At 75.3% G+C, this 57,207-nt stretch carries 48 protein-coding genes (1 of these 48 cut by a window edge); 19 read left to right on the top strand and 29 right to left on the bottom strand.

All coding sequences use genetic code 11. The features are described from left to right. Window positions 1-35: 35 nt before the first annotated feature. Complete coding sequence (locus tag FHN55_RS08980) at window positions 36-1,622, bottom strand: methyl-accepting chemotaxis protein (RefSeq protein ID WP_218974487.1); 1,587 nt, start codon at window positions 1,620-1,622, stop codon at window positions 36-38. 96 nt (window positions 1,623-1,718) lie between these two features. Then, entirely contained in the window at window positions 1,719-3,005 is a 1,287-nt protein-coding gene (locus FHN55_RS08975) for a sensor histidine kinase (protein ID WP_139711961.1), read from the bottom strand. 254 nt (window positions 3,006-3,259) lie between these two features. On the opposite strand from FHN55_RS08975, the gene FHN55_RS08970 reads away from it, so the two are divergent. Further along, window positions 3,260-3,814: a carbonic anhydrase gene (locus FHN55_RS08970; protein WP_139711960.1), complete on the top strand. Its 555-nt coding sequence runs from the start codon at window positions 3,260-3,262 to the stop codon at window positions 3,812-3,814. Window positions 3,815-3,921: 107 nt separating this feature from the next. Beyond that, on the top strand, window positions 3,922-5,481 hold the full coding sequence (locus FHN55_RS08965; protein ID WP_139711959.1) for a GAF domain-containing protein: 1,560 nt from the start codon (window positions 3,922-3,924) through the stop codon (window positions 5,479-5,481). A gap of 88 nt (window positions 5,482-5,569) precedes the next feature. On the opposite strand, the gene FHN55_RS08960 is transcribed toward FHN55_RS08965, so the two are convergent. The 7 genes from FHN55_RS08960 to FHN55_RS08930 form a co-directional block, all read right to left on the bottom strand. Next, the gene (locus FHN55_RS08960; protein ID WP_139711958.1) at window positions 5,570-7,024 is read right to left on the bottom strand and encodes a diguanylate cyclase domain-containing protein; all 1,455 of its coding nucleotides are present in this window, start codon (window positions 7,022-7,024) and stop codon (window positions 5,570-5,572) included. 226 nt (window positions 7,025-7,250) lie between these two features. Beyond that, entirely contained in the window at window positions 7,251-8,261 is a 1,011-nt protein-coding gene (locus tag FHN55_RS08955) for an ABC transporter permease subunit (protein WP_139711957.1), read from the bottom strand. Further along, a complete protein-coding gene (locus tag FHN55_RS08950) occupies window positions 8,258-9,463 on the bottom strand; it encodes an ABC transporter permease (RefSeq protein ID WP_139711956.1) in 1,206 nt (401 codons plus the stop codon). The genes FHN55_RS08955 and FHN55_RS08950 overlap by 4 nt, the downstream gene beginning before the upstream one ends. Further along, entirely contained in the window at window positions 9,460-11,094 is a 1,635-nt protein-coding gene (locus tag FHN55_RS08945) for a sugar ABC transporter ATP-binding protein (protein ID WP_139711955.1), read from the bottom strand. Before FHN55_RS08945 ends, FHN55_RS08950 begins: the two co-directional genes overlap by 4 nt. An 85-nt stretch (window positions 11,095-11,179) precedes the next feature. Further along, the gene (locus tag FHN55_RS08940; protein ID WP_257570820.1) at window positions 11,180-12,172 is read right to left on the bottom strand and encodes an ABC transporter substrate-binding protein; all 993 of its coding nucleotides are present in this window, start codon (window positions 12,170-12,172) and stop codon (window positions 11,180-11,182) included. Between the two features lie 301 nt (window positions 12,173-12,473). After that, window positions 12,474-13,535, bottom strand: a complete 1,062-nt coding sequence (locus FHN55_RS08935) for a LacI family DNA-binding transcriptional regulator (RefSeq protein ID WP_139711954.1) — start codon at window positions 13,533-13,535, stop codon at window positions 12,474-12,476. A 58-nt stretch (window positions 13,536-13,593) separates the two neighbouring features. Continuing rightward, the gene (locus FHN55_RS08930; RefSeq protein WP_180357720.1) at window positions 13,594-14,946 is read right to left on the bottom strand and encodes a diguanylate cyclase; all 1,353 of its coding nucleotides are present in this window, start codon (window positions 14,944-14,946) and stop codon (window positions 13,594-13,596) included. A 141-nt stretch (window positions 14,947-15,087) separates the two neighbouring features. Here FHN55_RS08930 and FHN55_RS08925 point away from each other — a divergent pair, with 141 nt between their 5' ends. Then, complete coding sequence (locus tag FHN55_RS08925; protein ID WP_180357719.1) at window positions 15,088-17,412, top strand: GAF domain-containing SpoIIE family protein phosphatase; 2,325 nt, start codon at window positions 15,088-15,090, stop codon at window positions 17,410-17,412. Here the strand turns inward: FHN55_RS08925 and FHN55_RS08920 are convergent. The 7 genes from FHN55_RS08920 to FHN55_RS08890 all read right to left on the bottom strand — a co-directional run bounded on the left by FHN55_RS08920 (window position 17,343) and on the right by FHN55_RS08890 (window position 29,462). Next, the gene (locus tag FHN55_RS08920; protein WP_139711951.1) at window positions 17,343-19,439 is read right to left on the bottom strand and encodes a bifunctional diguanylate cyclase/phosphodiesterase; all 2,097 of its coding nucleotides are present in this window, start codon (window positions 19,437-19,439) and stop codon (window positions 17,343-17,345) included. The genes FHN55_RS08925 and FHN55_RS08920 overlap by 70 nt on opposite strands. A 143-nt stretch (window positions 19,440-19,582) precedes the next feature. Continuing rightward, a complete protein-coding gene (locus FHN55_RS08915; RefSeq protein WP_139711950.1) occupies window positions 19,583-20,896 on the bottom strand; it encodes an AGE family epimerase/isomerase in 1,314 nt (437 codons plus the stop codon). Further along, entirely contained in the window at window positions 20,893-24,078 is a 3,186-nt protein-coding gene (locus FHN55_RS08910; RefSeq protein ID WP_139711949.1) for a glycoside hydrolase family 38 C-terminal domain-containing protein, read from the bottom strand. Before FHN55_RS08910 ends, FHN55_RS08915 begins: the two co-directional genes overlap by 4 nt. A 125-nt stretch (window positions 24,079-24,203) precedes the next feature. Next, window positions 24,204-25,121, bottom strand: coding sequence for a carbohydrate ABC transporter permease (locus FHN55_RS08905; RefSeq protein WP_139711948.1), 918 nt, complete (start codon window positions 25,119-25,121; stop codon window positions 24,204-24,206). Continuing rightward, window positions 25,121-26,086 carry a carbohydrate ABC transporter permease gene (locus FHN55_RS08900; protein ID WP_139711947.1) on the bottom strand — a complete coding sequence of 322 codons (966 nt, stop codon included), beginning with the start codon at window positions 26,084-26,086 and terminating at the stop codon, window positions 25,121-25,123. Before FHN55_RS08900 ends, FHN55_RS08905 begins: the two co-directional genes overlap by 1 nt. Before the next feature lie 11 nt (window positions 26,087-26,097). Next, the gene (locus FHN55_RS08895) at window positions 26,098-27,462 is read right to left on the bottom strand and encodes an extracellular solute-binding protein (protein ID WP_139711946.1); all 1,365 of its coding nucleotides are present in this window, start codon (window positions 27,460-27,462) and stop codon (window positions 26,098-26,100) included. Window positions 27,463-28,163: 701 nt separating this feature from the next. Beyond that, window positions 28,164-29,462, bottom strand: a complete 1,299-nt coding sequence (locus tag FHN55_RS08890) for an ROK family transcriptional regulator (RefSeq protein ID WP_139711945.1) — start codon at window positions 29,460-29,462, stop codon at window positions 28,164-28,166. A 132-nt stretch (window positions 29,463-29,594) separates the two neighbouring features. Between FHN55_RS08890 and FHN55_RS08885 the strand changes: the two genes are divergently transcribed. The 4 genes from FHN55_RS08885 to FHN55_RS08870 all read left to right on the top strand — a co-directional run bounded on the left by FHN55_RS08885 (window position 29,595) and on the right by FHN55_RS08870 (window position 32,663). After that, window positions 29,595-30,266 carry a glycosyltransferase family 2 protein gene (locus FHN55_RS08885; RefSeq protein WP_257570819.1) on the top strand — a complete coding sequence of 224 codons (672 nt, stop codon included), beginning with the start codon at window positions 29,595-29,597 and terminating at the stop codon, window positions 30,264-30,266. 97 nt (window positions 30,267-30,363) lie between these two features. Further along, the gene (locus FHN55_RS22605; RefSeq protein ID WP_218974485.1) at window positions 30,364-30,888 is read left to right on the top strand and encodes a DUF2304 domain-containing protein; all 525 of its coding nucleotides are present in this window, start codon (window positions 30,364-30,366) and stop codon (window positions 30,886-30,888) included. Window positions 30,889-30,940: 52 nt separating this feature from the next. Beyond that, window positions 30,941-31,354 (top strand): CoA-binding protein, encoded by a 414-nt coding sequence (locus tag FHN55_RS08875; protein ID WP_139711944.1) that lies wholly within the window; start codon window positions 30,941-30,943, stop codon window positions 31,352-31,354. 67 nt (window positions 31,355-31,421) lie between these two features. After that, window positions 31,422-32,663, top strand: a complete 1,242-nt coding sequence (locus FHN55_RS08870; RefSeq protein ID WP_218974484.1) for an LCP family protein — start codon at window positions 31,422-31,424, stop codon at window positions 32,661-32,663. A 421-nt stretch (window positions 32,664-33,084) separates the two neighbouring features. Here FHN55_RS08870 and FHN55_RS08865 read toward each other — a convergent pair whose 3' ends face one another. The 7 genes from FHN55_RS08865 to FHN55_RS08835 all read right to left on the bottom strand — a co-directional run bounded on the left by FHN55_RS08865 (window position 33,085) and on the right by FHN55_RS08835 (window position 40,647). Next, window positions 33,085-35,274, bottom strand: a complete 2,190-nt coding sequence (locus FHN55_RS08865) for a glycosyltransferase family 39 protein (protein WP_139711943.1) — start codon at window positions 35,272-35,274, stop codon at window positions 33,085-33,087. 225 nt (window positions 35,275-35,499) lie between these two features. Next, window positions 35,500-36,432 (bottom strand): ferritin-like domain-containing protein, encoded by a 933-nt coding sequence (locus tag FHN55_RS08860; protein WP_139711942.1) that lies wholly within the window; start codon window positions 36,430-36,432, stop codon window positions 35,500-35,502. A gap of 50 nt (window positions 36,433-36,482) precedes the next feature. Next, on the bottom strand, window positions 36,483-37,529 hold the full coding sequence (locus tag FHN55_RS08855) for a cell wall-binding repeat-containing protein (protein ID WP_139711941.1): 1,047 nt from the start codon (window positions 37,527-37,529) through the stop codon (window positions 36,483-36,485). A 72-nt stretch (window positions 37,530-37,601) separates the two neighbouring features. Beyond that, complete coding sequence (locus FHN55_RS08850) at window positions 37,602-38,555, bottom strand: ferritin-like domain-containing protein (protein WP_218974483.1); 954 nt, start codon at window positions 38,553-38,555, stop codon at window positions 37,602-37,604. A 334-nt stretch (window positions 38,556-38,889) separates the two neighbouring features. Then, window positions 38,890-39,411: a 5-(carboxyamino)imidazole ribonucleotide mutase gene (gene purE / locus FHN55_RS08845; protein WP_139711940.1), complete on the bottom strand. Its 522-nt coding sequence runs from the start codon at window positions 39,409-39,411 to the stop codon at window positions 38,890-38,892. A 22-nt stretch (window positions 39,412-39,433) separates the two neighbouring features. Continuing rightward, window positions 39,434-39,979 (bottom strand): Asp23/Gls24 family envelope stress response protein, encoded by a 546-nt coding sequence (locus FHN55_RS08840; protein ID WP_139711939.1) that lies wholly within the window; start codon window positions 39,977-39,979, stop codon window positions 39,434-39,436. Then, window positions 39,976-40,647 carry an RNA polymerase sigma factor gene (locus FHN55_RS08835; RefSeq protein ID WP_218974482.1) on the bottom strand — a complete coding sequence of 224 codons (672 nt, stop codon included), beginning with the start codon at window positions 40,645-40,647 and terminating at the stop codon, window positions 39,976-39,978. The genes FHN55_RS08840 and FHN55_RS08835 overlap by 4 nt, the downstream gene beginning before the upstream one ends. Before the next feature lie 229 nt (window positions 40,648-40,876). Here FHN55_RS08835 and FHN55_RS08830 point away from each other — a divergent pair, with 229 nt between their 5' ends. The 6 genes from FHN55_RS08830 to FHN55_RS08805 all read left to right on the top strand — a co-directional run bounded on the left by FHN55_RS08830 (window position 40,877) and on the right by FHN55_RS08805 (window position 43,745). After that, window positions 40,877-41,338: an Asp23/Gls24 family envelope stress response protein gene (locus FHN55_RS08830; protein ID WP_139711937.1), complete on the top strand. Its 462-nt coding sequence runs from the start codon at window positions 40,877-40,879 to the stop codon at window positions 41,336-41,338. Window positions 41,339-41,345: 7 nt separating this feature from the next. Further along, window positions 41,346-41,750 carry a hypothetical protein gene (locus FHN55_RS08825; protein WP_218974481.1) on the top strand — a complete coding sequence of 135 codons (405 nt, stop codon included), beginning with the start codon at window positions 41,346-41,348 and terminating at the stop codon, window positions 41,748-41,750. A gap of 123 nt (window positions 41,751-41,873) precedes the next feature. Next, window positions 41,874-42,065, top strand: a complete 192-nt coding sequence (locus FHN55_RS08820; RefSeq protein WP_139711936.1) for a hypothetical protein — start codon at window positions 41,874-41,876, stop codon at window positions 42,063-42,065. Window positions 42,066-42,106: 41 nt separating this feature from the next. Continuing rightward, the gene (locus FHN55_RS08815; RefSeq protein WP_139711935.1) at window positions 42,107-42,571 is read left to right on the top strand and encodes an Asp23/Gls24 family envelope stress response protein; all 465 of its coding nucleotides are present in this window, start codon (window positions 42,107-42,109) and stop codon (window positions 42,569-42,571) included. Further along, window positions 42,568-43,155 carry a DUF6286 domain-containing protein gene (locus FHN55_RS08810; RefSeq protein WP_139711934.1) on the top strand — a complete coding sequence of 196 codons (588 nt, stop codon included), beginning with the start codon at window positions 42,568-42,570 and terminating at the stop codon, window positions 43,153-43,155. Before FHN55_RS08815 ends, FHN55_RS08810 begins: the two co-directional genes overlap by 4 nt. Further along, a complete protein-coding gene (locus FHN55_RS08805) occupies window positions 43,155-43,745 on the top strand; it encodes a hypothetical protein (protein ID WP_139711933.1) in 591 nt (196 codons plus the stop codon). Before FHN55_RS08810 ends, FHN55_RS08805 begins: the two co-directional genes overlap by 1 nt. 77 nt (window positions 43,746-43,822) lie before the next feature. Here the strand turns inward: FHN55_RS08805 and FHN55_RS08800 are convergent, their stop codons facing one another. Both FHN55_RS08800 and FHN55_RS08795 read right to left on the bottom strand, forming a co-directional pair. Next, entirely contained in the window at window positions 43,823-45,274 is a 1,452-nt protein-coding gene (locus tag FHN55_RS08800) for an amidohydrolase (protein WP_257570818.1), read from the bottom strand. Window positions 45,275-45,400: 126 nt separating this feature from the next. Further along, window positions 45,401-46,651, bottom strand: a complete 1,251-nt coding sequence (locus FHN55_RS08795) for a 5-(carboxyamino)imidazole ribonucleotide synthase (protein WP_139711932.1) — start codon at window positions 46,649-46,651, stop codon at window positions 45,401-45,403. An 84-nt stretch (window positions 46,652-46,735) separates the two neighbouring features. Here FHN55_RS08795 and FHN55_RS08790 point away from each other — a divergent pair, with 84 nt between their 5' ends. Continuing rightward, window positions 46,736-47,245: a GtrA family protein gene (locus FHN55_RS08790; protein ID WP_139711931.1), complete on the top strand. Its 510-nt coding sequence runs from the start codon at window positions 46,736-46,738 to the stop codon at window positions 47,243-47,245. A gap of 30 nt (window positions 47,246-47,275) precedes the next feature. Here the strand turns inward: FHN55_RS08790 and FHN55_RS08785 are convergent, their stop codons facing one another. The 3 genes from FHN55_RS08785 to FHN55_RS08775 all read right to left on the bottom strand — a co-directional run bounded on the left by FHN55_RS08785 (window position 47,276) and on the right by FHN55_RS08775 (window position 50,237). Beyond that, a complete protein-coding gene (locus FHN55_RS08785) occupies window positions 47,276-48,535 on the bottom strand; it encodes an ATP-binding protein (RefSeq protein WP_139711930.1) in 1,260 nt (419 codons plus the stop codon). Window positions 48,536-48,550: 15 nt separating this feature from the next. After that, window positions 48,551-49,273: a response regulator transcription factor gene (locus FHN55_RS08780; protein ID WP_139711929.1), complete on the bottom strand. Its 723-nt coding sequence runs from the start codon at window positions 49,271-49,273 to the stop codon at window positions 48,551-48,553. Window positions 49,274-49,364: 91 nt separating this feature from the next. Next, a complete protein-coding gene (locus tag FHN55_RS08775; protein WP_139711928.1) occupies window positions 49,365-50,237 on the bottom strand; it encodes a biotin--[acetyl-CoA-carboxylase] ligase in 873 nt (290 codons plus the stop codon). Between the two features lie 62 nt (window positions 50,238-50,299). Here FHN55_RS08775 and FHN55_RS08770 point away from each other — a divergent pair, with 62 nt between their 5' ends. From FHN55_RS08770 to FHN55_RS08750, 5 genes are all read left to right on the top strand, one after another. Then, window positions 50,300-51,226: an SMP-30/gluconolactonase/LRE family protein gene (locus tag FHN55_RS08770; RefSeq protein ID WP_139711927.1), complete on the top strand. Its 927-nt coding sequence runs from the start codon at window positions 50,300-50,302 to the stop codon at window positions 51,224-51,226. Between the two features lie 50 nt (window positions 51,227-51,276). Then, window positions 51,277-52,905 carry an acyl-CoA carboxylase subunit beta gene (locus tag FHN55_RS08765; RefSeq protein WP_139711926.1) on the top strand — a complete coding sequence of 543 codons (1,629 nt, stop codon included), beginning with the start codon at window positions 51,277-51,279 and terminating at the stop codon, window positions 52,903-52,905. Next, window positions 52,902-53,141 carry an acyl-CoA carboxylase epsilon subunit gene (locus tag FHN55_RS08760; RefSeq protein ID WP_139711925.1) on the top strand — a complete coding sequence of 80 codons (240 nt, stop codon included), beginning with the start codon at window positions 52,902-52,904 and terminating at the stop codon, window positions 53,139-53,141. The genes FHN55_RS08765 and FHN55_RS08760 overlap by 4 nt, the downstream gene beginning before the upstream one ends. Window positions 53,142-53,638: 497 nt before the next feature. Next, the gene (locus FHN55_RS08755; RefSeq protein WP_139711924.1) at window positions 53,639-55,768 is read left to right on the top strand and encodes a TPM domain-containing protein; all 2,130 of its coding nucleotides are present in this window, start codon (window positions 53,639-53,641) and stop codon (window positions 55,766-55,768) included. A gap of 1 nt (window position 55,769) precedes the next feature. Next, window positions 55,770-56,747 (top strand): SMP-30/gluconolactonase/LRE family protein, encoded by a 978-nt coding sequence (locus FHN55_RS08750; protein WP_139711923.1) that lies wholly within the window; start codon window positions 55,770-55,772, stop codon window positions 56,745-56,747. 57 nt (window positions 56,748-56,804) lie between these two features. On the opposite strand, the gene FHN55_RS08745 is transcribed toward FHN55_RS08750, so the two are convergent. Then, window positions 56,805-57,207, bottom strand: partial view of a methyl-accepting chemotaxis protein gene (locus tag FHN55_RS08745; protein WP_139711922.1) — the end only. Its footprint extends 572 nt past the window's final position; the window shows 403 of its 975 coding nt (coding positions 573-975); the start codon falls outside the window, past its right edge — the gene reads right to left on this strand; the stop codon is at window positions 56,805-56,807.

Genomic DNA, 57,207 nt, shown 5'->3' with positions numbered 1-57,207 from the left:
GCGCCGGCCGGTGGCCCTCGAGGTGGGGTGCTGCGTCAGACCGTGAAGCGCCCCGTCAGCTCCTGCAGGCGCCCCGCCGAGGCGGCCAGCGAGCCCGCCGTGGTGGCCGTGTTCCCGGCGCCCTCGCGGTTCTGGTCGGTGCCCGCCGCGATGCTGGAGATGTTCGCGGCGATCTCCGAGCTGCCGGTGGAGATCTCGGTGACGTTGCGGACCATCTCGCTGGTGGTGGCCGACTGCTCCTCCACCGCCGCGGCGATGGTCGCCTGCACGGCGTCGATCCGGGCGATGACGTCGGCGATCTCGGTGACCGCCGCGGCCGCGGCGCTCGCGTCGCCCTGGGTGGCGGAGACCTTGCCGATGATCTCGTCGGTGGCCTGGGCGGTCTGGCGGGCCAGCTCCTTGACCTCACCGGCGACGACGGCGAAGCCCTTGCCGAGCTCCCCGGCGCGGGCGGCCTCGATGGTGGCGTTCAGCGCCAGCTGGTTGGTCTGCTCGGCGATGCTCGTGATGAGCTTGACCACGTCACCGATCTCGCGGGAGGAGATCCCCAGCCGCTCGATCGCGCCGCCGGCCGAACCGGCGGCGGTGACCGCGGAGGTGGCCATCTGGGAGGCGTCGCTGGTCGCGGAGGCGATCTGGGTGATCGCCGCCGTCATCTCCTCGCCGGCCGCCGCGACCGTGGAGATGGACGCCGAGACCTGCTCGGTGGCGGCCGAGACCAGCTGCGTCTGCGCCGCGGACTCCTCGGCGCTGGCCGACAGCTGGGTGGACACGGTGGACAGCGTCGCCGAGGACGACGCCAGCGCGGTGGCCTCGTCGCGGATCTCGCGCATGGCCCCGGCGAGCGCGTCGATGGACGCGTCGGTGGAGGCGCCGAGCTGGCCCAGCTCGTCCTGGCTGGTCAGGCCCACGCGGCGGTCGAGGCGCCCCGCGGCCATCCCGGCCATGACGTCGACGACCTTGGCCAGGGGCCCCGTCACCGAGCGGGCGACCACCACGGCGATGCCCGTCGCCAGCAGCAGCGCCACCACGGCGCAGCTGACCAGCACGGTCACGGCCGAGCGGTAGGCGGCCGCGCCGTCGGACGCCATCCGGTCGGCGGCCGCGTTCTCGACCTCCTTGATGGTCACCAGGGCCTCCTCGGCCGCCTTCGCCGCGGGGACCAGCGCCTCCTGCCGCAGCTGCATGAAGGTGGCGAGGTCGCTGGCCTGGGCCGCCGGCATCAGCTCCTGGGCGGCCTGGCGGAAGGCCGCCAGCCCGGTGGTGAAGGCCTCCCGCTGCTGCGCGGAGCTCGCCGGGTCGCTGTCCAAGTACTCCTTCCACTGCCGGTCCAGGTCGGTGTCGGCGGCCTGGTAGTCCCGCATCGCGTCGGCCGTGGTCGCCTCGTCGGGGGCCACGGCGATGGCGAGCAGGTCCAGGCGCACCAGGCGGAACCCAGAGATGGTGCCGCCGGCCGCGTCCACGGCGGCGATGCCCGTGGACGAGAGCTCGTCGAGGTCCTGCTGGGCCTGCCCGAGCCTGACGACCGCGAGCCCGGCGACCACCGCCAGCAGCAGGCAGACGACGGCGAACCCGGCGTAGAGCTTGTGCGCGACCTTGAGGTCGGCGAGACGGCGGAGCACGAGGGCCTCCCGGAGGCTGTGGGGAAGATCGGTCCCCCTCTCCATCGACCCGAAGATCAACGATCTTGAGGACCTGTCTCCCGGCAGGCCGACGCGTCAGCCCAGCAGCGGCAGCACGGCGGTGAGCTGGTGCCCGCCGTCGTCAGTGGGTCCCCAGCCGGCGTAGCCGCCCAGCGCCTGGGCGCGCTCGCGCACCCCCACCAGCCCGTTGCCCGTCGAGAGCGCCACCGCCTCCGCCGGCACGCCCGCCGTCGCCGTCGACGAGGAGGAGGACGACGACGACGGTGCAGGCGGCGGCCCGTTGACCACCGACACCACCAGCGTGGAGGCGACCACCTCCACCCCGGCCCTGACCGGTGCGCCCGGCGCGTACCGCACGGCGTTCGTGAGGCCCTCCTGGAGGATGCGGTACGCGGCGCGCTGCACCGGCGCCGGCACGTCCACGTCGTCGGGCACCTGCACCACCAGCTGCCCGGTGCACCCCGACGCGGCCCACAGCCCGTCCACCTCGCCGAGGCACACGGCCCTCGGACGGGGCGCCGAAGCGTCGGACCAGTCCGGGCCGCGCAGGTCCGCCAGCACCTCGCGCAGCTCGCGGGTGGTCTGCGCGGCCGCCGCGCGGATGGTCTCCGCCACCTCCCGGGTGCGGTCGTCCACGCCGGGCAGCATCCGCAGCCCCCCGGCCTGCGCGGCGATGAGCGTGACCTGCGAGGCCACGACGTCGTGCATCTCCCGCGCCAGGTGCGCGCGCTCGTCGGCGCGGGCGGCGTGCTCGGCCAGCGCCCGCTCGCGGGCGCGGCCGGCCACCAGCTCGCGCAGCGCCGCCGACTGCTCGCGGCGCGTCCGCACCAGGCGCCCGAGGCCCGCGGCACCGGCCGCCATGGCGATGGCCGCGGCGATGTCGGTGATGAGGCGCAGCGGCCCGTCCTCCACGAGGTAGCGGGAGTCCTGCCAGGTCATCAGGGCGGCGCTGGACACCACCGTCCACACCACCAGCGCGACCACCACGCCGTCGCGCCGCTCCTTCTGCCCGGCGGTGAAGAGCAGCACCAGCGGGGTGAGCAGCAGCGCCGTCCAGCCGAGCGCCGGGCCGGCCGCGACCGCGGCCGCCACCGGCCAGCGCAGCCGGGCGACCACCGCCACCAGCGCGGCCACGGCGACGCCGAAGTAGCTGTCGGCCCTGACCTCCTGCCAGGCGAACACCTCGAGGGCGCACAGCGCCACCACGCCGGTCTCGAGCACCGCGCGGGCGGGGCCGGTGCGCCAGGACGAGGACGCCGGGATCCTGACCGCCCTGCCCGCCCGACCCGCCCGACCCAGCAGCGCGGCCGTCCCACCCCGTCGGGCTGACGCGCTCGCGGCGCCGGTCGCCACCTCACCCACCCGCCAGATCATCCCCCGCCCGGGGGGCGCGCCGCGACGCGCGGCCGCAGGTCGTGCGGTCCTCTCCGGTGAAGACCTCCCCGACGGGGGACGCTCGAGTGGACAGCACGAGAAGAGTCGCGCACGATGCATCCGTCCCCGCCGCTCGAAACCCGTGGCGGTGGGGACTCCGACAGGGTGATCACCTGCCCCCTGGGGGTGACGGTCCCGCCGCCTCCGTGGAGCCACCTGCGGCGGCGGCCGACCACCCGTCCGTGGAGGAGACCACCGCCGTCGACCGGCTCGTCGCCCAGGCCGAGTACTACGCCGCCGCGTTCTACCACGGCCACCTGCCGGGTCCCCCGGCCCTGCGCACCACCGTGGTGACGTGCATGGACGCGCGGATCAACCCGTACGGGCTGCTCGGCCTGACCGAGGGCGACGCGCACGTGCTGCGCAACGCCGGGGGGTCCGCCACCGACGACGTCCTGCGGTCCCTGGCCGTCAGCCAGCGCGAGCTGGGGACGCGCGAGGTCGTCGTCATCCAGCACACCGGGTGCGGCATGGCCACCTTCGACGGCGAGGAGTTCCGCGCGCGCGTCCTGCGCGAGACCGGCGTGGAGCCGCCCTGGTCGAGCACCGGCACCTTCGGCGACGTCGAGCAGAACGTCCGCGACAGCGTCGCGCGGATCCAGGGCGACCCCGCGCTGCCCCACCGCGACCGCGTGCGCGGCTTCGTCTACGACGTCCTGTCCGGGACGCTCGCGGAGGTGCGCCCGGTGACCCGGCGGCGGCTCGTGCCGGGACCCCTGGCGCCGCAGCACGGGTAGACCGTTCGCAAGATCAACCGGTCGCGCACTACAGGCCGCCCCCGGCCGCGTCGATACCTCGATCATCGCGGCCGAGAACAGCGCCGCGCTCAGGAGGAGTGCTTTCGATGAAGCGAGCAGGACGCACCACTGCCCTCGAGCAGGCCAGCCGCACGGCGGCCGAGGCCGAGGCCGACGTGCGCGCCGTGGTCGAGGTGGTGCGCGCCGTCGCCGCCGCCAGCACCTCCGAGGCCGCCGTCAGCGCTGCCCTCGAGGCCGTCCGCACCCAGTTCGGGTGGGTCTACGGCTCCTACTGGCGCGTGGAGGGCAAGGGCAGTGCCGCCGAGCTGCGCTTCGTCCAGGAGTCCGGCGCCACCAGCGAGGAGTTCCGGCAGGTCACGCGCTCGGCGTCCTTCTGCGAGGGCGTCGGCCTGTCCGGGCGCGCCTGGAAGGCCCGCGACCTCGTCTTCATCAAGGACATCGGCGAGCTGACCGACTGCGTGCGCGCTCCCGTCGCGCAGCGCTCCGGCGTGCGCAGCGGCGTCTGCTTCCCCGTGGTGGAGGCCGGCCAGGTGGTCGGCACCATGGACTTCTTCACCGACGCCACCCTCGACCCGGCCCCGCGCCGCCTGGACGTGCTGCGCTCCATCGGGGTGCTCGTCTCCCAGGCCCTCGAGCGCACCCGCGAGTCCGAGCGCCAGGCGAAGGCCGCGCAGGACGTCGAGGCGGTCAACGCCGTGCTGCGCGAGCTGTCGAAGGCGGACGACCCGGCCGCGGCCGTGCGGTTCGCCCTCGACACCATCTGCTCCGGCTTCGGCTGGAACTACGGCTCCTTCTGGAAGCTCGACGAGCGCGGCGACGCGCTGCGCTTCTCCCAGGAGGTCGGTCAGGTCGGCGAGGAGTTCCGCCGCGTCACGATGAGCGCCAGCTTCGCCCGCGGCGTGGGCGTGGCCGGGCGCACCTGGGCCGCCCGCGACCTGCTCTTCGTGGAAGACCTCGCGCAGGTCACCGACTGCGTGCGCGCCCCCGCCGCCCGCGGCGCCGGCGTCAAGAGCGGCGTGTGCATCCCGATCGTCGTCGAGGGCGACGTGGTGGGCACCATGGACTTCTTCGCCACCCGCACCCTGGTGATGTCCGCCAGCCGCGAGAGCGCGCTGCGCAACACCGGGTTCCTGCTGGGCCAGGCCCTGGAGCGCATCGCCTCCCGCGAGCGCCTGACCACGGCGGGCCGCGAGCTGGTCGTCTCCATCGAGGAGGTCGAGCGCAACGTGCTCGCCGCCGGGAGCGTGGCCGAGCGCGGCCGCACCCTCACCGAGGAGGCCAACGCCGAGGTGGCGGGGCTCGGCGAGTCCAGCACCCGGATCTCCCAGGTGGTCTCCACCATCCAGGCGATCGCCTCCCAGACCAACCTCCTGGCGCTGAACGCCACCATCGAGGCCGCGCGGGCGGGCGAGGCCGGCAAGGGCTTCGCTGTCGTCGCCGGCGAGGTCAAGGAGCTGGCCAACGGCACCGCGAAGGCCACCACCGAGGTGGACGAGCGGGTGCGCCTCATCCAGGAGCAGGTGCAGGACGTCATCTCCCGCCTGTCGGCCATCACCACGGTGGTCGACGAGATCAACGAGACGCAGAACGTCATCGCCGGCGTGCTCACCGAGCAGGTGGCGGTGACCCGGGCGATCCTCGCCTGACGCACTCCGCTCCTCGCCGGGCGCCCGGTCGCGGTCCCTCCCCCAGTGGGACCGCAGCCGGGCGCCCGGTNNGCGAGGGAGGTGGGGATCAGGGGGTGAGGGCGTCGCGGCGCTCCCGGCGCTCGCGCTTGCGCGCGTACATCGACGCGTCGGCGGCCGTCAGCAGCCGCTCGGCGCCCTCGCTGCCCTCGCTGGGCCCGCTGAGCACCACGCCGACGCTGACGCCCACGCGGTGCTCCACGCCGTCCACGAGCACCGGCTCGCCGACCTCGCGCACCAGCCGCGCGGCGATGGCGTCGGCCTCGGCCTCGTCCGCGACGCCCGGGCACAGCACCACGAACTCGTCACCGCCGAGGCGGGCCACCACGTCCTGCGGGCGCAGCGCCGCGGACAGCCGGCCCGCGGCGGCCAGCAGCACCGCGTCACCGGCGGCGTGCCCGTGGCCGTCGTTGACGGCCTTGAAGCCGTCGAGGTCGCAGTAGAGCACCGCCACCCGCCACGCAGGACCGCCGCAGGGGTCGTGCGCCTCCGACAGCGCGAGGGTGAGCCGCTCCACGAGCAGCGCGCGGTTGGGCAGCCCGGTCAGCACGTCGTGCGTGGCGGCCTCGCGCAGCTGCGCCTCCAGGGCGCGCTGACCGGTCACGTCGGACAGGACGACGACGGCGCCCAGCAGCCGGTCCGCCGCGTCGCGCACCTGCGTTCCGGCCCCCGAAATGGTGCGCGCCGCTCCCCGGGCGGGGCGCACGACGAACTCCGCCCCGCTGACCGAGCCCTCCTCGAAGACCCGCCGCAGCGGCACCTTCGCCGGCGCGAGCGGGGTGGTGCCGTCGCTCTCGTACATCGCGTAGGCGGTGGTCCAGTCGTCGGGCGCGAGCCCGGCGTCGGCATCGGCGTCACCGCCGTACCACTCGCGGAGGGTGTCGTTGAAGTGCGTCAGCCGCTGGTCCGCGTCCGCGGCGGCCACACCGACCGGCAGCGCCTGCAGCAGCGCGGCGTCGAAGGCGCGGGCGCGCTCGTGCTCCTCGCGGGCGGCGCGGGCCAGCCGGCTCTCCCGGCGGCGCTGCAGCAGCGAGGACGCCACCGCCGCGAGGTCCACCAGGGGCGACACCAGCTCCTCGCCGAGCGCGGGTCCGGGCTGCTCGTCCAGGACGCACAGCGTGCCCACCACCAGGCCGTCCACCTGCAGGGGCGCCATGGCGTAGCGGCGGACGGCGCCGAGGCGGCCGTCCACCCACGGCAGGTCGGAGAACCGGGGGTCGGTGGCGCAGTCCCCGGAGACCACCGGGCCGCCCGCCAGGCTCGCGCGGTGGCACAGCGACTCCTCGCGCACCATCGGCACGGCCTCGCCGCCCTCGCGGGCCAGGGAGCACGCCTGCTCGGGCAGCAGCACGTTGACCATCGCCACCGGGTACCCCGTCACCACGGCGGCCACGCGCGCGGTGGCCGCGAGGTCGGCGTCGCCGTCGGGCTCGAGCAGGTCGCAGTCGGCCAGCACCTGCAGCTGTCGGTCCCGCAGGCCCTCCGGCTCGTGCAGCTCCAGCACTCGACCACCCTCCGCCCGGGAGGCGGCAGCCGTCTGCGCCGCGCCTCTTCAAGAGCATCGGCGCCCGAGCGACCGGCCTTGAGGACCGCCCCGGCACCGAGCCGTCGCAGCGCGCCGGGTCAGGGGTCCGCGCCCGCTGGTCGCGCAGGGGCGCGGGACGCGGGGCCGTGGGGCCCCGTCCTCCGGTGAGCGGGCTGGGGGACGCTGCTCCCCGGAGGACGGGGGGTCAGGGGGTGGCCGCGGCCACCGCGGGGCGACGCCGCACCGCGATCAGGCGCTGGAGCACCACGAACGCCAGGAGGACGGCGCCGATGGCCACGCGGGTCCACCAGGACTCCAGCCCCTCCCGGGAGTTGAGCACCTGGATCAGGCCGTACACGAGCACGCCGGCCCCGGTGCCGAGCACGTAGCCGTACCCCCCGGTGAGCAGCGTGCCGCCGATGACCACCGCGGCGATGGCGTCGAGCTCCATGCCCACACCGGTGAGGTTGTAGCCCGACTTGGTGTAGAGGGCGAAGAGGATCCCGGCGACGCCGGCGCAGGTGCCGCTGATGACGTACACCCACACGCGGGTCCGGTCGGCGCGCAGGCCCATGAGGTTGACGGCGTTGCCGCGGTCCGCGGCGCCCAGGCCGTAGACCGTGCGCCCGAAGCGGGTGTGGTGCAGCACGAGGTAGGCGACGGCCAGCACGCCGAGGGCGATGAGGATGCTCGCGTTGATGCGCCAGGACGTGCGTCCCTCACCGAACCTGATGCTCCAGGAGGCCAGGGCCGAGAAGGTCGGGTCGTCGATGGGCAGCGAGCGGGTGCCGATCACCGTGGCCGCCCCTCGGGCGAGGAAGAGCACGGCGAGGCTGGCGATGAACGGCTGGACGTCGAAGTGCTGCACCAGCACACCGATGATCGACCCGCAGACCGTGCCGACGAGGATCCCGAGCACCACCACCACGGGAGCCGGCCACCCGGCGATGAACAGCTGCGCCACGGTCAGGCCCACGAGGGCGACCACCGCGCCGACCGACAGGTCGATGCCCCCGGCCAGGATGACGAAGGTCATCCCCACCGCCAGCACCAGCAGGAACGAGTTGTCGATGAGCAGGTTGGAGACCAGCTTCATCGAGATGAAGTCCTGGCGCTGCGTGCTGTAGCGGGCCTGGCCCACCGCCAGCAGCACCACCAGGGTGACCAGGGTGCCCGCGACGGGCAGGTAGCGGGCGTCGAGCCGGCGGAGCTTCACGCTCCCACCTCCTTGGCGGTGGCGGACGGTCGGGGCGCCAGCGGCGACGTCATCGCCGAGGGCGCCGAGCGCGTCGACGGGGCCGAGGCTGACGACGACGACGACGACGCCGCCGACGACGACGCCGACGACGGCCGGGCCGCGGCCGCCTCGGGACGGCGCGGGCCGCTGCTCGCGGTGCGCCGGCGGGCGAGCCAGCCGCGGGCCCGCGGGGACGCCGCGACGCACAGGGCGATGAGCACCGCCGCCTTGAACAGGTTGGTGGTCGTCGAGGGCAGCTGGAAGATGATCACCGCCCGCTCGATGGTGGTGAGCAGCAGGGCGCCCACCACCAGGCCGGACAGGTAGAAGCGGCCGCCGTCCAGCTTGGTGCCCCCGAGCACCACCACCACGATGGCGTTGAGCTCGAAGAACAGGCCGATGTTGTTGGCGTCGGCCGCCATGGTCGGGGCGCCGTAGATGATGCCCGCGAGCGCGGCCAGCACGCCGGCGAGCACGTAGACGGTCCAGGTGGTGCTGCGGGCGCGGACGCCGGACAGGCGCGCCGACTCGCGGTTGACGCCGATCGCCTCCAGCAGCACGCCCAGCGCGCTGCGCCGCACCACCAGGGCCACGAGCGCGAAGACCACGGCACCGATGACCACCGCCTGCGGCAGCCCGAGCACCGAGCCGGCGCCCAGGGCCTTGAACGGCGGGCTGGTCACCGTGGTGATCTGGCCCTTGGTGATGAGCATGGCGATGCCGCGCCCAGCCACCATGAGGATCATCGTGGCGATGAACGGCTGCACGCCGAGCACCGTCACGAGGGTGCCGTTGAAGGCGCCGACGGCCACGCCGAGCAGCAGGCCGAGCACCACCGCGGTGGCGACGGTGCCCGGGGCGCTCGGGTCGGCCGCGCGGTCCAGGTAGGTGAGGGACACGGCCAGGGAGATGGCCATCACCGCGCCGACGGACAGGTCGATGCCGCCCGTGGCGATGACCAGGCACATGCCCAGCGCCAGCAGCAGCGGCGTCACGGAGTTGCGCAGCAGGTCGATCGGCTGGCCGACCAGGGCGCCGTCGCGGAGGGTGACGTCGAGGAAGCCGGGACTCGCGATCGCGCAGGCGACCAGCAGCAGCACCAGCGCAGCGGTCGGCCAGAACAGGGTGTGTCCCGCGACGCGCCGGGGCCAGCCGGCGGCGCCGCTCGCTGTGGCGCTCATGCCGCGCCCTCCTTCGAGGTGTCCGTGGACGGGGCGGGCCCCGGGCCCGTCCCGGTGGTCGGCTCGGTGGTCGGCTCGGTGGTCGGCTCGGCGGCGATGGTCGCCAGCACCGTCTCGGCGGTGACGTCGTCGCCGTTGACCAGCTCGGCCACCTTGACCCGGTCGCGCATGACCACCACGCGCTGGGACAGGCGCAGCACCTCCTCCAGCTCGGAGGAGATGAACACCACCGACATCCCCTCCTTCGCCAGCTCCACCACGAGCTTCTGGATCTCCGCCTTGGCGCCCACGTCGATGCCGCGCGTGGGCTCGTCGAGGATCAGCAGGCGGGGGTCGGTGGCCAGCCAGCGCGCCAGCAGCACCTTCTGCTGGTTGCCGCCGGAGAGGTTCTTGATGAGCGCGTGGGGGTTCTTGGGGTTGATGTTGAGGGCGCTCATGTACCTCGCGACGACGTCGTCGAGCTCCTTGGCGGGGATGGGCCGCCACGCGCCGCGCCGCGCCTGCAGCGCGAGAGCGATGTTCTCCCGCACGGTCAGGTCGCCGACGATGCCCTCCTTCTTGCGGTCCTCCGTGGAGTAGGCCAGGCCCCGCTGCAGCGCCGCGAGCGGCGTCGACAGGCGCGCGGGAGCGCCGTCCACCTCCAGGCCGCCGGTGTCGGGCCGGTCGGCGCCGCACAGCAGGCGGGCGGCCTCGGTGCGCCCGGAGCCGAGCAGGCCGGCGAACCCGACGATCTCGCCGGGGTAGAGGTCGAGGTCGAACGGCTGCACGGAGCCGGCGCGGCCCAGGGCGCTGGTGGAGACCAGCGGCTCGGCGCCGGGGTCGTGCAGGGAGATGGCCGCCTTCGCGGTCTCCTCCACCCCGGCCAGCTCGTCGCCGGAGCGCCCGATCATCAGGGAGATGAGCTCGCGGCGGGGCAGGTCGCGGGTGAGCCGCTCCTCCACGAGGCGCCCGTTGCGCAGCACCGTCATGCGGTCGGAGATCTCGTAGACCTGGTCCATGAAGTGGGAGACGAACAGCACCGCGACGCCGGAGTCGCGCAGCTGGCGCACCACGCGGAACAGCTCGGCCACCTCGGCCCGGTCCAGGCTGGAGGTCGGCTCGTCGAGGATGAGCACCTTCGCGTCGACCACCATGGCGCGGGCGATGGCCACCAGCTGCTGCACGGCGATGGTGTGCGACTCCAGCAGGGAGCGCGGGTCGACGTCGAGGTTGAGGCGGGCCAGCTGCTCACGGGCGGCGCGCCGCGTGGCGCGCCAGTCCACGAAGGGGCCCCGGCGCACCTCGTGGCCGAGCATGACGTTCTCGGCCACCGAAAGGTTGGAGCAGAGGTTGACCTCCTGGTAGACCGTGGAGATGCCGGCGGCCTGCGCAGCGCCGGGGTCCTTCAGGGCGATCTCCTCGCCGTCGAGCAGGACCTGGCCCGCGTCGATGGCGTAGACGCCGGTGAGGGCCTTGATGAGGGTCGACTTGCCGGCGCCGTTCTCACCCATGAGGGCGTGCACCTCACCGGGGAACAGGCGCAGGTCGACGCCGTCCAGGGCGCGGACGCCGGGGAACTCGATGGTGATGCCGCGCACCTGCACGACGGGGGCGGTGGCGGGGGTGTGGCTGGCGGTCACTGGCTGAGCCATGGGTGGGGCCTTCCGTGGGGTCCCGGGGCGGCGCCGCGCTGTCCGCGGCGCCGCCCCGGGAGGAACGGGGGTCGGTGCCTGCCCGTCAGTAGGGGCGGGCGTCGACCTCGGCCTGGGTGATGGTCTGGTCGAAGGCCGTCTCCTCGACGACGGTCTCCTTCGGCACGTCCTCGCCGGCGGCGACCTTCTTGATGAGCTCGGCGAGCTGGTCGCCGAAGGCCGGGTTGCACTCGACGACGTAGTTGAACTTCTTGTCCACGAGGGCCTGGAGCCCGTCGCGGACGGCGTCGACCGAGACGATCTGGATGTCGGTGCCCGGCGTCTTGCCGGCCGCCTCGATCGCCTCCACGGCGCCCAGGCCCATGTCGTCGTTGTGGGTGAAGATCAGGGTGGTCTCGGGGTAGGCCTGCAGCGCCGCCTCGGTGGCGGTGCGGCCCTCGGCGCGGGTGAAGTTGCCGCTGGCCTTGCCGACCACCTGGCTCCCGACGACGGCGTCGAAGCCCTCCTCGCGGTCCACCTGGGCGCCGGAGCCGAGCGTGCCCTGCAGCTCGAAGATCTTCGCGTCGGCGGCGTTGGCCTTGACCCACTCGCCGGCCTTGGTGCCCTCGGCCTTGAAGTCGGAGCCGATGTGGGTGACGTAGGGGTCCTCCACCGTGGTGTCGACCGTCCGGTCCACGAGCACCACGGGGATGCCGGCGTCCTTGATCTCCTGCAGCACGTCGTCCCAGCCGGTCTCGACGACCGGGGAGAAGGCGATGACGTCCACGTCCTGGGCGACGAAGTCGCGCAGGGCCTTGATCTGGTTCTCCTGCTTCTGCTGGGCGTCGACGAAGGTGAGGTCGAAGCCGTTCTCGGCGGTGAGGTTGGCCTTCACCGACTCGGTGTTGGCGGTGCGCCAGCCGCTCTCGGCGCCCAGCTGGGAGTAGCCGACGCGGATGGCCCCGCCGTCGCCCGAGCCGCCGGCGTCACCGCCGGAGCCCGTGCCCCCCTCGGCGCTGCCGCCGCAGGCGGCGAGCGTGAGGGCCACTCCGGTGGCGGCCACCGCGGACAGGAAGGAACGCCTGGATGCGTGGAACACTTGACTCCTCCTCGAGTGCGTCCATCGCCCGCCACGTGCGCGTGCCGTGCTGTCGTGGTCGGGCGCTCAGTGCTCGGTGGAGCGGTCCGCGGGGCGTTGCAGCGCCCTGCGGACCGGCTTGCTCCTCGTCTGCGAGGAGGGCGCGGTCCCCACCGGTGGGGTGTTCGTCGTGCGTCTACCGGGAGCGTTGCTCGCTCCCTGGGCGTCGAGTGTGAGCGTTAACACAGTGACCCCACAACACCGTTCGGGTCACGGATCGATAACGCTCGTTCCTGGGTGGCACCTGGGTGCAGGCTGCGGGTCAGCGGTGAGGTGCGGCGGTGCTCCTGCGCACCACCAGCTCCGGCTGCAGCTGGACGGACCGCACCGCGGGCTCCGCGCCGGCGTCGCCGAGGGCGCCGTCGCCCTCCACCATCCGCAGCACCTGCCGCAGCGCGGTGCGCCCCAGCTCGGAGAACTCCTGGCGCACCGTGGTCAGCGGGGGCAGGAAGTGGGCGCTCTCGGGCACGTCGTCGAAGCCGACCACGCTGACGTCGTCGGGCACGCTGCGACCGCGCTCGGCGAGCGCCCTGACCACCCCGAGGGCGCAGGAGTCGTTGGCGGCGAAGACGGCCGTCACCTCGGGCACCCGGGCCAGCAGCTCCCCCGCGCGGTGCCCCGAGTCGGCGGACCAGGCGCCCTCCAGCACCGGCGGCACCTCGCGGCCGGCCGCCTGCAGCACCTCGCGCCAGCCCTCCTCGCGCTGGTCGGCCTCGTACCAGCCCCGCGGGCCCCGCACGTGCCACACCGTCTCGTGCCCCAGGTCGAGCAGGTGCTGGACCGCCAGCCGGGCACCGGCCCGCTGGTCCACGGAGACCTCGGTGGCCCCGACCCCGCCGCTGCTGACGGCCAGCACGGGCACCTGGACGAGCGGCTGCGCGCCCGCGAGCGCCTCGTAGGCCTCCTGCACCGGCGCCACCAGCACCACGGCCTCGGCGTACTGGTCCACCAGCCGCGACAGGCCGTGCTGCACGGAGGCGACGTCGAAGTCGACCACGTGCTCGACGGCCAGGTGCACCCCCGCCTCCGTGGCGGCCAGGCCCAGCGCCGCGGTGATGGACGCGGGCCCGTACAGCGCGGAGCTCGAGGTGAGCACGCCGACCAGCCCGCCGCGGCCGGTCGCGAGGGCCCGCGCCGCCGGGTTGCGCCGGTAGCCCAGCTCGGTGATGGCCTCCAGCACCCGCTGGCGGGTGCCGGCGGCCACCTTGGGCGCGGAGTTGAGGACGCGCGAGACGGTCTGGATCGAGACCCCGGCGCGCGCGGCGACGTCCGTGATGGACGGGCCCCGTCCCGGCGGCGACGGCGGGGTGGTGAGAGCGCTCACCACCGGAGTGTGGGGCCTGGGGGGCGCCCAGGGCCAGGGGCGGCGCCCCGGACGGGGGTCAGCGGCCCGGTCGACCGGGTCCGCCGCGTCCGCCGTGCTTGGCCCGGTACATCTCGGCGTCCGCCGCCCGGACGAGCGCCTCGGCCGGGACGCGGCCGACCGCCGTCGCGGCGCCGATGCTCGTGCCGAGCTCCACCACCGCGCCCGACGGCAGGGTGAAGGGTCCCTCCACGGACGCGGTCATGCGCCGCACCACGGTGGCGACGTGCTCCTCGGCCAGCCCCGGGCAGATGACGGCGAACTCGTCACCGCCGAGGCGCGCGACGGTGTCCTCCTCGCGCACCCCGCGGCGCAGCCGCTCGGCCACCTCCACCAGCACGGCGTCACCGGCCTCGTGCCCGTGCTCGTCGTTGACGGGCTTGAACCGGTCCAGGTCCGCGTACAGCAGGGTCAGCCCGCGCCGGGCGCGCGCCTCCGCGGCGATCGCGTGCTCCAGCCGGTCGCTGAACAGGGCGCGGTTCGCCAGACCCGTCAGCGGGTCGTGCAGCGCCGCGTGCGCGAGGGCCTCCTGCGCCGCGTGCTGCTCCGTGACGTCCTGGAGCTGGACCAGCAGGTGCGGCTCGCGGGCGCCGCGCGGGGTCACCAGCGCCGTGGACTTGCGGCCCAGCCGCACGGTGCCGTCGCGGTGCACGAAGCGCCGCAGCACGCCGTCGGGCTCGGTGAGGCCCGCCTCGGCGGCGCTGCGCAGGTAGCCGCGGTGCGCCTCGTGCTCGTCGGGGTGGAGCACGTCGACCATCGCCATGCTGAAGAGCTCCCGGCGCCGGCGACCCGTGAAGGCCTCCATCGCCGCGTTGGCGCGGCGGATCCGCCCGCGCGTGCCGGCGGCCAGGCTGACCACGGCCATGGCCGTGGGGGACTTGTCGAAGACCAGGCGGAACTGCTCCTCGGAGTCCGCCAGCTGCTCCTTGGCCTGGTCGCCGCTCTGGACCTCCGCGGCCACCAGCGCTCCGCCGCGCACGCGGCCGTCGTCGTCGCGGTCCAGGGAGGTCGTGACGACGGCGGTGCGCAGCCCGCCGTCCGCGGTCCGCAGCTGCCAGCGCCCGCGCACGGCGTCGTCGTGCAGGGCCCGGCCGACCACCTCCGCGAGCGGCTCCGCCTCGTCGTCGTCGTCGTCACCGGCCCTCGGCCCCGGGACCACCGTGAGGGGGACCAGCAGGTCGGCGGCCCAGCGGCCGGCCAGCGAGCCCTCGGGCCAGCCGAGCAGCGCGGCCACGCCGGGCCCGGTGGCGGTGATCCGCAGGTCGGCGTCCAGCACGAGCACGGCGAGCGCCGCGGTGCTCCGCAGCAGGCAGCCGATCAGCGCGGCGTCCGAGGACGTCGGCGAGGCCGCCGCCGGGGGGCTGTCGAGCACGGGACCTCCAGGACGGCGTGTCGCAGACGGTCGTCTGCGACACGTGTTCATCGGCGTGCGTGACCTCCGGGTTGATCTCCCGGGACCGGGTTGTTGGGCCGTCCGAGGGCCGCGCCACCCCTGATCACCCATACTCGCGGGGTGGAAGGCCCCGCGACCCCGGTGACGGCGCCGGACGCCGTGCCCGACCACGACCTCGCCCGGGCCCGCCTGGAGGTGGCCACGGAGGCCGCCCAGCTGGGCCTGTGGGAGTGGGACCTCACCACCGACGCGCTCCAGTGGGACGCGCGCAGCCGCGCCATGTACGGCCAGAGCGACATGCCGCTGAGCGGCCTGGTCAGGGACATCGACCGCACCATCCACCCGGACGACCAAGCCCCCCTGGCCGCGCTCCTGGAGCGCGCCATCGAGCGCAAGGGCACCCTCGAGGCCGAGTTCCGCACCGTGCAGCCCGACGGCTCCGAGCGGGTGCTCTACGCCCGCGGGCAGGTGCTGGTGGACGCCCGCGGCGACGCCGTGCGGATGGTGGGCACCAACGCCGACGTCACCGAGCTGCGAGCCGCGCAGCGCCAGGCCGCGCAGGACGCCGAGCGCCTCGGGCGCCTGGTGGACGTGGCCCGGGCTCTCGGCGACGCCGCGTCGGAGCAGGACGTGCTGCGCGTCGTCGACGAGGCCGCCACGAGCGTCTTCGGCGCGTCGGTGGCGGCGCTGGTGCTGCAGGCGCTCCACGAGGGACGGCCCGCGCTGCGCACCCTGACCGCCTCCCCCGGCGCCGGCGCCACCGCCGCGGAGCTGCCCGCCGACGCCCCGCTGCCCGCCGCGCACGCCGCCACCACCGGGACGAGCTGGTTCGTGCCGGCGCGCGACGAGGCCCCCGAGGCCTTCACCGCCGGGCTGCAGGCGTGGGCGGCCTCCGGCACCGACGCCGTGGGCTGCGTGCCGCTGGTGTCCGACACCGGGGTGTTCGGCGCGCTGTCGGTGGGCTTCCCCGGCCCGCAGCGGTGGCGGCCGGCGGACCAGCAGCTCCTCACCACCTTCGGAGCCCTGACGTCGCAGGCGCTGCGGCGCATCTGGGCGCGCGCGGCCGAGCTGAGGGCCCTGCACGCGGCGCGGCGCTCCGCCGCCCAGCAGACCGCGCTGGTGGCGCTCGCGCAGTCCCTGGAGCTGGCCGAGTCCGAGGAGGAGGTGCTGGCGGTCGTCTCCGGCGGCGGGGTCAGCCTGCTCGGGGCGCGCGGCGCGGTGCTCTGCCTGCGCGACGGCGGCGAGCACGGCGGCGAGCAGGACGGCGCGGTGCTGCGAGCGCTCACCACCAGCTTCTTCGCCGACACCGTCCAGGCCGACGTGGCGGAGCTGCCGGTCGACTTCCCCCTGCCCATGGTCGACGCCGCCAGCAGCGGGCGCGCCCACTTCCTGCGCGACCGCGACGCTGCGCTCCGGCTGTTCCCGGGGCGCGAGCAGGTGGTGGCCGAGCTGTACGAGGCCGCCGGCACGCACGCCTCGGCAGCCCTGCCGCTCACCGACGCGGGGGCCGTGGTGGGGTCCCTGGCGGTGGCCCTGGACGGCGACCACGTGTGGACCGAGGACGAGCGGGCGCTGCTGCAGGCCTTCACGTCGCTGACGGCGACGGCGCTCTCGCGGATCCACGCCCAGCAGGCCGAGCGCGCCGCCGGCGCCGCGGTCCGCCGGTTCTCCGAGACGCTGCAGCGCAGCCTGCTGACGCGGCCGCCCGAGCCCGACCACCTGCACCTGGCGGTCCGCTACCTGCCGGCGGCCACCGAGGCCCAGGTGGGCGGTGACTGGTACGACGCCTTCATGGTGGGCGACGGCGCCACGAGCATCGTGGTGGGGGACGTCACCGGCCACGACCGCGACGCCGCCGCCGCCATGGGCCAGCTGCGCAACCTCCTGCGCGGCATCGCCCACGTCAGCGGAGCGGAGCCCGCTCAGGTGCTGGGCAGCCTCGACGCCGCCGTGCGCGACCTCGACGTGGGCGCCATGGCCACCGTGGTGCTGCTCAAGGTGGAGCAGACCCCCGCGATGCGCGCGCGCGGGGAGCGGCTGCTGCGCTGGTCCAACGCGGGGCACCCGCCGCCGCTGCTCGTGGGGCCCGACGGCCGGGCCCGCTACCTGGAGAGCGACCCGGACCTGCTCATCGGGCTGGCGCCGGAGGTGCCGCGCACGGAGCACGCGGTGCCGTTGGAGGCGGGGTCCACGCTCATCGTGTTCACCGACGGCCTGGTGGAGCGCCGCGGGGCCTCGCTGGAGCAGGGCCTCGACTGGCTGGCGCGCACCGTCGAGGCGCTGCACGACCGGACGGTCGAGGAGATCTGCGACGAGCTCCTCACCCAGGTCGGCGGCCGGGTGGAGGACGACGTCGCCATCGTCGCGCTGCGGGCCTACCCGGAGGACGAGCCCAGGCCGGCCGAGGCCGGGCCCGTCATCTCCCCGGTGGGCGCTCCCGGCTGAGCCGGTGGCCGCCACCGCCGGGCGGTGGCCAGCAGCTCGGCGGAGATCGCCGCCGCCGGGGCGGGGCGGGCGAACAGGTAGCCCTGGGCCACGTCGCACCCCAGCGCGCGCAGGGCACGGGTCTCGGCGGGGTCCTCCACGCCCTCGGCCACCACCTGCATGCCCAGGCGGTGCGCCAGGTCGATGATCGAGGCGACGAGCACCTCGTCCCCTCCCCCGCCCTCGCTGCTCGTCCCCAGCCCGGTGACGAAGGAGCGGTCCAGCTTGACCTCGTCCACGGGCAGCCGGCGCAGGTAGCTCAGCGAGGAGTAGCCGGTGCCGAAGTCGTCGATGGAGGTGGCCACGCCCATCTCGCGCAGCTGGGTGATGACGGCCGAGGCCGTCTCGGGGTCGGCGACGAGGGCGTCCTCGGTGATCTCCAGGCGCAGCAGGTGGGCCGGCAGCGCGCGCTCGTGCAGCGCGCGCGCCACGTGCGGCAGGAAGTCGGGGTGGGTGAGGCAGCGCGGGAAGGCGTTCACCGCGATCGGCACCTCGTGGCCCGACAGGTACCACTCCTGGGCCTGGTCCAGCGCCAGGTCCACCATGTAGGCCGTGAAGGAGTGGACCAGGTCGGTCGTCTCCAGCAGCGGGATGAAGTCACCCGGCGGCATGAAGCCGCGCACGGGGTGGTGCCAGCGCACCAGGGCCTCCACCCCCACCAGGCGTCCCCCGGCACCGCCCACCAGCCCGTCCGCCAGCCCGTCCGCCGGCCCGTCTGCGAGGCTGATCTTGGGCTGGTAGTGCAGCACCAGCTGGTCGCGCTGGACGACGGCGGTGCGCAGCTCCCGCGAGACCTCCAGGCGGGCGGTGCTGTGGTGGTCCATCGCCGCGTCGTAGACCACGGCCCCGCCGCCGCTGCGCTTGGCGTCGTACATGGCGATGTCGGCGTGGCGCAGCAGCTCTCCGCTGGCGGCGCGGGCGGCGGCGGCGCCCAGCGGCTGCTGGGCGACGTGCAGGGCCACGCCCGCCGACAGGTCGAGGTCGAGGGCGATGCCGGCCACGGTGGAGCGCTCCCGCACCTGCTCGCGCAGCTGCTCGGCGACGGCGCACGCGCCGGGGCCGTCGAACCCCGGCAGCACCACCGCGAACTCGTCGCCGCCCAGGCGCGCGAGCGAGCCGCGACCGCCGACCGCCTCCTCCATGACCAGGGCGACGCCGCGCAGCAGCTCGTCACCGGCGTCGTGGCCGAGGGTGTCGTTGACCTCCTTGAAGCGGTTGAGGTCCATGACCACCACGGCGAGGTCCTGGGGGACGCCCGTCAGCGCGGCGTCCAGCGCGTCGGCGAGGCCGGCGCGGTTGGCCAGCCCCGTCAGCTCGTCGTGAGCGGTGCGGTGGCTCAGCTGGGCCACCACCACCGCGGCCTCGCGGCGAGCGCTGCGCGCCCCGCTCCAGGCCATGAGCGACCCGGCGCACCCGGCGGCGAACAGCGCGGAGTGCACCGCGGCCGAGACCCACGCGTCCTCGCCGCTGTGGTCGGCGCCGAAGACCGCGGCGGGCCACAGCGTCCCCACGACCCCCAGCTGGAGGACGACGAGGCCGACCGCCACCACGAACGGCAGGACCATCTCGTACAGGGCCACCAGGGGCACCAGGACGAAGAAGACGAAGTGCGCCTCGGCGGCGCCGCCGGCCGCGCACACCACGAGCCCGGCGGCGGCGAAGCAGCCGGCGGACGTCGACGTCGCCCGCAGCCTGCGCGAGGCGCGGGGGTGCAGCCGGGTCCAGGGGCGCAGCGCCGCGAGGGCGGTCAGGGCCACCCACGCCGCCATCACCAGGAGCGGCACCCGGTCGACGACCTCGGAGGTGGGCAGGCCGGGGACCACCACCCACACGGACAGGCCGAGCACGAGGCCCACCAGCACGCCGGTGACCCAGCGGTGGCGCCTCTCGAACACCTCGTCGGACAGGTCAGCGCCGCCGAGGCGCACCGCCTCGGAGCGGTCCGTCGCTCCTGCGCGCTGCGCAGGTCGCGGGGACGTCAAGCTCATGCACTGGTGATCGACATCCCCGGACCACCAGCCGAGTAGCCCTCTCGGGATACGGCCCCGGCCACCGGGGCCCCCCGGGCCCCGGTGCAGGGGGGCGGGCACGACGACGACGGGGGNNGTCCCCCGTCGTCGTCGTGCACCGCTCAGCCGCGCAGCAGCCCCCAGCGCACCGCGGTGGCCTGGGAGGGGGCCAGCGGGAGCCGCGGCACCAGCGTGGCGCCCACGGCGTGGTACAGGTCGGCCTTGCCCGGCCAGACCGTGCCGCTGGGGCGGTTGCGCTCGTCGAGCTGGTGGTGCCAGGAGCCGTCCTCGTGGTCCAGGACGACGTCGGCGACGTGGTCCCACCACAGGGCGTAGGAGTCCGCGTACTGCTGCTCGCCGGTCGCGAGGACCAGCGCCGCCGCGGCCGCGGTGGCCTCGGCGGGGACCCAGTGCATCCTGTCCCGCACCACGGGGGTGCCCGACCAGTCGGTGGTGTAGACGAAGCCGGGCAGACCGTCGACGTCCCAGCCGTCCTCCACCGCGCGGGCGAAGAGCGCCCTCGACGCCTCCACGAGGCCCGCCGGCGGCTCCTCGCCGGCGGCGCGCGCGGTGGCGTCGCCGTGCAGCAGCAGCCGCGACCACTCCAGGCCGTGGCCGATCGTCGCGCCGTAGGGCTTGAAGGGGTCGGCCTTCTTGTCGGCGTTGTACTCCAGCTGCACGGTCCAGGAGCTGTCGAAGTGCTCCGGCACGCGCCAGCCGTTGTCGCGGGACCACGCGGCGACCTTCGCGAGGACCGCCAGCGCGCGCCGGCGCCAGCGCGCCGAGCCCTCGTCGTCGCCGAGGACGTCAGCCAGCACGTCGGAGGCGGCCAGCGACGCCTCCACGGAGTGCATGGCGCCGTTGATGCCGCGGTAGTCGTCCAGGGACGAGAAGGACGTGTCCCAGGTGTCGACGGGCATGCCCGCGGCCTCGTCCCAGAAGCGCTCCTCGTAGACGGCCAGCGCCTCGCGGAACAGCTCCTGGGCGCCGGCGCGGCCCGCCGCCGTGGCCGTGGAGGAGGCCAGGACGACGAAGGCGTGGTCGTAGCAGGCCTTGCCGTCGGCCGGGGTGCCGGACTCGTCGAGCTTGCTGAACCAGCCGCCGTGCGCACCGTCCCGCAGGGGCGCCTCCCCGTCGGCGCCGCGCTCCGCGTCCCACAGGCCGGCGAGCGCCTCGTCGGCCAGGGTCCCGGCGCCGGGCACGCCCAGCAGGTGGCCGAGGGAGTACACGTGCGCCATGCGGGCGGTGATCCACGTCTGCACGCCGTGGCTGGGGTCGGGGTCGCCGACCTCGTCCAGCCACGCCGCTCCCCCGCCCTCGGCCGGGAAGAGCTGGCCGAAGGCGAGCAGGTCGCGGCAGTGCTCGTCGAGCCAGGCGCGGTGCGTGGGCTGCCCGAGCCAGCCCGGGAGCTGCTGGCCGCTGACCGGGCCGCTCACCGGGCGCTCCGGGAGAAGCGCAGGGTCACGATCTGGAAGGGGCGCAGGTGCACGGCAGCATCCTGGCCCTGCACCGCCTCCACGAGCGCGCGGGGCTCGGCCACGGGCCGCTCCAGCAGGTCGACCTCGGTGGCGCCGGCGTGGTCGAACCCGGCGACGACGCGCGCCGAGGCGCGGCCCCCGAGGGACTCGTACAGGCGGACCACCACGTCACCGCTGCGGTCCTCGGCCAGCTTCACGGCCTCCACCACGACGCCCTCGTGCCCGCTGAGCTGGCCCTCGAGCGCCTCCAGGCGCACCACCGGGGCCGCCGGCACGGCCCCGGCCGAGCCGCGCGCCTCGCGCACCGGCAGGTTGGCGCGGTAGCCCTCGCGGACGGCGTCGGCGATCCCGGCGCCCACGACGAGGCCGGCGCGCAGCCGGTGCTCGCCCTGGTCGGCGTCCGGGTCGGGGTAGACCGGAGCGCGCAGCAGGGACATCCGCACCGTGGTGGTGGTGCCGCCGTCCTCGCGGGTGGCGCGGCCGACGTCGTAGCCGTAGGTGGAGTCGTTGACCACGGCGGCGCCGTAGCCGGCCTCGCCCACGTGCACCCAGCGGTGCGCGCAGGTCTCGAACCTGGCGGCGTCCCAGCTGGTGTTGGTGTGCGTGGGGCGCATCACGTGCCCGAACTGGATCTCGCTGGCAGCGCGGTCGGCGTGCACGTCCACGGGGAACGCGAGCTTGAGCATCTTCTGCTTCTCGTGCCAGTCGACGTCCAGCTCGAAGCCGACCACCGGGCTGCCGGGCTCCAGGGTGATGAGCTGCTCGACGCGGGAGGAGCCGAAGCGGCGGACCACGCGGACCGCGGCGCGGCCGCTCGGGCCGGAGCCGTCCTCGACCACCTGCACGGACTCGGCACCGGTGAGCTCGGTCGTGTGGCGCTGGTAGTGCACGTCCACGTCCCAGGCGTCCCACTGCGTGGGGGTGTCCCGGTGCAGCGTGAGCAGGCCGCCGCGGGCGCCGGGGGGCAGCACCTCGCGACCGGCCCCGCCCTCGGCGGTCAGGTCGCGCACCGAGGCGAGCAGCCCGTCGGCGTCGACGACGACGCGGACCAGCCCGTTCTCCAGCACCGTCCCCTGTCCACCGGCGGTCGCCCGCTCGACGGCCACGGGCGCCGCGCCGGCGGCCGCGGGGGTCGCCCGCACGCCCGCGCCCAGCGCCGGGACGCCGGCGCGCTCGTGCGGGGCGGCGTTGAAGGCCAGCCGGTCCTCGCCGTCGCCGGCCAGCGCGGCCAGCGCGTCGGCGATCAGCGCCTCCAGCTCCCCCGCCAGGCGAAGGTAGTTCGCCTCGGCCTCGCGGTGCACCCACGCGATGGAGGTGCCGGGGAGGATGTCGTGGAACTGCTGCAGCAGCACCGTGTGCCAGATGCGCTCGAGCTCGTCGTGCGGGTAGGCGTACGCCGCGCCGTCCTGCCCGTCGGAGGCGGCCTTCAGGGCGGCGGCGGTGGCCCACAGCTCCGCCTCGCGCAGCAGGTGCTCGCTGCGGCGGTTGCCGCGCTTGGTGCGGGCCTGCGAGGTGTAGGTGCCGCGGTGGAACTCCAGGTACATCTCCCCGCTCCACACCGGGGGCTGGGGGTACTCGGCCTCGGCGTCGCGGAAGAACTGGTGCGGGTCGCCCAGCTCCACGCGCGGGGAGCCCTCCAGGCTGCGGGTGCGGTGCGCCGCGGCGACCATCTCGCGGGTGGGGCCGCCACCGCCGTCGCCGTAGCCGAACAGCAGCAGCGAGGTGTTGGCACGGCCCTTCTCGGCGAACTGCCGCTCGGCACGGGCCAGGTCCTCCGCGGAGACCTCGGAGTTGTAGTTGTCCGCCGGCGGGAAGTGCGTGTAGACGCGAGAGCCGTCGATGCCCTCCCACCAGAAGGTGTGGTGCGGGATGCGGTTGGTCTCGTTCCAGCTGGGCTTCTGGGTGAGGAAGTAGCGGGCGCCGGCCAGTCGTGCGATCTGCGGCATCGCGGCGGTGTAGCCGAAGGAGTCGGGCAGCCAGACGTCGAGCGGCTCGACGCCCAGCTCCTCGGCGAAGAAGCGCTTGCCGGCCACGAACTGGCGGGCCAGGGCCTCACCGCCGGGCAGGTTGGTGTCGGACTCCACCCACATGCCGCCCACCGGCACGAAGCGGCCCTCGGCGACGCGCTTCTTGATGCGCTCGAACAGCTCCGGCTGGGCGTCGCGCACCCAGGCGTACTGCTGCGCGCTCGAGCAGGCGAACGTGAAGTCGGGGTCCTCCTCCATGAGGCTGAGCACGTTGGAGAAGGTGCGGGTGCACTTGCGGGCCGTCTCGCGGGTCGGCCACAGCCACGCCGAGTCGATGTGGGCGTGGCCCACGGCCACGGTGCGGTGGGCGGTGGCGTCGGCCTGGGCGGCCAGCGCCGGGGCCAGGGCGGCGCGGCCGGCGGCGGCCGTGCCGGAGACGTCGTCGGGGTCGACGGCGTCGACCATGTCCTCCAGGGCGCGCAGCACGCTGGCGCGGCGGCTGGTGGCGGCGGGGAGCTGCTCGAGCAGGCCGCGCAGCGTCCACACGTCGCGGGTGAGCTCGTAGACGTCCAGGTCCAGCTCGACGACGTCGGCGGCGCGCATCCGGTACACCGGGTCGGTGCCCGCGGTCTCCTTCGAGCCCATCACCGTGGGCTGGAAGTACCAGTCGTGGCCGCCCTCGGCCCCCGACACGTCGGGGTTGGAGGAGGCCTCCAGCAGCACGTCGACGAGGGCCCCCGCCGCCGTCGAGCTGCCCTCGGGGGTGACCTGGGCCAGCGGCAGGTAGCGGTTGCGGGGGTGCAAGCCCTTCACGACCACGCCGTCGGGGCGGTAGGCGGTGGCCTCGGCCTGGAAGCCCGGCTGGATGGCCAGGTAGCCGAGGTCGACGTCGACCTCCACGCGCACGCCGCCGTCCTGGCCGAAGTCCGCCGGCACCTCGCCGGTGAGGCGGAACCACGTGGTGCCCCACGGCTCGCCCCAGGGCGTGCCTGCGGGGCCGATCTCGAACGGCGCGAACTCCTGCGCCGCCGCCTCGGCGAACGGCACGGGCTCCCCCGGCGCCTCCCACCGGGTGACGGTGAGCGGGTGGCGGCGCCGGTGGAGGGCGGGGACGATGCGCTCCCTGACGAAGCGCTCGACCCGCATCTCCACGAGGTGGGAGTCGTCGTGCACGGTGGTGGCCTTCCAGGTGGTGGGGGCAGGGGTGGTCTGCGGGCTCGGCGGAGCCGGGTGGGGCGCGCACGGCCGGCCGCTGGGGGCCGCTGACCGGCCGTGCGCAGTTCAGGGTGCGCCTGGGCTCATCCCTTCACGCCGCCGGCGAGGGCGAAGGAGCCGCCCGCGACGCGCTGCACGACGAGGTACAGCACGAGGACGGGTACGGAGTACAGGACGCTGAACGCCGCGAGCTGGCCGTAGGCCACCGCGCCGTTGATGCCGAAGAACGTGTAGATCGAGACCGCCGCGGGCTGGAACTCGGGGTTGAGCAGCAGCACGAAGGGCACGAAGAAGTTCCCCCACGCCTGCGTGAACACGAAGATGAAGACCACCGCCAGGCCCTGGCGCATGAGGGGCACGACGACGCGGGCGAGCGCCTGCATCGAGCTCGCGCCGTCCACCCACGCGGCCTCCTCCAGGGAGACCGGCACGCTGTCGACGAAGTTCTTCATCATCCAGATGGCCATGGGCAGGCTCGTGGCCACGAGGAACATCACCGTGCCGGGGATGGAGTCGAGCAGCCCGAGCGTCACGAAGAGGGCGTACACCGGGACCATCACCGCGGTGATCGGCAGGCAGCTGCCGAAGAGGATGACGTAGAGGAACGACCGGTTGAACCGCATCGCGTAGCGGCTGAGGGGGTACGCCGCGAGCGTCGCGACCGCCACGGTGATGAGCGCCGTGCTGCCCGAGATGAGCACGGAGTTCCACAGCGGCCGGAGCGTCAGCTCCCAGCTGAAGATCTCGGTGTAGTTGCTCAGCGTGGGGCTGGTCGGCACCGAGACGCTCACGGTGGCCGCGGGGTTGAAGCTCGAGAGCAGCACCCACGCCAGCGGGACCAGGAACGCGAGGCCGACCACCACCAGCACGACGCCGTTGGCGACGCGCACGCCGCGCCCGCGCGGTGAGGCCAGGCGCAGCGAGGCGGTCGGCCCACCGGGGACGACGGGCGCCGGAAGTTGCGGGGCCGGAACGGGCGTGGAGGGGGCGTGGGCGCTCATCAGTCGACCTCCGGCTTGAGGACCCGCACGTACACCAGGGCGAAGACCGCACCGACGGCGATCGTCACGACGGCGATCGCCGTGCCGTAGCCGACCTGGGCGAACTTGAAGGCCTGCTGGAAGGCCAGCACGGGCAGGGTCGAGCTCTGCGTGCCGGGGCCGCCGCCGGTCATGACCCAGATGAGCGTGAAGACGCCGAGGGTCTGCAGAGTGGTGAGCATCATGTTGGTGGCGATGGCGCGGCGCACCATCGGCAGCGTGATGCGGACGAAGCGCTGCAGGCCGGTGGCGCCGTCGATCTGCGCGGACTCCATGATCTCCGGCGGCACCTCGGCGAGCGCCGCGTTGTAGACCATCATCGAGAACGCGGTGCCGCGCCAGATGTTGGCCAGGATGACGGCGAACATCGGGAACGAGATGAGCCAGGTGGTCCCGCCGAGCCCGGCCCAGCTGAAGCCCGCGTCGAGCAGGGAGTTCAGCGTGCCGTCGGTGGAGAAGAAGGCGTACAGGGCGAACGCCGCGACGATCTCGGGCATCACCCACGCGGTGACGACCAGCGCGCTGACCACCGAGCCGACCCTGGCCGGCCCGTTGCGCAGCAGCAGGGCGATCGCCATGCCGAGGGCGTTCTGGCCGATGACGGCGCTGGCGATGACGAAGAGCAGGGTCAACCAGACCGACTGCCAGAAGTCGGCGCTGGAGAACAGGCGCGTGTAGTTGTCCGCGCCGACGAAGTTCGGGTTGACCGCCCGGTACCCGCTGAGCGCGGCGTCCGTGAGCGACCCGTAGAGGGCGTAGCCGATGGGACCGGCGAGGAAGATCGCCATGAGGGCGATCGCCGGGACGAGCGGCAGCAACCGCACCGCGGTGCGGCCGACCTCGTGGCGCTGCCCGGCCGGCCGGGGGCCGGGCTGGGCGCCCGCTCCCCGGCCGGTCGTGCTGTCGATGACAGCTGAGTCGGACATCAGGGCCTCGGTCAGCTCGCGGCCTGGGTGTTGTCCTCGCCGACGATCCCCACCAGGCCGTCGTCGTAGGCCTTGGCGGCGTCCGCGGGGCTCGTGCCTGTGACCACTGACTCGACCGCGGTCTGGATGTTGCCCGAGATCTGCGAGTAGTCCGGGGTGGCCGGGCGGAAGTTGGTGACCGGCACCAGCGAGGAGAAGAACTCGAAGGACGGGTTGTAGCCGGTGTAGGCCGGGTCGCTGGCGACGTCCTTGCGCACGGCGATCTGGCTGTTCTCGGTGTCGTACTTCAGCGCGTTCTCCTTGTTGAGGGCCACGCTGATGAAGTCGAAGGCGGCCTGCTTGTCGGGGGCGTTGGCGCCCACGCTCAGCAGCCACCCGCCGGACATGCTTGTGCTGCCGGGGGCCTGGCCGGTCTGGGTGGGCATCGGGGCGAAGCCCATCGTCTCCTGCCACTGCGGCCAGGCGTTGTCACCGCTGATCCACTGACCGGGCAGCCAGGAGCCGTCGATGGCGATGGCGATCTTGCCCTGCGGGATCTCCTCGGTGGAGACGCGCGAGCCCCACGTGGCGTCGAGCACCTGGTCCAGCTGCGGGCCGAGGCCCTCGGAGTAGACGGTCTGGTAGAAGCCCAGGGAGTCGGTGAAGCCCTTGGAGCCCGTCACCCACTTCTTGCTGTCGGTGTCGTAGAGGGTGTCGCCGGTGCCGTACATGAGCATCTCGAAGCCCTGCATCGAGGTCTGCTCGCCGCCGGCCTTGGAGGCGTAGATGTTCAGCGGGATGACGCCGGGCGCGGCCTGCTTGATGGTGCGGGCGGCGGTGAGGACGTCGTCCCAGGTCTTCGGCTGCCAGTCGGTGGGCAGGCCGGCCTGCTGGAAGATCGTCTTGTTGAAGTAGATGGCACGGGTGTCGGTGCCCATGGACACGCCGTACTGGCTGCCGTCGTCGCCGAGGCCGGCCTGCTTGGCCGTCTCGTCGAACTGGCTCCAGTCCTCCCAGCCCTCGAGGTACTCGTCGATCGGCGCGAGGTAGCCGGCGGCGGCGTCAGAGCGCACCTGGAAGCTGTCCTCGTAGATGACGTCCGGTGCGGTGTCGGCGCTGCGGTTCATCAGGGCGAGCTTGGTGAAGTACTGGTCCTGCTCGGCCTCGATCGGCATGAGCTCGACCGTCTTGCCCTCGTTGGCGGCCTCGTACTCCGACTTCGCCTTCTTCAGCACGTCGTCGAGCTGGGTGAACTGGCTCGTGCGCTGGTAGGCGACGGTGATGGTGTTCGCGTCGTCGCCCGACCCGCCGGAGGAGCCGCAGCTGGCGAGCGCCAGCGTCGCGGTGAGGGCGGCGGCGACGATCGCCGACCCTCGAAGGGTGCGCCTGTGGTGCATGGAAGTGGCTCCTTCGCTCACTCGCCGAGTCCACTGCGACTCGCGCTGGACGATTTCTACATCAATTGGAGATACCTGTGTCAAGAGCCTCCGGCGAGCCGTGACCCAGCCGTGACAGGACCCCGACCAGCCGGTCGGCGTCCTGCCCCGCCACCCACACGCCCGCTTCCTGCACAGCTGGAGGGACCACGAGAGCCCGCAGGTCTTGGCGGCCGGTCGGCTCGGGACGCTCGGCTCGCCGACCGACCGCCGAGGTCAGCACGCACTGCTCCCTCAGCGGCTGCGTCTCGGCGTCGGGGCCGGTGAGCTCCCGCAGGTCGTCGACCTGGCGCCAGCCGCGCTTGCCCCTGACCAGCTCCCGCGCGGCCGACAGGTGGGAGCGCTCCGCCCGGCGAGGGCCGCGGTGCGCTCCGGCCCGGGGTGCACCGCCGTCGTGCGCGTCCCCCGCAGGAGCGTCCGCCACCCGTCGGGGCGGCCCACCTCGTGGACGCGCGTGCGCGTCAGACCAGACGCCAGCAGCTGGTCGCCGCAGACCACGCCGCGCTGGGCGAAGGCGAGGCGCGCCACCTCCGCCGCCCCTGCGGGCGGACGACGTGCGGACCCCGGCGATCGACCGGCCGTCCCGGCGTCCGGAGCCGACGGGTCGCAGGATCTGCAGGCCGCCGCCGATCGGTGCGGCAGGCGGCAGTCCCGCCGCCGGCTCAGTGCGAGAGCAGCAGCGTGGCCGACCGCGGGCTGAACGCGTCCTCGAGCACCAGGCACCCTGCCCCGACGGCGGCGACGTCGGCGCCGACCACGGTGCCGCGCACCTCCACCGGGTGGATCGCCGCCGAGACCACCGAGGACCGCACGAGCGGCGGCACCACCCGCAGGTAGGTCCGCTCCAGCCGCGACCACATCGGCCCCCCGAAGACCACCTGCTCCACGTCGAGCAGGTCCACGAGGTCCACCGCGGCCTTGGCCGTCCGCCGCGCCGCGTCCTCCAGCAGGCCGACCGCGGTGGGATCACCGGCGTCGGCGAGGGCGCAGACCTCGGCGAAGGCCGACGCCGCCGACGCCCGGTGCCCGGCCACCACCGCCGACGCCTGGCCGCCGGCCGCCTCGCCGGCGTCGAGGTCCCACCGGCCCAGCCCCAGCCGCTGCGCCTCGTGCACCAGGTGCAGCGGGGCGCTGGTCTCCCCCAGGCACCCCGCCAGGCCGCACGAGCACTCGGCTCCGCCGCGACCGGTCACCAGGTGGCCGACCTCCCCGGAGTTCCCCGACGCCCCGCGGTGCACCTCGCCGCGCAGCACCAGCCCGGCGCCGACGCCCGTGCCCAGGTAGAAGAAGACGGCGCTGCCGGTGCCGCCGACCCCACCCGCCCACATCTCCGCGACGGCGGCCGCCACCACGTCCTTGTCGAGCACCACCGGCAGCCCCGTGGAGGCAGCCAGCAGGTCGCGCACGGCCACGCGGTCCCACCCCGGCAGGTTGGGCGGGTGCACGACGGCGCCGGCGGCGCTGTCGACCGGCCCCGGCGCCGCCACGCCCAGTCCCACGATGCGCTCGCGCTCGACACCGGAGGAGGCGATGACCGCGTCGACGTCGTCGGCCGCCTCCGCCAGCACCTGCCCGGGTCCCGCCCCCGGCCTCAGCGGCCTGTCGCGGCGGGCGACCACCTGACCGAGCAGGTCGAGCATGACCACGGTCACCACGGCCGGGTCGAGGTGGACGCCGATGGCGTAGCGCCCCTCGGGCTTGAGGCGCAGCAGCGTGCGGGGCTTGCCGGGGCCACCGCCCTGCTTACCGGCCTCCTCGACCAGCCCCTGCTCCAGGAGGCGGCGGCAGATGTTGGAGACCGTCTGCGCCGACAGGCCGGTGAGCACGGCCACCTCGACGCGCGAGAGGCCCGCGGCGTGCCCGCGGATCGCCTCGAGCACCACGACCTGGTTGTAGTCGCCGACGCGCGGGAGGTTGGAGCCGCGGCGAACGCGCGTCGCCGTCGTCCTGCCCGCTGTCACGGGCACAGCGTCGCACGTCGCGGGCCGCCCCAGGTCAGCGCGGTCACGCGGCCCGTCAGCAGGGTGGCGACCTGTCCACCAGCCGCGGCGAACGCCAGCGGAGCAGCCCCGCGCGCCCGTACCGTCGTCGTCGTGCTGGTGGAGGACGCCTGGGTGGTCGTGCCGCTCTACAACGAGGCCGCCGTCGTCGGTGACGTGGTCACGGGGCTGCGCCGCAGCTTCGCGCACGTCGTCTGCGTGGACGACGCCAGCCGCGACGGCTCGGGCGAGGTCGCCGAGCGCACCGGCGCCCGCGTGGTGCGCCACCCCGTCAACCTCGGGCAGGGCGCGGCGCTGCAGACGGGCGTGGACTGGGCGCTGGCCGACCCGGGCTGCCGGTTCGTGGTGACCTTCGACGCCGACGGCCAGCACCAGGTGGCCGACGCCCTCGCCATGGTGGAGCGGCTGCGCGCCGGCGAGGCCGACGTGGTGATCGGCAGCCGCTTCCTCGACGAGCGCACGCGCGTCGGCGCGCTGAAGAAGGCCGTGCTGCGCGCCGGGATCATCTACTCCAACGCCACCACGGGCGTGCGGATGACGGACGCCCACAACGGCCTGCGCGCCATGACGCGCGCGGTGGCCGCCTCGCTCGACATCACCCAGAACCGGATGGCGCACGCCAGCGAGATCGTCGAGCAGATCGGCCGGGGCGGCTGGCGCTGGGTGGAGCACCCCGTGGAGATCCTCTACACCGACTACTCCGTGAAGAAGGGCCAGTCGGTGCTCAACTCGGTGAACATCGTCACCGAGCTCATCTTCAAGTGACGTCGGCGGCGGCCGGAGTCGCCCGCCCGGGTGTCACCGTTGCTCTGAGTGTTGTGAACCGCCACGCTGGGTGGTCGACGACGTGCACGATGGCGAGGTGGAGAGCGTGCTGATCAAGGCTCTGCTGATGGCGGGCATCGGCGTGGTGGCGCTGCTGTTCGTCCGCGGGCACGCCACCGCCCGCCACCAGGCGCTGCGCCGGGTGGCCGTGGTCGGCTTCGTCGGGCTGGCGATCGCGTCGCTGCTGTTCCCGCAGACCTGGCAGTCCGCGGCTTCGGTGCTGGGCGTCGGCCGCGGCACCGACCTGCTGCTCTACGCCACGATCATCGCCTTCCTCGGCTTCATGGTCTCCTCCCACCTGCGCACCCGGGACCTGCAGCGCCAGGTCACCGTGCTCAGCCGCCGCCTGGCCCTCGACGAGGCCGCCGCACGCGCAGCCGCCCAGCTGGCGGACGAGCACGCCGCTGCCGCGCAGGCCGCCGCCCTGGCCGCTCGGGCGACGACGACGGCGGCCGCGCAGCTGGCGTCCCCGCCGGCTGCCGCCGCGCCGGCCGCACCCGTCGCGCCGACCGCCCCCGCGCTGCGGGCCGTGCCCGCGCCGCGCTCCGTCTCCGCCGGCTGACGCGCTCCACCGGCGCCCGGCGGCACCGCGCCGGGCTGGTTACCGTCCTCGCGTGGCCCACCGCAACGACCCCGAGGTCATCGCCCGGCTCCTGACCGCCCCCGGCCGCTGGGCCGTGGTGGGCCTGTCGCAGAACACCGCTCGCGCCGCCCACCGGGTGGCCGCCGGGCTGCAGCAGATGGGCCACCCGATCGTGCCGGTGCACCCGCGCGCGGAGGAGGTCCACGGCGCCAGGGGCTACCGCACCCTGGCCGAGGTGCCGGGGCGCGTGGACGTGGTGGACGTCTTCGTCAACAGCCGCCGCGCCGGCGCGGTGGTCGACGACGCCATCGCCGCGGGCGCCGGGGCCGTCTGGCTGCAGCTGGGCGTGGTGGACGAGGCGGCGGCGGCCCGCGCCGCCGCCGCCGGGCTCGACGTCGTGATGGACACCTGCCCGCTCATCGAGGTGGCTCACCTGCCTCGGTGACCCGCTGGCGCTGGACCCTCAGCGCGTTCTCAGCCCGAGCGGGCCTCCGGCGACCTACCCTCGGCAGGTGGCTGAGGAACCGCGCTGGGGACCCGCGACGACGTACCGCTCGTCGCCGGGGCTGCGCCGCGGCGCGCCGCAGCAGCGCTCCGGCTCCTCCGCCCAGCGGCCGGGCCGGGCCCAGCAGTCCCGCGGCGAGCGCGCCTACCGCGAGGACGGCGGCGGGACGGGCGGCCGGGGCGGCTCGGGTCGCGGCGGCCAGCCCCAGCGCCGCCAGCCGGCACCTCCCCCGCTGCAGGGTCCGGGCGTGCGCCGCAGGCGGCGGCCCGCGCGGACCGTCGTCGTCCTGCTCCTCCTGGCGCTGGTGGGCTACCCGCTGGCGCTGGGCGCCGTGGCCTACACGTCCGTCACGCGCGTCGGTGCACTGCCGGACTCCTCGGTCGCGGCGACGCCGGGGCAGACGATCCTCCTGGTCGGCTCCGACAGCCGCGAGGGCCTCACGCGCGACCAGATGGTGGAGCTGTCCACCGGCACCGACGTCGAGGGCAAGCGCACCGACACGATCATGCTGCTGCACCGGCCCTCCGGCGGTGGGCCGACCGTGCTGCTGAGCCTCCCGCGCGACAGCTACGTGGAGATCCCCGGGCACGGCTCCAACAAGATCAACGCCGCGTACGCGATCGGCGGGCCGTCGCTGCTGGTGGAGACGGTGGAGGGAGCGACCGGCATCCACGTCGACGGGTACGTGGAGACGGGGCTCGGTGGCTTCGCGAACCTCGTCGACGCCGTCGGTGGTGTCGAGATGTGCCCGGAGAAGGCCATCAAGGACCCCAAGGCGGGCCTCGACATCCAGGCCGGCTGCCAGACGATGGACGGCGCGACGGCCCTGGGCTACGCCCGCACCCGCGACTTCGACGCCAACGGCGACCTCGGCCGCGCCCAGCGCCAGCGCGCCATCATCGGCGCCGTGGCCCACGAGGCCGCCTCCCCCGCCGTGCTGCTCAACCCGCTGCGGTCGTTCCCGCTGGCCTCGGCCGGCGGCTCGGCGCTGTCCGTCGACGACGGCTTCGGGCCGGTGGACCTGTACGGCTTCGTCATGGGCGTGCGCGCCGTGGCCGGCGGGCAGGCGGTCTCGCTGAACGTGCCCGTCGCCAGCGCCAGCCGGCGCACCAAGGCCGGCCTGGTGGTCGACTGGGACGACGAGAAGGCCGCCCAGGTCTTCCAGGCCATCAAGGACGACGACACCGAGTCGATCCGGGCGATCGCCGCCTCCGAGGCCACCGGCTCCGCCACCAGCGCCAGCTCCTGACCGCCCTCCTCGCTGGCACGGGGTGGCCCTGTGCCCGTAGGACTGGCACAGGGCCACCCCGTGCCAGTCCGGGACTGGTGCAGACGCACCCACCTCAGGTCGCACTAGCTCAGGACGACGACGGGCAGCGCCCGGCCCGGGCTCGCCGACGGCCGATCGCCGGGGTCAGCAGCCCGGCGTCGGCTGCAGCGCGGCCGGGCCGAGCGCCCGTCGTCGTCGCGAGGCCGACCGGCGAGGACCGAGGTGTTCCGCACCAGTCAGTCGGTGGCACGGGGTGGCCCCGTGCTCGTTGGACTGGCACAGGGCCACCCCGTGCCAGTCAGGCAGGGGCGCCGGAGCGCGCGGCGGCGGGAGGACCGGCGGGTCGCGGCTCCAAGGGGGGGGTGGGGCCGCGACCCGCCGGGGTCTGCGGGGCTGCGCGTCAGGTGGTCGCGGAGCCCAGGTCGGTGCTGGCGCTGCTGGAGGAGACCGGCGGAGCGGGCGCGGTGAGGTCGTAGACGGTGGCACCACCGACCACCTCGGACGTGAAGTGCGCCTCCACCCACGTGCGGATCTGCGTGGAGTCGCGCTCGGCGGTGCCCCCACCGCCGGTGAAGCCGCCCGCGGTGGCGCTGGGGATGAAGTAGTGGACGTCACCGTCGGCGACGTACCGCTGGAACTGCGCGAGCGTGGGTGAGGGGTCCGTGCCGTTGAAGCCGCCGACGGGCATCACCGGGTCCTGCGTGGCCAGCTGGTAGCCGGCCGCGTTCTGCGAGCCGACGGTCGCAGCCACCCAGCGGTAGCGGCTCGCGTCCCGCTCGAGCACCCTGACCAGCTCCGCGCTGGGCCGGGTGGCGCTGAGCAGGCCGCCACCCCCGCCGCCGGGGCCGCCGAGGCCGCCGGTGCCGCCGAGGCCGCCGGTGCCACCCAGCCGGGGCAGGGCCTGGCCGAAGGGCGCCGCCTGGCCCCACGGTGGCGCCTGCCCGAACGGCACCTGGCCGGCCCCGCCGCCCCAGCCACCGTGACCGGTGCGACCGGGCTGACTCGCGTGCCGGGACCCGCCGGCGCGAGCCACCCCCGAGCCCAGCCCCCCGGACGCCGTCGGCCCCGCGCTCGGCAGCGACCCCGTGTGCGCCTGGCCGGCGGTGTCGACGGCGTAGGCGGTCGGCGCGGCCAGGGAGGCGACCACGGCGGCACCCACCACGGACAGCACCGCCGTGCGGGCCAGCCGCGGCAGCTCGGGCAGCGCCCGCAGCACCACGAACCCGGGAGCGGCGGCCAGGCCCACCACGAGCACCAGCCACTTCAGGGCCGGGTAGTACTCCGGGCTGCGGGTGAGCAGCACGAACGCCCACGCCGCGGTGAGCGCGGTGGCGAGCGCCAGCGCCGCGGCGCCCAGCCACGTGCCGCGGACCCGCCACACCACGGCTGCACCGAGAGCCACCACCGCGGCGACCGCCGGGGCCAGCGCCACCGTGTAGTAGGGGTGGAAGATCCCGGACATCCAGCTGAACACCAGCCACGTGGTGACCAGCCACGTGCCCCACAGCCCCAGCGCCGCGCGCAGCGGCGACGTCCGCGGCGCCCGCCGCAGCACCCACAGCGCCGTCGCGCCGAGCACCAGCGCGGCGGGCACCAGCCACGCCACCTGCCCGCCGAATGCCGTGCCCAGCAGCCGCAGCGCGCCCGTCTCGCCCCAGTGCCCGAACCCGGTGGGGCCGACTGTGGTGCCGACGGACCCGGTCTCCTGCCCGGTGAGCCGGCCGAAGCCGTTGTAGCCGAAGGTGAGCCCTAGGAAGCTGTCGTCCTGCGACCCGCCGACGTACGGTCGCGAGCCTGCCGGAACCAGCTCCACCACGGCCACCCACCACCCCGCGGAGACCAGCGCGGCCAGCCCCGCGGCCAGCAGCTGCCCCACCCGGCGCCCCACCGGCGGCCGGCCGGCCAGCAGGTAGGCCGCCCCGAAGGCGGGCACCACGAGCAGCACCTGCAGCTGCTTGGTGAGGAACCCCAGCCCGACGAGCACCCCGGCGAGCAGCAGCCAGCGCGTCTGCGCCGAGGTCCGTGTCGCCTCCACGGCCCTCAGGACGGCGACGGCGGCCCCCGTCATGAGCAGCACGAGCAGCGCGTCGGGGTTGTCGTAGCGGAACATGAGCGCCGCCACCGGGGTCACCGCCAGCGCGAGGCCCGCCAGCAGCCCGGCCGGCACACCGGCCACCCGCCGCACGGAGCCGTGCAGCAGCCACACCGAGGCGACGCCCATGAGCGCCTGCGGCACGAGGACCGACCAGCTGGACAGTCCGAACAGCCGCACGGACAGCCCCATCACCCACAGCGAGGCGGGCGGCTTGTCGACGGTGATGGAGTTCCCGGCGTCGGAGGAGCCGAAGAAGAACGCCTCCCAGCTGCGCGACCCGGCCTGCGCCGCGGCGGCGTAGAAGGCGTTGCCCCAGCCGGACCCGCTGAGGTCCCACAGGTAGAGCAGGGCCGTTCCCACGAGCAGCCCGAGCAGCGCGGGGCGCGCCCACGCCGGGTCCTGCTCGCGGCCGCGCCACCAGCGCGCCACCGCGGTGGAGGACGCGGGCGCCTCGGCGCGCGGTGCGGCGCTCGAGGCGGAGCAGGTGGAGGTCATCGGTCAGCGCTCCCGGTCCCGACGGCGCCGGAGCCGCTCGCCGTGCAGCGGCGCGCCGCGGCGCGAGGTCTGGTGGGAGCGTCCGCCCGGAGGCTGGGGGCGCAGTCGGGGCGGGCTGGGAGCGCGCTGCGCGTCGTCGTCGTCCTCCGGGAGCCGACAGGACGACGACGAGGGGCCCCGCCGGCTGGTGCGCCGGCGGGGCCCCTCGTGGAGCGCTCCTGCAGATCAGGTGGTGCGCAGGTCGCCGTTGAGCCCCTGCGGGTAGAAGCCGCCGCCGGAGACCCCGGCCGCCCCGTTGAGGTAGACGATGTTGAGCACCTGCTGCGGCGTGCGGCCGTAGGCGATGGCGTCGCCGTCGGCCGGCACGATGTTGGCGCTGGCGCCGCCGTCGGGGGTGAGGCCCTGGTCGAGGTCGGTGGAGCCGTCCACGGCGTCGCGCACGTCGGAGATCTTCTGCGCGATCCCCTGCACGTCCGCGCCCAGCTCGAACAGCGCCGACCGCACGATGCCCGCGTGGTAGGCCTCCACCGCGAGGATGCCGGCCGCCGCCTCGAGGTAGGTCTTGTTGCTGATGAGCGGGGCCGCGCCCTTGTAGGCGGTGACGCCGACGTCCTCGAAGATGAAGGCGCCGAGCAGGAAGTTGACGTCGTTCGCGAAGGGGTCGAAGGTCTCGCCCTGCTTGATGACGCCGGCGGCCACGGCCGCGGCCGTGAAGGAGGCCTTCAGGTCGATCGCGGGGCGCGAGACCTTGGCGCCGCCGAGGGCGGTGCGCAGGAACGCGACGTGCGCGAGCTCGTCCTTGGCGATCTCCTCGGCGTACTGGCGGACGGCGCGGTCCTTGAACAGCACCTTGCGGCCGCCGGTGACGCCGCCCATCTTCCCGTTGCCGTCCGCCATGGACTGGGTGAGCCCGTGGCCGAAGGCGGCGTAGGAGTAGAACTCCGCCTCCAGGTACTCCAGGTTGAGCGCGAAGTTGAGCACCGTCGCGTCGCTGGGGCCGTCAGCGGCGTTGGCCGCGGAGGCGCCGGCGGCGCCCAGGGCGGTCGCGCCCAGCGCGCCCAGGCCGAGCAGGCCCGCGCCGCGGAGCATGGAGCGGCGGTCGTGCGCCGTCTCGCTGCTCCTGGTGATCATGTCGTTGACCAGTGCCTTGCCGAACATGGTGTCTCCGTCTCGTCAGCGTGTCAGGGGGTCTGCGAGGACGCGGCGCGTCACTGCGCGGCGTCGGTCGCCTGCTGGGCCGCCTTGTCGGACACGGCGCTCTTGCCACCGAAGATGAAGCCCGGACCGGTGAAGTCCACGGCGTGCTTCTTGAGGTAGTTCGCCGTGGGAGCGCCGATGTCGTCGGGCGTCCAGGTGTAGAGGATCGGGATGCCGTAGTAGCCGGCCAGCGCCGAGGCGGACAGCGCGTCGACGGCGTTGAGGTTGGCCCCGCCCACCAGCGCCGCACCGGCGTAGGTGAAGTTCGCGGTGGCCACCGAGTCCTCGGCCACGGCCACGGCGGTGCCCTGGCGGTCGTCACCGGCGAGGCGGCTGTTGGCGCCGAGGGCCTTGTAGGTGTCGTCGGAGACGACGGCCTTCCCGCCGAGCACGGTGCGGTAGCTCACGCCGAGCTCGTCGAGGGCGCCCTTGGTGGCGTCCGGCACGCGACCGGCCTCGGTCAGCAGGATCGGCGTGCCGTTGGCCCACGCCTGCGGCCCGACCGTCACGGCGTCGGCCAGGGAGGTGCCGGAGGTGATGTAGACGCGCTCGGGGGCGTACTCCCCGGCGGTCGCCACGGCGGCGGCGGTGGCGTAGCGGTCGTCGCCGCCGAAGCGCTTGACCGTGTAGTCGCCGGCGATGGCCATCTCCTGGCTCTTGGAGATGACGGCCTCGCCACCCACCAGCCAGACGCGCTTGGCGCCGAGGCGCTTGATCTCGTCACGGGTGGCCTGGGGAGCGGCGTCCGTGTCGGTGTAGAGGATCGGCGCGCTCTTCAGGCCGGCGAGGTAGGACGCCGAGAGGCCGTCGACCGTGCGGGACAGGTTGACGAGGACGACGTCGTCGCTGCCGCCGTTGGGGTACAGCGCCTTCGAGGACTCGACGGCGGTCTCGACGCGGGTGGCGCCGCCGGTGCGCTGGTCGAACTTCACGCCGGTCGCGGCGGACGCGGCGGACGCGCCGAGACCGGCCACGGCGAGGGCGGCGAGCAGGGTGACGGCGGCGGCGCGGGTGCGCCGGCGCTGCGTCGACGAGGTCGACGGGGTGGGGCTGGTCACGAGGTGCCTCCTGAGCGGGGTCTGCTGGTCTGGTGGGCTGACGACGGGTGCTGGCGCCGGGAGCTGCGCTGCTCAGGTGGTGGTCAGGCGCGCGTCGTCGTTGTTGGTGCCGTCGGGGAAGAACCCGCCCTTGGTGACGCCGGACGCGGGGTTCAGGTAGGCGATGTTGTGGACCTGCTGCGGGGAGCGGCTGTACGCGATCGCGTCCTTGTCGGCCGGCACGAGGTTGGCGCGGTACGCCTTCGGGTTCCCGGCGAGCACGCCCTGGTCGAGGTCGCTGGTGCCGTCGAGGGAGTCGCGGGCGTCGGAGATCTTGGTGGTGATCACCGCGACGTCCACGCCGAGCTTGTAGAGCGACCGGCGGACCAGGCCCGCGTGGTAGGCCTCGACGGAGAGGATGCCGGCGGCCGCGCTGAGGTAGTCCTTGTTGGAGATGAGGGGGGCGCCGCCCTTGTAGGCGGTGACGCCGAGGTCCTCGAAGATGAAGGCGCCCAGCAGGAAGCTCACCTCGTCCTTGAACGGGTCGAAGCTCTCGCCCGCCTTGATGACGCCGGCGGCGGTGGCGGCGGCGTTGAAGGCGTCGGTGAAGTTGATCTTCGGGCGCGCCACGGCAGCCGACCCGAGCGCTCCGCGCAGGAACTTCACGTGCGCCAGCTCGTCGGCGGCGATCTCCTTGGCGTACTTCGCCACGGTGCTGCCGGCCTTGAACGGCACCTGCGCGCCGCCGGTGACACCGCCGAGCGCCTTCGTGCCGGTGGTGAGGTTGTCCGGCAGCCCCTGGCCGGTGGTGGCGCGCAGGTAGTACTCCGCCTCGAGGTACTCGAGGTTGAGCGCGAAGTTGAGGATCGCGCCGTCCGAGATGGGCGCGTCGGCGGCGTGGGCGTCCTGCGCCCCGACCGTCACGGCGGTCACGGCACCCACCGTGCCGAGGCCGGCGAGGCCCGCGGCGCGGAGGAAGTTCCTGCGGTCCGTGCTGTTCTCAGCGCTGCGGCTGATCATGTCGACGACGAGCGGCTTCCCGAACACGGCGCCCTCTTCCTGCTGTCCGGGCAGCAGGCAGCGGCGTCCGCCGTCGACCCTGACCCGGTGGCTGTCCGGCGCCGCGACTGCTCTGCGGCACCCCTCCCCCCAGCGGGGACGTCAGTGACGCTAGGTGGCCGGTGGATCAGATCTGGGGACGCTGCGCGGCGTGTCGGCCGTGAGAGAGTTGTTCACGACCGGTTCGGACGACCGTTGCCGAAAGCGCCCATGACCTGCGCTTCCGTGACCCAGAAGTGGAGTTCGTCGCTGGAGGGACGGGAGATTGCCCTCTCCCTGTCTCCACTCCGGCCTACGTCGTCATCACCGAGAGTGATGCCGGTCAGGAAGTGCGGAGCTCCCGCAGCCGGGCGCCCTTGGCGTGGGCGACGTCGCGGAGGTCGCCCTGGAAGGCGGCCATCGCAGTGCGCAGGCGCTCAGCGAGCTCACCGTCCCCGGCGGCGAGGACGCGGACGGCGAGCAGCCCCGCGTTGCGGGCACCGCCGATGCTGACCGTCGCCACGGGGACGCCGGCCGGCATCTGGACGATGGACAGCAGCGAGTCCATGCCGTCGAGGTGCGCCAGCGGCACGGGCACCCCGATGACGGGCAGGGGCGTGACGGCGGCGAGCATCCCCGGCAGGTGGGCCGCCCCTCCGGCACCGGCGACGAGCACGCGCAGGCCGCGGCCGGCGGCCTCCTGCCCGTAGGCGATCATCTCGGCCGGCATGCGGTGCGCCGAGACGACGTCCACCTCGTGCGGCACCCCGAACTCGGCGAGCGCCTCCGTGGCGGCGCTCATCACCGGCCAGTCGGAGTCGGAACCCATGACGACGCCGACCAGCGGCTCCTCTGACGTGCTCACGGGCGACACCCTCCCACCCCGCTCAGAGGCGGCGCGGGTCCACCTCGACGCCTCCGATGTGGACGTCCACCTCGACCACGGCCTCCGCGGCGGAGCCGAGCGCCTCGACCCCGAGCAGCGCCTCCAGCGCCGCAGCGGTGCGCCGGCGCACCTCGTCGGCCACACCGAGGAGCGGAGAGCCGTAGGCGGCGACCACGGAGACGGTCACCCGCTCCAGCCTGTCGTCCTCCCCCGTGGCCAGGCGGACGGCGTCCGCCGAGGCGTCGGGCAGCGGGTCCAGCGCCCGCCGCACCTGCGCCACCACGCGCTCGGAGGCCACGGTGAAGCTGCCGGCGCCGTGGACGGCGCGGACGGGGGTGGAGGGGCGGAAGGCCCTCATCGCGGCGGCGACGACCTCGCCGCGCACCTGCTCCCAGCCGTGGTCGGTGTGCTGGCGCATGGCGGCGGTCGCGGCGGCCAGGCGCTCGGCGCCGAGCGCAGAGCCGAGCGCGGACCCCTCGGGTGACGCGTCGGCCGCGCGGCCCGCACCAACGGGCCCACCGCCGGTGGGGAGCTCCTCGCCCGTCATCGCCAGTCCTCCATCGCGACCTCGAGGGTGGCGCGCGCCCTGGAGAGGCGTCCGCGCACGACGTCCGGCGTGGTGGCGCTGACCTCCGCGATCTCCGCGTAGGACAGCCCCTCCACCTCCCTGAGCAGCCACGTCGACCGCTGCCCCTCCGGGAGTCTGCCGAGAGCTGCGTCCAGGGCGCGCACGAAGTCCTCCATCTCCACGATCCGGGCGGGGTCCCCAGCCGGGCTCGCGCCCACGCGGGTCCGCAGCTGCTCGTCGTCCACCGGCTTCGGGGTCTTGCGCAGGTGGCGGCTCTGGTGCCGTCGCACGGCGTTGGTCACCAGGGTGAACAGCCACGTCCGGATGGCCGCCCGCCCCTCCCACCCGGGAAGGCCGCGCCAGGCGTCGGCGAAGGCGTCCTGCAGGCAGTCGGCGGTCTCGCTGGGGTCGTCGAGCATGCGCGAGGCGTAGCGGTGCAGCGCCGGGCCGTGCCGGTCGACCAGCTCGGCGAAGGCGTCGCGGTCTCCGACCCGGGCGCGGCGGGCGAGCACGTCGTCGTCGACAGGTGACGGCCCGTGCCCCTCCGTGGCGTCGCTGCCCGCGGGCGGGCGGTCGTCGTCGGCGGTGATGGCGAGCTCCTGCGGGTCGTGGCTCGACGTCCGAGCCGGGTGCTGGGAGCAGATCACCGCCGTCCGGGGGCGGCAACCGGAACTCGTCGTGCGCGATCCGAACGGCTGGTGCACGCTCTCTCCGAGGTCGTCGCGATCTGTGATCCAGGTCACACAAGAGGGACCGTGACGATCCGGCACCCCCTGACTCTCACCTGTTGTCGCGCACTTCGGGCACCACCCGGAGCGGGCGCGGGAGAGAACCGCCGACACGGCCGCGAGGCCGACGAAGGAGAGGACGAAGAAGATGTCCACCACCACCGAGAAGACCAGCAGCGCCGTCGTGAGCTCGGCCAAGCCGGGCGCGCTGAGCAGCACCCAGGGCTCGACCACCATCGCCGACACCGTCGTGTCGAAGATCGCCGGCATCGCCGCCCGCGAGGTCAACGGCGTCTACAACCTCGGCGGCGGCGCCTCCCGCGCCATCGGCGCCCTGCGCGAGCGCATCCCGGGTGCGACCACCAACCACTCCCAGGGCATCTCGGTGGAGGTCGGCGAGAAGCAGGCCGCCGTCGACATCGACCTGATCGCCGAGTACGGCGTCTCCATCGCCGACCTGGCCTCCGGCGTCCGCCGCAACGTCATCGCCTCTGTGGAGCGCATGACCGGGCTGCAGGTCACCGAGGTCAACATCGACGTCAACGACGTGCACATCCCGTCCGAGGACGACGAGGACGACGAGCCGGCCAAGCCCGCCCGGGTGCAGTGACGGTCCGATGACACCGTCCAGCCCCGCGGACCCAGGCCGCGTCGACCGGAGCGCCCGGGCCGTCGTGCCGGGTGAGGTCCTCAGCACCACGGACGACACCGTCGTCGAGGGCCGGGTCCTCGAGCCCGTCGACGTCGTCGCCGCTGCGGTGCTGGCAGTCCCCGGGGTGGCCGCCCTGCACAGCGGCGGCCCCCTCGGGGGGGTCGCCACCTTCCTGCCCGGTCGCCGGGTGGCAGGGGTGGCCCTGCGCGAAGACGGCACCCAGGTGCACCTCGTGCTGGAGTCGACCGCGGACGTCCGCGCCACGGCCGAGGCCGTGCACCGCGCGGTGGCCGCGCTCGGTCCCGCTGTCGCCCCGCAGCCGGTCCACGTCCACGTCGAGGACATCGCGGCGCCGGCGCCCCGCGCCTGAGCCGCCTCCCTGCGAGCGGGTCGCGACCGCCGACCCCAGGCACCGCGACCCGCTCGCACCCCTCACCACGACCGCCCTTCCCCAGGCCGGCGGTCACACCCACCGACTCGGAGGAGAACCCCCATGAACAACGCAGTCCCCACCTCCTGGGCGGCAGCCCTCGCCGGTCTGCTCCTGGCCATCGCCGGCATCGCGGGCGGCTTCGGCGGCCTGGTCGCCGCCCTCGTGCTGGGCGTGGTCGGCTGGCTCATCGGCGCGCAGGTCGAGGGCCGCGTCGACGTGCTCGGCGCCCTCGGCCGCCGCGGCCGCGGCTGAGCCGCGCCCCCGCAGCCCCGACACGCAGAGCTGAGGCCCCCATGAGCACCCTCACCCACGCCACGGACAGCGAGCAGCTGTCCGACCGGCTGGCCGAACCCGGCCAGCGCGGCTCCCTCCAGGTCTCCGAGCGCGTGGTGGTCGCGATCGCCCGCGCCGCCGCCCTGGAGGTCCCCGGGGTGGCCACCCCCACCCAGAACAAGAACGCCTCCAAGGCGTCCGGTGGTGTCAGCGGCATCACCAGCCAGATCGGCGACCAGCTCACCAGCGCCGTGGGACGCACGCTGCCCCGCGCCGCCGCCCAGGTGGCCGGTGACCGCGCCCGCATCACCCTCGAGGTCGCCCTGGTCTGGCCGCACTCCGCAGCCACCGTCGCCGCCGCCGTGCGCGAGCACGTCAGCGCACGGCTGCGCGAGTACGCCGCCGTCACCACCGACACCGTGGCCGTCACCGTCTCCGCCGTCGTGCGCGCCGAGCGCACCTCCACCAGCAGGAGGGTCCAGTGAGCACCCAGACCCCCACCCGACAGGGCGGCCGTCAGACCTCCCAGCAGGGCGGGGCGCTGCGCCCCGCGCCCCTGCCCACCGGCGCCGGCAGGATCGGCTGGCTCGGCCCGCTGCTGGCCGTCCTCCTCCTGGGCGTGGCCGTGGTGCTCGGCCAGGACGCGTGGGTCCGCCTCAGCGGCGGCGGTGCCAACGCCACCACCTGGCTCGGCTCGGTCATCTCCGGCCTGAACGGGCTCTCCCCGTCCTCGGCCCTGGCCGTGCCCGCCGCCATCGCCGTCATCCTCGGCCTGGTGCTCCTGCTCGCGGCCTTCTCGCGCCGCAGGCGCAAGGCCCTGGTCCTGCGCGGCGACCTGGGCGCCCACCTGACCACGCGCGACGTGGCCCGGCTGGCCTCCGGCGCAGCCCGCCAGGTGGACGGCGTCCTGGACGCCACCGCGTCCGCCACCCGCCGCAAGGTCGTGGTCGACGTGACCACCACCGGTGACAGCTCGACCCGCGGCGCTGTCCAGGCCGACGTCCAGCGCGCCCTGTCGGCCCTGGCCGACGCGCCGAAGGTCACCGTCAACGCCAAGGAGGCGAACTGATGAGCCGCAAGACCGCAGGCTTCGACCGCCTGGCCGTCTTCGTCGTGGGCGTGGTCCTCATCGCCGCCGGAGCCGTCGCGGGTGCGTGGGCCCTGGGCCTGCTGGCTCAGCTCGGCGTGCCCAGCTCGGCGGTCCCCCAGAGGATCTCGACCGCTGGCGCCACCGACCTGACCGGCCAGTCGTGGTGGGCCTACGCCACCGCCGCCGGCGCCGTCGTGCTGGGCCTGCTGGGCCTGTGGTGGCTGCTGGCCCACATCCCCCACCGCGGGGCCGACCCGCTGCGACTGCCCGGCTCCTCCTCCGAGGGCACCCTCACCCTGGACGGGGACGCCGCCGTCGCGGTGGCCGCGCAGGTCATCTCCGAGGTGCCCGGGGTGCGCTCGGCCAGCGGGAAGATGGTCTCCGAGCGCGGTCAGCTGATCGCCGAGCTGGACGTCACCGCTGACCCCGAGGTGGACCTCGTGGAGCTCGACCAGGCGATGGTCGCCGCCTCCGCGGACCTCGCCACCGTGCTGTCCAGGTCGGACGTGCGCGGCCGGGTGCACGTGGCCATCGCCCGCCGCTCCAAGGGCCTGACCCGCGTCGCCTGACCAGGCCCACCAGCACCACGGGAAGAGCCCCGGACGCNNGCGTCCGGGGCTCTTCCCGTCCCCGGGATCGGCGGCCGTCAGGGTTGGTAGGTCTGGACCCGTCCCGCGTCCCGCCGGGTCAGCGCCGCCAGGCGGGGCCGCAGCTCCTCCAGCACCGCCGGCACGTCCACGGTGAGCAGGCGCCGGTCGCGCACCACCACGCGACCGTCCACCACCACGTGCCGCACGTCGCCGGGCCGGGTGGCGTGCACGAGCGTCGCGGCCAGGTCGTGCACCGGCTGCAGGTGGGGCGCCGACAGGTCGACCAGCGCGACGTCGGCCCGGTGCCCGGGGGCGAGGCGTCCCACGGCCCCGCGGGCGGAGCCGGCGTCGGCGAGGTGCAGCGCCTGCGCGCTCTGGGTGGTCGCGTGGTGGAGCACCTGCCGGCTCGTCATCCACGTCGGGTCGCCCTCGCCGCCGAGCGACTTCTGCACCAGCGACGTCACCTCCAAGCTCGCCCACAGGTCGAGGTCGCCGTTGCTCGCCGCGCCGTCGGTGGCCAGCCCCACGGGCACGCCAGCACCGCGCAGCGCCCTGACGGGCGTGGTCCCGTGGGCCGCCTTCAGGTAGAACCGCGGGCTGGAGGCCACCCCCACGAGCCCGCGCTCCGCGGCCCTCGCCAGCAGCGGCAGGTCCGGCTCGACGATCCCGGTGCCGTGCGCCACGAGCAGCGGCACGTCGAGCAGCCCGGCGCGGTCCAGCACCTGCATCGGCGTCGCCCCGGTGCGCGCCACGCTCGCCCGCGTCTGCTCCGCGGTCTCCGCGGCGTGCAGGTGCACCGGCAGCTCGTGCTCGCGGGCCAGCGCCGCGAACGCCGCGAGGTCGGGCTCGGTCACCGTGTACGGCGCGTGCGGTGCGAGGCTCGTGGTGATCCGCCCTCCGGCGCCGCCGCGGCGTCGCAGGGCGAAGTCGAGCCCGCGCTCGCGCCCCGCCTCGCCGTCGGTGGAGAAGGCGGCCCACCCCAGGTCCGCGCGGGCACCGCTCACCTCGACGGCGCGGGCCACGGCGTCCATGTGGAAGTAGTGGTCGGCGAACGTCGTCGTCCCGCCGAGCAGCATCTCCGCGCACGCGAGCAGCGCACCCAGCTCCACGTCGCGCTCGGTGAGGTTGGACTCCATCGGCCAGATGCGCTCGTTGAACCACGTGTGGACGTCGACGTCCTCCGCCGCCCCCCGGAACAGCACCATCGCCGCGTGCGTGTGGCAGTTCACCAGCCCGGGGACGGCGAGGAGCCCGCGCCCGTCGACCACCTCCCCCGGCACCGCGCCGGAGCGGTCCGCGGGAGGGCCGACGCGCGCGATGAGGCCCCCGACGACCTCGAGGTCGACGCCCTCGGCGAAGCCGATCCCGCCGGGTCCCTCGTCACCGCCCAGGCCGTGCACCAGCGCGGTGCAGCCCTCGATGCGCAGGTCCACGCCCTGGCCGGGGCCGCCGGTCGGGCCGTCGGTCGGGCCGTCGGGCGGGCTCGTGCCGGGCGGGGGCTGGTCCACGCCCGGCACTGTGCCACCGCACCTGACCGCGGTCACCTGCGGCGCAGCCCCGGCACACGCGCCGCCGCGCACACCCCCCCCCCGGCCACGAGGCGACCACGCGGGGCGTCCCGGCCCGAGCGGCGGTCAGCCGTCGACCGTGCCGGTGATGTAGTCGGCGGCGTGCGCCGCGCGGGCGCGGACGGCGGCGAGGTCGTCGCCCCAGGCGGTCACGTGCCCGATCTTGCGGCCGGGGCGCACCGACTTGCCGTACAGGTGCACCTTCACCGCGGGGTCCCGGGCCATGACGTGCAGGTGGGAGTGGAACAGGTCGGGGTAGTCGCCGCCGAGGGCGTTGACCATCACCGTCCACCGGGCGCGCGGGGCCGTGGACCCCAGCGGGAGGTCGAGCACGGCCCGCAGGTGCTGCTCGAACTGCGAGGTCACCGAACCCTCGATGGTCCAGTGGCCGCTGTTGTGCGGCCGCATGGCCAGCTCGTTGACGAGGAACCTCGGGGCCGTCCCGTCCGGCTCGGAGCCGGAGGGCACCTCGAAGCCCTCCACGGCCATGACGCCCGTGACGCCCAGCTCACCGGCCAGGCGCAGCGCCAGCGCCGTCGCCTCGGCGGCGAGGTCGTCGTCGAGGTCCGGCGCCGGCGCGATGACCTCCCGGCACACGCCGCCCACCTGCACGGTCTCCACCACGGGCCACGCCGCGGCCTGCCCCGAGGGCGAGCGGGCCACCATGACCGCCACCTCGCGGGTGAACCGCACGGCCTCCTCGGCCAGCAGCGGCTCCCCCGCTGCCCGCTCCAGCCACGCCGCAGCCTCGTCGAGGGAGGCGAGCACCAGGACGCCCTTGCCGTCGTACCCGCCCCGCGGCGTCTTCAGCACCAGCGGCCAGCCGGCGCGCTCGCCGAAGGCTCGCAGGTCCTCCGCCGAGCGGACCTCCGCCCACGCCGGCCCCGCCACGCCCAGGGCGTCGAGGCGGCGGCGCAGGAGCAGCTTGTCCTGCGCGTGCTCCAGCGCGTCGGGGCCGGGCCGCACGGCCACGCCCTCGGCCTCCAGCGCGCGCAGGTGCTCGGTGGGGACCTGCTCGTGGTCGAGCGTCAGCGCGGCAGCGCCCTCGGCGAGCCGCCGCAGCGCGGCGAGGTCGTCGGGGCTGCCGAGCTGGACGTCCGGGACCACCTGGGCGGCGGACTCGCCCCCGTCGGTGGCCAGCACCCGCAGCCGGGCGCCCAGGCCCACCGCGGGCGGCACGGTCATCCGGGCGAGCTGGCCGGCGCCGACCACGGCGACGACGGGGAAGGTGGTCTCGGTGGCCCCTGCGGTGCCGTCGCGGGCGTCGCGGGCGCTGCTGGTCCGGCCAGCGGGCGTGTCAGCGGGCGTGGCGGTCACGTCCCCCGAGGGTAGGGGGTCGCCGCCGGCACCCGGCACACCGCTCGGCCCACCCGGCGCCCGGAGGGCGCCTACGGTGGAGGTGTGGAGACGGCGACCGGCGCGCGCGCCCTGCTGGGCCGCCTCTGGCGCGCGCACCGCCGCGAGCTGGGCGCCTTCGGCGTGGTCGGGGGGCTGGCGTTCGTCGTCGACGTCGGCCTGTTCAACCTGCTGCGCTTCGGCGGCAGCGGGCTGCTGGCGGACCAGCCCCTCACCGCCAAGGTCGTCTCGGCGTCGGTGGCCACGGTCTTCGCGTGGGCCGGCAACCGGTGGTGGACCTTCCGCCACCGCAACCGGCCCGCCGCCGTGCGCGAGCTGGCGCTGTTCGTGCTGATGAACGCGGCCGCCCTGCTCATCGGCCTGGCGGTGCTCGCCACCAGCCACTACGTGCTGGGGCTGCGCGGACCGCTGCCGGACAACGCCGCCAACCTCGTCGGGATCGCCCTGGGCACGGCGTTCCGCTACGTGGCCTACCGGCTGTGGGTGTTCCGCCGCCCGCGCGGCACCGGCCGGGCGGACCAGCCGCGCCCCGGCCGCGACACCGTCAGCGCCTGACGCCCCCGCGCCGCCACCCCCACCTCCACCTCAGGGCGCGGCGCGCAGGAACACCGCGAACGTGGCGGGCCTCATCCGCGCCAGCTCGAGCCGGCCGCCCTCGGCGGTGATGAGGTCGCGCGCCAGCGGCAGCCCCAGCCCGGTGCCCGAGGCGCCGCTCACCGACCGCTCGAAGATGCGCCCGCCGAGCTGCGGCGGGACGCCCGGCCCGTCGTCGTCGACCTCGAGCACCACCCAGTCCCCGCCCCGCTCGCTGCTCGCCCGCACCCGCACGCGGGTCGTGCCGCCGCCGTGGACGAGGCTGTTCTCCAGCAGCACCGCGAGCGCCTGCGCCAGGGGCCCGGCCCCCACCACCACCCGGACGGCCGGGGAGGGCGCGGACACCACCAGGTCGCGGCGGGCGCGCTCGTAGGCGGGGCGCCACTCCGCGCGCTGCTGCTCCAGCACGGTGGCCAGCACCAGCGGCTCCCGGGGGGTGCTGGCCTGCAGGCGGGCGCGGGCGAGGAGGTCGTCGACGACGCCGGACAGGCGCTCCACCTGCTCCAGCGCGACCTGGGCCTCGGCGGCCACGGCCGGCTCGCTGGTGGTGGCGAGCACCTCCTCCAGCCGCATGGACAGCGCGGTGAGCGGGGTGCGCAGCTGGTGGCTGGCGTCGGAGGCGAACTGGCGCTCCACGGCGAGGCGGGCCTGCAGCTGACCCGCGCTGCGGACCAGGGCCTGCGCTACCGAGTCGACCTCCTCCACCCCGCTGGGCGGCGGCGTGGTGGGCACCTGGCCGGAGCCGAGGCGCTCGGCGCGCTCGGCGAGGTCCTCCAGGGGCCGCACGAGGCGGCGGCCCTGGACCAGGCCGACGGCGGAGCCCGCGGCGACGGCTCCGGCGGCCAGGCCCGCCACGAGCACCACCAGCTGCGCGTCCGCGGCCCACAGGCTGCCCCGGGCGGCGGTGACGGTGACCGCGAGGCCGTCGGCGGTGCCCGCCCTGCCGACCACGCTGGAGCCGGAGGTGTCGGGCCCGGCGTCGACGCTGGAGCCGTCGGGCAGGTCCACCACCACGCTGGCCGGCCAGCGCCCGTCGCGCTGGGTGTGCTCCTCCAGCAGGGCCCTGTCGACGCGGCCGCCCACGGCGAGCCGGCTGCTGGCGGCGGCGAGGACGGCGTCGGCGCGCACCTGCACGCTGGTGCGCGCCTGCTCGGTCTGCAGCACCAGGCCGGCCACGCACAGCGGCAGCCCGAGCAGGAGGACGGCGAGGACGACGGCGGCCATCGTGGCCGCCTGGACGCGGCGGTGCACCCGCTGGCCCGTCCGTCAGTCGCGCTCGAAGCGGAAGCCGACGCCGCGCACGGTGGTGATGTACTGCGGGTCCCCCACCTCGTCGCCGAGCTTCTTGCGCAGCCAGGAGACGTGCATGTCGAGGGTCTTGGTGGAGCCGAACCACTCCGAGCCCCAGACCTCCTCCATGATCACCTGGCGGGGGACGACCGTGCCGACCTCGCGCAGCAGCACGCGCAGCAGCTCGTACTCCTTGGCGGACAGCGGCAGCGGCACCTCCACCCCGGGCTCCAGGGGGGCGCCGGCGTCGTCGACGTCCCCGGGCCTGGCGACCTTCCACGCCCGGCGGGCCGTGGGGTCGAGCCGCACCCCGCGGCCGACCAGCTGCAGGGCCGTGGCGTCGCCGCGGCGCAGCAGGGCGCGCACCCGGGCGAGCAGCTCGGCCACCCGGAACGGCTTGGAGACGTAGTCGTCGGCGCCCGCGTCCAGGCCCACGACGAGGTCGACCTCGTCCGAGCGGGCGGTGAGCATGAGGATCGGCACGGACACGCCGTCGGCGCGCATGCGGCGCGCCACGTCCAGCCCGTCCAGGTCGGGCAGGCCCAGGTCGAGCACCACGAGGTCGGGCTGGCGCTTCGCCGCGGCGAGCGCCCCGGCGCCGTCGCCCTGGACGTCCACCTGGTACCCCTCGCGCTTCAGCCCGCGGGCCAGAGGCTCGGAGATGGCCGGGTCGTCCTCGACGAGCAGCACCCTCTTCACACCGGCCAGGGTATTGACCGGCGCGCGTCCGGCGCGCCGCGCAGCGTCGGACGGGTCAGCAGCCGGGTCGGCAGCCGGGTCAGCAGCCGGGTCAGCGGACGTGGACGACGTCACCGGCCGAGACGGCCGTCGGGGCCTCCTGCGGATCGGCGCCGGCGCGGCGCACGAGGAGGCGCCCGTCGCCGTCGAGCCCCTCCGCGGCACCGCGCAGCCGGGCACCGCCGGGCAGGTGGACCACCACGTCGCGGCCGAGGGTGGAGCAGGCCTCCGCAGCGCGGGCGGCGAGCCCGCTGCCGGCGGGGTCCCCCCCGGCGCGCTCGAGGCGCCGCACCTCGGCCAGCAGCGCCCGGACGAGCGCCCGGACCAGCACGTCGCGGTCGGTGGTGGCCGAGCCCTCCAGGCGCAGCGAGGTCGCGGCGGTCAGCCCCCCGGCGTCCAGCTCGCTGCGCGAGGTGGTCGTGTTGACCCCCACGCCGACGACGACGCCCTCCGGCGCCCCGCCGGCAGCACCGGGCAGCACCTCCACGAGGATCCCGCAGAGCTTGCGGTCCTCCACGTGCACGTCGTTCGGCCACTTCACCCGCGCCGGCAGCCCGGCGACGTCGCGGACCACGCCCACCACGGCCACGCCCGCCAGCAGCGGCAGCCAGCCCCACGCCTCGACGGGCACCTGCGGGCGCAGCAGCAGCGAGAGCGCCACGCCCGAGCGGGGCGGCGCCTCCCAGTCCCGCCCGAGGCGGCCGCGACCGCTGGTCTGGGAGTCGGCGGTGAGCACGGCGGGCGCGGGCCAGGCCCCCGGGTCGGCACCCGCGCGGGCCAGCAGCTCGGCGTTGGTGGAGCCGACCTCCCCGACCACCTCCAGCCGCTCGAGCGGGCCGGCCGGCGCCAGGAGCGCCGTGCGCAGGGCGGGTGCGGCCAGGGGCGGGCGGTCGAGGTCGCTCCAGCGGCCGGGGCTCGTGCTCACCCGCCCATCCTCGCCGGACGGCCGCTGCGCGGTCGTCGTCGTCCTCCCCTAGCGTCGGGGGCGTGCCCACCGCCGCGCAGCTGACCGACCCGATCGCCGAGCACGGGGAGGGCCCGGTCTGGGACGCCGACGGCGGCCGCCTGCTCGCGGTGGACCTTGAGCAGGGGGACCTGCTGGCCGTCGCACCCGGGGGCGCTGCGAGCACGCAGCACGTGGCCGACGCGCTGGCGTGCGTGCGGCCCCGCCGCGAGGGCGGCTGGGTGGTGGCCGCGCGCCGCCGGTTCGCGCTGTTCTCCAGCGCGGACGACCTGCTCGCGGGCCGCGAGGAGCCCCGCATGCTCGCCCCCCTGTGGGACGACCCCGACCTGCGCTTCAACGAGGGCGGCTGCGACCCGCAGGGCCGGTTCTTCTGCGGGTCCATGGCCTACGGCGACAGCGGCAAGGGCGGTCAGCCCGTCGGGGTGCTGTGGCGGCTCGACCCCGACGGCAGCGCCCGTCCCGTGCTGGAAGGGCTCACCATCCCCAACGGGCTGGCGTGGAGCCCCGACGGGCAGCGCGCCTACCACGTCGACTCCCCGTCCGGGGAGATCGCCCTGCTGCACGTGGCGCCGGACACCGGAGAGGTGCTCGAGCGGGAGCCCTGGGTCCGGCTGGCCGACGCGCTCGGAGGGGACCCCGGGGGCGTGCCGGACGGCCTCGTCGTCGACGCCGAGGGCGGCGTGTGGGTGGCCCTCAACGGCGCCGGCGCCGTCGTCCGCCTCGACGCCGCGGGCGGTCTGAGCGAGCGCGTGGAGGTCGGCGTGCCCGGGGTCACCGCCTGCACGCTGGGCGGGACCGGAGAGGGCGACGACGGCACCCGCGGCGGCGCGGTCCTCTACGTGACCACCTCCACGCAGGGGATCGACCTCGACGCCCACCCGGCGTCGGGCTCGGTGTTCAGCCTCCCCGTGGAGGTGGCCGCCCTGCCGCCGCTGCGCTTCGGCGGCTGAGACCCGCTGGCCAGCGCCGGGGCGGGCGCGGCGGTGACTACCCTCGCGGGGTGACTTCGACGGCGGCGAGCACCCCCGAGACCTCCGGGCCCGACCTGCGGACCACCGCGGGCAAGCTGGCTGACGCCCGCGCCCGCCGCGAGGCGACGCTGTCGCCGGGCTCCGCGCGGGCCGTGGAGCGCCAGCACGCCAAGGGCAAGCGCACCGCCCGCGAGCGCCTGGAGGCGCTGCTCGACGAGGACAGCTTCGTCGAGGTCGGCGCCCACACCCGCGCGCTGTTCGGCGACCCGGCGGCCGGGCGCACCGAGCGCCCGCCGACGGACGGCGTGGTGGCCGGCCACGGCACGGTGGACGGGCGCCCCGTCGTCGTCTACTCCCAGGACTTCACCGTCTCCGGCGGGTCGCTCGGCGAGGTGCACGCCTCGAAGATCGTCAAGGTGATGGACCACGCGCTGCGCGTGGGCTGCCCCGTCATCGGCATCAACGACTCCGGCGGGGCCCGCATCCAGGAGGGCGTCTCCTCCCTGGCCGGGTACGGCGACATCTTCCTGCGCAACGTGCGCGGCTCCGGCGTCGTCCCCCAGGTCTCGCTGATCATGGGCCCGTGCGCCGGCGGCGCCGTCTACTCCCCCGCCATCACCGACGCCGTGGTGATGGTCGAGGGGACCTCCCACATGTTCGTCACCGGCCCGGACGTCATCCGCACGGTGACCGGCGAGGACGTCGCCATGGAGGAGCTGGGCGGCGCGCACACGCACAACGCCGTCTCCGGCGTGGCGCACCACATGGCGCCGTCCGAGGACGACGCCATCACCTGGGTCAAGGACTGGCTGGCGCACCTGCCCAGCAACAACCTGTCCGAGCCGCCGGTGCTGGCGCCGCTGGACGACGCCGACCCGCTGCTCGTCACCGACGCCGACCTCGAGCTCGACGCGCTGGTGCCCGACTCCGCCAACGTCCCCTACGACGTGCACGAGGTCATCGCGCACGTCCTCGACGACGGCGAGCTGCTCGAGGTGCAGGACCTGTTCGCGCCCAACGTGGTGGTCGGGTTCGGGCGCGTGGAGGGGCACTCGGTCGGCGTCGTCGCCAACCAGCCGGCGCGGCTGGCGGGCACGCTCGACATCGACGCCTCCGAGAAGGCCGCGCGCTTCGTGCGGCTGTGCGACGCGTTCGGCATCCCGGTCATCACGCTGGTCGACACCCCCGGGTTCCTGCCGGGCACCGAGCAGGAGTGGAACGGCATCATCCGGCGCGGCGCCAAGCTGCTGTACGCCTACGCCGAGGCCACCGTCCCGAAGATCACGGTGATCACGCGCAAGGCGTTCGGCGGCGCGTACATCGTCATGGGCTCCAAGCACCTCGGCGCCGACGTGAACCTCGCCTGGCCGACCGCCCAGATCGCCGTCATGGGCGCGCAGGGCGCCGTGGAGATCGTGCACCGCCGGACGCTGTCGGCGGCCGCCGAGCAGGGGCACGACGTCGCCGCGGTCCGCGCGGGGCTCGTGGAGGAGTACGAGGAGCGCCTGGCCAACCCGTACGTGGCGGCCGAGCGCGGCTACGTCGACGACGTCATCGAGCCGTCGGCCACCCGTGCCCACGTGGTGCGGGCCCTGCGGGCGCTGCGCACCAAGCGCGAGCAGCTCCCCGCCAAGAAGCACGGGAACATCCCGCTGTGAGCGTCTCGGGGACCTCCGGCCCCTCCGAGGACGACGTCGTCAGGGTCGTCGCCGGCGGGCCGACCGAGGAGGAGGTCGTCGCGCTGGTCGCGGCGCTGGCCGCGGCCGCCTCGGTCCGGGGCGGCGCGGTGGAGCCCGACCCGGGCCCCGACCTCTGGGCGGACAGGGCCGCGCTGCTGCGCGTGCCCCCCGCGCCGGGTCCCGGCGCCTGGCGCGCCGCCGCCTGGCGCCGCTGAGAGCCCCCGCCCGCTGGCCCCCGCCCGCGCGGAGCACCCGCGCCGCGGGGAGCGCGCGCTGTCGGTCGCGCCGACCGCCCTCCCGCAGGTGACCTCGGTCAGGTGCGGCGGCATCGCCGCAGCAGGTTTCCGCACCCGCGACCGACCCCGGTCAGTTCCAGCAGCATCGCCCCGGGAGCGCCCCGCCGCGACTGGCCTCGGTCACGTCCGGAGGTGACCGAGGTCAGCCGCGGAGCCCGCGAGCGGACGCCCGGGTCCGGCGCCGCAGACGCCGGGTGCGCGTCGCCCGGGCGGCTCCGGGCCCGGCGCGCAGCGACCGGGACGGTGGGCCGGGCCGGCCCTCGTCGTCGTCCTGGGCGTGCGCCAGCCCGGTCCGGGCGCACCCGCACCGGCCCCAGACCGGCACGGGGGCGGAGTGACGACGACGAAGCGCCGGGTCCGGCAGGCGGGCTGGCGCCCCGTGGACGGCGCGCGGGCGGCCACGGGAGGATCGGCGGGTGCCCCGCACCGCCCGAGCGCGCAGCCTGACGGCCACCGCCCTCGCCCTGCTCCTCTCGTCGACCTGCTCGCTGGTCTGCTGGCTGTGGCTGGCCGCGCCGGCGCTCGCCGAGCCGCCGCAGCGCCTCGACAGCGCCCTCACCGACACCGCGGGGGTGCTCGACCAGGCCTCGACGCAGCAGCAGCTGGAGGCGCTGCGCGACGCCGCGGGCATCGACCTGCACGTCGTCTTCGTCGACTCCTTCGACGGCGAGCAGGGGCCGGCGTGGGCGCGGCAGACCGCCCAGGAGAGCGGCCTGTCCGGCAGCGACGTGCTGCTGGCGGTGGCCGTGCAGGACCGGTCCTTCGGGTACGAGGGGTTCACCGGCGGCCGGCTCAGCGAGTCGCAGGTGTCCTCCGTCATGGAGGGCGACGTCAAGCAGGCGCTGGGCCGCAGCGACTGGGACGGCGCCGTCACCGCGGCGGTCAACGGCCTCGGCCGCGCCGCCGACGGCACGGGGTCGGGCTCCGGCTCCGGGGACGGCGCCTCGGACGGCGGCAGCTCCAGCGGGTCCGGGTTCCCCACCGGGCTCGTGGTCCTCGGGCTCGTGCTGGTGCTCGGCCTGGGGCTGCTCGTGCTGGGCCTGGTCTCCAGCGCCTCCCGGAAGCGCCGCCGGTCGGGCTTGGCCGGCGCACCGGGCGGACCCGGCGGACCGGGCGGCGGCAGCGCTCCGCAGGCGCCCCCGGTGCCGCTGCCCGAGCTGGAGCGGCAGGCGTCCGCCGCGGTGGTGGCCGCCGACGACGCCCTCGACGGCTCCGACGCCGAGCTGGGCTTCGCCCGCGCGGAGTTCGGCGACGCGGCCACCGCTCCCTTCGTGGCCGCCGTCGAGCGCGCCCGCGCCGAGCTGGCGCAGGCCTTCGCCATCCAGCGTCGCCTCGCCGACCCCGCGGGCAGCGACGGGAGCGGCAGACCCCTCGACGACGACGCCCGCCGCACGCTCCTCACGCAGCAGCTGCAGCACGCGCAGGCCGCAGACGCCGCGCTCGACGAGCAGTCGAACGCCTTCGAGGCCCTGCGCGACCTGCAGCGCCGCCTGCCCGACGTGCTGCCGGCGCTGGAGGCTGACCGCTCCCGCCTGGCCGACCGGCTGCCGGACACCCGCCGGCACCTCCTCGACCTGCAGGCGCGGTACGCGCCGGCCGCGGCGAGCAGCGTCGACGGCGACGACGAGCACGCCTCCCGCCTGCTCGACCTCGCCGCCCAGGGCCTGGCCACCGCCCGCGAGCGCCAGGCGGCGGGTGCCGCCGGCGAGGCGGCCGTGGCGGTGCAGGCGGTGCGCGACGCGCTGCGGCAGACCGCTGAGCTGCTCGACGCCGTCGACGCCCTCGCCCGGGACCTTCAGAGCTCGGTGGACGCGCTGCCCCGGGCGCTGGCGGAGCTGGACGCGGACCTCGCCGAGGCGCGCGCGGTGCAGGCGGCTGGTGGCGGGGCGGCCAGCAGCGACCTCGCCGGAGCGGTGGGCCGTGCCGAGCAGGCGGCGTCGTCGGCGCGCGCGGACGGTGCCCGGGACCCGCAGACGGCGCTGCGCCGCGTGCACGAGGCGGACTCCGCGCTGGACTCGGCGCTGGCGGGGGCCCGCGAGGAGGGCCAGCGCGCCGGCCGGGCCCGCGCCCAGCTGGAGCAGGCGCTGCCGGCGGCGCGCGCGGAGGTCGCCGCGGCGCGGTCGCTGGTGCGCACCCGCCGCGGCGCGGTCGGCGGGCAGGCCCGGGCCCTGCTGGCCGGGGCCGAGGAGCAGCTGTCCACCGCTGAGCAGCTGGCCGGCTCGGACCCGGTGCGGGCGCTGGCCGCGGCGCAGCAGGCGGACGCGATGGCCGAGCGCGCCCAGCGCGAAGCCGACGACGACCTCGACTCGTGGTCGGGCTGGAGCGGCGGCTACCGGTCCACCCCGACCAGGAGCCGGTACGGCAGCAGCGGCTCCTTCGAGGGCGCGGTGATCGGCGGCATCCTCGGCGGCATCCTGTCCGGCGGGGGCGGCGGCCGCAGCGGCGGCTTCGGCGGCAGCGGCAGCTGGGGCGGCGGTGGCGGAGGCTTCGGCGGCGGCGGAGGCTTCGGTGGTGGCGGGTCCTTCGGCGGCGGCGGGAGCTTCTGACATGAGCGCGACGACGCGTGACGGCGGGGTCGACGAGGCGCTGGTGCCCCTGCTCGCACCGGGCGCCCGGCTGGAGCACCTGGTGGGCGGGTCCACCTGGACCGAGGGACCGGTGTGGCTTCCCGAGGAGGGTCCCGGCGGTCAGGGCGTGGTCAGGTTCAGCGACATCCCGGGTGACCGGATCCTGTTCTACGAGCCGGCCACGGGCGCCAGCGGTGTGCACCGCAGCGGCGTGGAGCACACCAACGGGCGGACCCGCTGGCCGGGCGGGGGCGTGGTGCAGTGCTCGCACGGGCGCCGCCGCGTGGAGCTGGAGCGCCCCTGCGCTGACGGCCAGGACGGCGAGCCGGAGCTCACCGAGCTGGTCAGCCGCTACCGCGGGGCGCGGCTGAACTCCCCCAACGACGTCGTCGTCGACAGCCGCGGCTCGGTGTGGTTCACCGACCCGACCTACGGGCTGTTCCAGCCGGGCGAGGGCCACCCCGGCGAGCGCGAGTACGGCGGCTGCCACGTCTTCCGGCTCGACCCGGACGGCGAGCTGGAGGCCGTGGCCACCGACCTCGAGCAGCCCAACGGCCTGGCGTTCTCCCCCGACGAGCGGGTGCTCTACGTGGCGGACACCGGCCAGATCAGCGACCGCGAGGGCGACAGCGCCCACCACGTCCGCGCGTTCGACGTCGTCGTCGGCGACGACGGCCGCAGGCGCCTGACCGGCGGAGCCGTGCTGCACGTGTGCGAGCGGGGCGTGGTCGACGGCTTCCGCGTGGACACCGCCGGGCGCCTGTGGTGCTCCAGCGAGGACGCGGTGCTCGTGCTGGCGCCCAGCGGTGAGCTGATCGGGCGGGTCGCGGTGCCGGAGAAGGTGTCCAACGTCTGCTTCGGCCCCGACAACGCCTCCGGCGGCCAGGACCTGTACGTCACGGCCTCGACGTCGCTCTACCGCATCTCGACCGCCGTGCGCAGCGCCGAGCCCCGCTGAGGCCGCTCCGGACTCCCACGACCACCGTGGTCGTGGGAGTCCGGGGCAGGCTGCGGGTCAGCGGCGCATGCCGCTGAGCAGCTCCACCACCTGCGACTCCAGCTGGCGGGCGGTGTCGGCCAGGCCGCGCACCCGCCCGGAGGTGGCGCTGTCGCCGCCGTCCACCGAGGTGGCCATGTCGGCGATGACGTCGCTCATCTGCGCGATGGTCTCCACCACGCGCGTGATGACGGCGACGGCCGAGCCGCTGGCGACCTGCACCGCCTCGACCTGCTGGGTCACCTGCTCGGTGGCCCGGCCGGTCTGGTCCGCGAGGTCCTTGACCTCCGAGGCGACCACGGAGAAGCCCTTGCCGGCCTCCCCCGCGCGCGCCGCCTCGATGGTCGCGTTGAGCGCCAGCAGCCGGGTCTGGGAGGCGATGGAGTCGATGACGGCCACCACCTCGCGGATCCTGTCCGAG

This window comes from Streptomyces sp. NP160 (assembly GCF_006335115.1).
GTDB lineage: Bacteria > Actinomycetota > Actinomycetes > Actinomycetales > Quadrisphaeraceae > Quadrisphaera.
The sequence above is the reverse complement of the archived record's forward strand: the minus strand, read 5'-3'. Positions and strand labels throughout refer to the sequence as shown.

Coding starts and splice junctions, on each gene's coding strand:
- FHN55_RS08895 (WP_139711946.1), bottom strand. CDS start 27,462: ATGCACCACAGGCGCACCCTTCGAGGGTCGGCGATCGTCGCCGCCGCC.
- FHN55_RS08830 (WP_139711937.1), top strand. CDS start 40,877: ATGTCCACCACCACCGAGAAGACCAGCAGCGCCGTCGTGAGCTCGGCC.
- FHN55_RS08860 (WP_139711942.1), bottom strand. CDS start 36,432: ATGTTCGGCAAGGCACTGGTCAACGACATGATCACCAGGAGCAGCGAG.
- FHN55_RS08825 (WP_218974481.1), top strand. CDS start 41,346: ATGACACCGTCCAGCCCCGCGGACCCAGGCCGCGTCGACCGGAGCGCC.
- FHN55_RS08865 (WP_139711943.1), bottom strand. CDS start 35,274: ATGACCTCCACCTGCTCCGCCTCGAGCGCCGCACCGCGCGCCGAGGCG.
- FHN55_RS08950 (WP_139711956.1), bottom strand. CDS start 9,463: ATGAGCGCCACAGCGAGCGGCGCCGCCGGCTGGCCCCGGCGCGTCGCG.
- FHN55_RS08965 (WP_139711959.1), top strand. CDS start 3,922: ATGAAGCGAGCAGGACGCACCACTGCCCTCGAGCAGGCCAGCCGCACG.
- FHN55_RS08945 (WP_139711955.1), bottom strand. CDS start 11,094: ATGGCTCAGCCAGTGACCGCCAGCCACACCCCCGCCACCGCCCCCGTC.
- FHN55_RS08905 (WP_139711948.1), bottom strand. CDS start 25,121: ATGAGCGCCCACGCCCCCTCCACGCCCGTTCCGGCCCCGCAACTTCCG.
- FHN55_RS08815 (WP_139711935.1), top strand. CDS start 42,107: ATGAGCACCCTCACCCACGCCACGGACAGCGAGCAGCTGTCCGACCGG.
- FHN55_RS08820 (WP_139711936.1), top strand. CDS start 41,874: ATGAACAACGCAGTCCCCACCTCCTGGGCGGCAGCCCTCGCCGGTCTG.
- FHN55_RS08805 (WP_139711933.1), top strand. CDS start 43,155: ATGAGCCGCAAGACCGCAGGCTTCGACCGCCTGGCCGTCTTCGTCGTG.
- FHN55_RS08840 (WP_139711939.1), bottom strand. CDS start 39,979: ATGACGGGCGAGGAGCTCCCCACCGGCGGTGGGCCCGTTGGTGCGGGC.
- FHN55_RS08920 (WP_139711951.1), bottom strand. CDS start 19,439: ATGAGCTTGACGTCCCCGCGACCTGCGCAGCGCGCAGGAGCGACGGAC.
- FHN55_RS08750 (WP_139711923.1), top strand. CDS start 55,770: ATGAGCGCGACGACGCGTGACGGCGGGGTCGACGAGGCGCTGGTGCCC.
- FHN55_RS08900 (WP_139711947.1), bottom strand. CDS start 26,086: ATGTCCGACTCAGCTGTCATCGACAGCACGACCGGCCGGGGAGCGGGC.